This window comes from Streptomyces sp. NPDC030021 (assembly GCF_055574035.1).
In genome coordinates this window covers 111,727-159,851 of sequence record NZ_JBVIAH010000016.1, presented here as the reverse complement: position 1 = coordinate 159,851, position 48,125 = coordinate 111,727, and the positions used below count along the sequence as shown (strand labels likewise).

The following is a 48,125-nucleotide window of genomic DNA, read 5'->3' as shown; positions in this document are numbered from 1 at the left end:
CCCACAGGATGGCTTTTCCCGTTCCTTCGGGTCCCGCGCCGGGAACGGGACAGGGAAAAAAAGGCAAAAAAAAAAGGGGTTCCCCCCGGGTTGGGGGGGTGGGGTGCCCACCCCTGTGTCGTATACGAAAATCAGATGACCTGGTCAGCGCATCTTTCCGCCGCGCGGCATCTTCATGCCCTTCGGCATGGGGCCCTTCGGCAGCGGCATGTTGCTCATGAGATCACCCATGGCGCGCAGCTTGTCGTTGACCTCGGTGATCTGCGGGCCGGCCAGCACGCGCGGCAGCTTGAGCAGGGTGGTGCGCACCTTCTTGAGCGGCACCTCGCCCTCGCCCGTACCCACGATGAAGTCGTGCACCGGCACGTCCGGCATGATCCGGGCCAGCTTCTTCTTCTCGTTCGCGAGCAGCGGCTTCACCCGGTTCGGGTTGCCCTCGGCGATCAGCACGACGCCGGCCTTGCCGACGGCACGGTGGACGATGTCCTGCTGCCGGGTCATCGCGATGGCAGGGGTGGTCGTCCAGCCCCGTCCCACGTTGTCCAGCACGGCCGCGGCCGCTCCCGGCTGCCCTTCCATCTGCCCGAAGGCAGCCCGCTCGGCTCGCCGTCCGAAGACGATCGCCATCGCGAGGAACGCCACCAGGAATCCCAGGATGCCCAGGTAGAGCTCATGCCCGACCAGGAAGCCGATCGCGAGAAAGACACCGAAGGTGACGATGCCCACGCCTGCGACGATCAGACCGACCTTCGGGTCCGCCTTGCGCGTCATCTTGTACGTCAGGGCGATCTGCTTCAGTCGCCCGGGGTTCGCAGCAGTCTCTGCGTTTGACTTCCTCGCCATAAAGCGAAGTTTACGTGGCCTGCGGGGTTCGGGTAGCCGCGGCCTCAAGTACATGTTCGGTTTCGACCCGGTCCTTGGCCCGCTTGCGGTCCTCCAGGACCGCCGTCCAGGCGTTGCGACGGGCCCCGCTCATCAGCAGGGACTCAATGCCCCGGAAGGCGTCGGAGAGGGTCGGGATGGCAATGGCGCGTACGGGCGCGGCCTGCATGATGTCGATCCCTTTCACGATGCTCGCCTCTGCGTGATGCGAGCGGTGTGTGCGGTGCGTGGACCAAGCGTCACTGACTGGTGTTACCAGGGCGTGACCGGTCGGTCAAATGTGATGGACACGTTGCAAACACTGACGCGACCCGCCGGACTCTTCCTCAGGAAAGAGCCTAGGGGCCGCGTCGATGCGGTGTTACCCACCAGTAACGCTTTGTGCGCGACTTCACACGCTCGCGGCACGGACGACTCAGACGGTCGCGCGCTTCTCCATCGCCTGCTGGTAGAGGCGGCCCGCACGGTAGGAGGACCGGACCAGCGGGCCGGACATCACGCCGGAGTAGCCGATCTCCTCGGCCTCCTTCGCCAGCTCCACGAACTCGGCCGGCTTCACCCAGCGCTCGACGGGGTGGTGCCGCGGCGAGGGCCGCAGGTACTGGGTGATGGTGATGAGCTCGCAGCCGGCCTCGTGCAGGTCCTTCAGGGCCTGCGAGACCTCCTCGCGCTCCTCGCCCATGCCGAGGATCAGGTTCGACTTGGTCACCAGGCCGTAGGCACGGGCCTTGGTGATCACGTCGAGCGAGCGCTCGTAGCGGAAGCCGGGCCGGATCCGCTTGAAGATGCGCGGCACCGTCTCGACGTTGTGCGCGAAGACCTCGGGGCGGGAGGCGAAGACCTCCTCCAGCAGCTCCGGGACCGCGTTGAAGTCGGGGGCCAGCAGCTCGACCTTGGTGTGGCCGGACTCGCGGCCCGCGGTCTGCTGGTGGATCTGGCGCACGGTCTCCGCGTACAGCCAGGCGCCGCCGTCGGCCAGGTCGTCGCGCGCGACGCCCGTGATGGTGGCGTAGTTCAGGTCCATCGTGACCACGGACTCGCCGACGCGCCGCGGCTCGTCACGGTCCAGCGCCTCGGGCTTGCCCGTGTCGATCTGGCAGAAGTCACAGCGCCGGGTGCACTGGTCACCACCGATGAGGAAGGTGGCCTCGCGGTCCTCCCAGCATTCGTAGATGTTCGGACAACCCGCTTCCTGGCACACCGTGTGCAGTCCTTCGCCCTTCACCAGGGCCTGCATCTTGGTGTACTCGGGACCCATCTTCGCCCGGGTCTTGATCCACTCGGGCTTGCGCTCGATGGGGGTCTGGGCGTTACGGACCTCCAGGCGCAGCATCTTGCGTCCGTCGGGTGCGACTGCGGACACGACCGGCTCCCTGTGACTTCGATTGTTCGGCGCCCACCAGGGTACGCCCGTAATTTCATACGCTCTTACGTCGGCCAACCTGCGGGCGGCCGGTCTCATTCCCGAAGGCTAGGGGGTGTCTTGCCGGTCAGGCCGGGCTCGCGGGGTCTGGCACCGCGCCCTGATCCGGCCTGACCGGCAAGACACCCCCTAGGAGCCCACGGCCGGCTCTATCTCGCGGGGCTTCAGCTCCGCGTGCTCCAGTACGTCCTTCAGGTGCCGTTCGGCCACCGGAAGCACCTCGGCGATGGTGATCTCCCGGCCCAGTTCGTACGAGAGCGAGGTCACACCGGCGTCCCGGATCCCGCAGGGGATGATCCGGTCGAACCAGGTGCTGTCCGGGTTCACGTTGATCGCGAAGCCGTGCATCGTGACGCCCTTGGCGACCCGGATGCCGATGGCGGCGAGCTTGCGGTCCTCGCGGCGCTGGCCGGCGTTGGAGGGGGCGTACTCGGGGCCGTTCAGCCGCGGGTCGAACTCCTCGTCGGCCAGCCGGGGGTCGAGCTCCAGCGAGAGGCCGCCGATCATGGGGCGCTCCTCGACGGGGTCGCCCAGGACCCAGACGCCGGAGCGGCCCTCGACCCGGGTCGTCTCCAGGCCGAACTCGGCGGCGGTGCGGATCAGGGCCTCTTCGAGGCGGCGGACGTGGGCGACGACGTCCACGGGGCGGGGCAGCTTCATGATCGGGTAGCCGACCAGCTGGCCCGGGCCGTGCCAGGTGATCTTGCCGCCGCGGTCCACGTCGACGACGGGGGTGCCGTCGAGCGGGCGCTCACTGGGGTCGGTGCGCCGGCCCGCCGTGTAGACCGGCAGGTGCTCCAGCAGCAGGCAGGTGTCCTCGATCTCGTCCGCGAAGCGGGCCGCGTGCACCCTGCGCTGTTCTTCCCAGGCCTGGGTGTACTCGACGGATTCCGGTCCGAAGCCCAGATGGACAAACCCAAGCTCAGCCACCGCAGCGCCTCCTCATTGAACCTGCTGTGTGCACGTACCTCACTGAGCAAGAGTACGGCGACCCGTGCGAGCCCCTTCAGGGCCCCGGCACGGGCTCGGCGGTGGGCTCCGGCACGGGCTCGGGGGTGGGCTCGGGACTGGGCTCCGGCGGGGGCCCCGGCAGCTGCTTCGGCCGACGCCGCCCTTTGAGCGGCCTGTCCGGGTCCTCGTCCGCGCGCGGCAGCCGCCGGTGGCCCTCCGAGTGGTCGTTGACCCAGCCGCACACCCCGCACGCGTACCGGCCGTCGAGCCCCGCGATGTAGGTGCCGCAGCGCCGGCACTCCGCCTCGGTCAGTTCGGGCGGGGACAGCGGGACTGTGGATTCGGTTCGCTCCTCGGGGAGGTGCGCCCTGTGGGGCCGAGGGGTCATGGGCCGCAGCGTACGCGGGCGGAGGGGTCCGGTCCGTAAAGGGCCCTACGCATTCTGCACACGATCGGATGAATGTGGGGCAGAGAGGGCGGCATCGGCGAAGTTCGCCGCTACATTCACGCCGTTCACAGGGCCGGGACTCCGGTCCGTCACGTCAGGAAACCGTGGAGCCGATGACGGAACGACCTGCCCAGCGCGTCCCCAACCGGCAGCTCGCGGCGCTGATCGCGGAAGCCGGGTTCTCCAACGCCGGTCTCGCCCGCCGCGTCGACCAGCTCGGCCTGGAGCACGGTCTCGACCTGCGGTACGACAAGACCTCCGTGACCCGGTGGCTGCGCGGGCAGCAGCCCCGCGGGACCACCCCCGCGCTGATCGCCGAGGTCTTCACCCGCCGCCTCGGACGCCGGCTCTCCGCCCAGGACCTGGGTCTGGACGCCTGCGCGCCCGTGTACGCGGGGCTGGAGTTCGCGGCCACCCCGGAGGAGGCCGTGGACATCGCGAGCGGGCTGTGGCGCAAGGACTCCGGTTCGCACGCCGAGCTCCGGAAGATCGCCTTCACCCCGGCCGGGCTGGTCGTGCCCAGCCGGGACTGGCTGATCGGGCGGGCCGACGAGCGGGTCGGCCGGGACGCGGAACCCGCTGCGGCCCGCGTCCCCCTGCAGGGGCGGGCCTCGGTCCCCCGGCAGCGGCAGATCGACCGCGGCCCCGGGCAGCGCGTCACCAGCGGGGACATCGCGGCGCTGAGATCGGTGAGCGAGCTGTTCCGGACCCTGGACCAGGCCTACGGCGGCGGGCACGCCCGCCAGGCCCTGGTGCGCTACCTGGAGCACGAGGCCGAACCGATGCTCCGCGGGACCTACGGGGAGACCACCGGGCGGCGGCTGTTCTCGGCCGCCGCCGATCTGACCCGGCTCGCGGGCTGGACCTCCTACGACATCGCCGCGCACGGGCTCGCCCAGCGGTACTTCGTACAGGCGCTACGGCTCGCGCAGGCGGCCGGGGACCGTCCCTACGGCTCGTACGTACTGGTCACCATGAGCCGGCAGGCGGTCTACCTCGGCCACGGCCGCGAGGCCGTGCAGCTGGCCCGGGTGGCCCAGCAGGGCGTCGGGTCCGGCCCGCCGCCCGTGGTGCAGGCGCTGCTCCACTCGGCGGAGGCGCGCGGACACGCGGTGCTCGGCGAGGTCCGGGCGTCGACCGCCTCCCTGGTGCGGGCCGAGCGCGCGCTGGGCGCGGCCCGGCCGGGGGACGACGTTCCGCACTGGGCCCGGTTCTACGACGAGGCGCAGCTGGCGGACGAGTTCGGGCACTGCCACCGGGACCTCCAGCAGTACCGGGCCTCGGCGCAGCACGCGGAGCGGTCCCTGCAGTTGCGGGGACCTGCGTACGCGCGCTCCCGGCTCTTCTGTCGGGTGGTGCTGGCCACGGCCCGGCTGGGGCTGGGCGAGCTGGACCAGGCGTGCGCCCTGGGCGCGGAGGCGGCGCAGCAGGCGATGGAGATGCGGTCGGTGCGGGCGGTGGAGTACGTACGGGACTTCGAGCGGCGGCTGGAGCCGTACCGGGACGCCTCGGCCGTGCGGACCTACCGGGACCGGGTGGCCGCCCTGTCCTGAAGCGCCCCGGGACATGCGGCAGGGGCCCGGTCCTGTGACGGGACCGGGCCCCTGTGTCGGTGATGGTTCTCAGGCCGCCACCGGAAGTGCGGGCTCCGGGGCGACCGGGAGCGGGATTCCGAAGTCGCGCAGGACGGCGCCGGCGGCGCGGCGGGCCGAGTGCAGGGCCCCCTGGACGGTGTTGGTGTCGCGGTGGTCGCCGCACACGTACAGCCCGGCCAGTACCCGTACGGGACGCCGCATGTCGTGCGGCGGGGGCATCGCCGGGACCGCCTCCGGGGTGTGGTGGACGGCCAGCAGTTCCCACTCGCGGGTGGAGGTGTCGTAGAGCCGGGCCAGCCGTGAGGCGACCGTGCGCGCGGGTGGCGGCGGGCCGAGCACGGTGGTGGTGACCAGGCTCCGGCCGGCCGGGGCCCGGGTCGGGTCGACCGCGCTCATCACGGCCGTGTGGGAGACGGGCCACTTGGGGTCCCCGTCCAGGAGCAGCGAGCCGTCCCGGGACAGGGGTGCGGTGGTGGCGTGGTGCAGGACGGTGACCTCGTGGAAGGCGGGCACGCGCAGGCCGGGCAGGAGCTCGGCGGCGGCGCGGGCCCCGGTGGCCAGGAGGACGGAACGGCAGCGGAAGTCGCCGTGCTCCTCGGTGGTGACCAGGTTGGTCGCCACCGACCGGACCCGGACCCCGGTCCGCACGGTGCCGGGCGGCAGGGCGGCGGCGAGCAGGTCGGGCAGGGCCGCCGCGCCGCCCTCGGGCACGGCGAGGCGGCCGCGGGCGAAGGCGCGCAGGGCGAGGTCGGCGACCCGGCTGGAGGTGGTGAGCTCCGGGTCGCGCAGCAGGGTGGCGAGCAGGGGGCGGAGCGCTCCGTTCAGGGTGCGCGCGGGCAGCCCGCGGGAGCGCAGGGCGGCGTGCGCGGTGCGTTCGGGACGGGCGAGCAGCTTCTCCTCGGGCAGGGTGGCGAGCCGGCCGAGGGCGGCGCTGATCCGGGCCTGGTCGAGGGAGCCGCTGGCCAGGGCCCGGGCCGGGGTGAGGACCCCGACCCGCAGCGGTTTCCCGTCGGTGTGGACGAGGACGCCCGGTGTAATGGGGCGCAGGGTCAGGGCCCGCAGGCCGGGGGTGCGTTCGAGCTCCGTGTACGAGGTGTTGAGCAACTGGCCGATCCGGTCCAGCCGGAACCCGTCGGCGGACTCGGTGGCCATCCGCCCGCCGGGGTCGTCCGCGGCTTCCAGGACGGTGACCGTGACTCCGGCCGCGATCAGGTGCTGCGCTGCCGCGAGTCCTGAGACTCCGGCTCCTACGATGACGACGTCCGCATGGTGTGCGGCATGGTGTGCGCTGCTGAGCACGTGCCCCTCCCCGAGGTCGGCGCGGCTGTGTGGGGATCCTCCTTCCCCCAACCGGTTAAAGGGGAACCTGAGTTCGGCGGGGTATTGCGGTCAACTCCGGTCGCACAGCGGTCGCATGTGGGTCACGAACGGTCGCACGGTGGTCGCACGCGGATCTCAGAGCGCGGCGCGGATCGCCTGCTCGATGCCGGGGTCGCGGAAGACGAAGCCGGACTCCAGCAGCCGCGCGGGCCGGGCCCGCTGACTGCCCAGCACGTCCTCGGAGAACTCCCCCAGCACGACGCGCAGGGCCACGGCCGGTACGGGCAGCAGCGCGGGCCGGCGCAGCACCCGGGCCATGGCCTCGGTGACCTGGCGGTTGGTCAGCGGCTCCGGGGCGGTCAGGTTGACCGGGCCGGACAGGCCCGGGGTGTCGATGATGTGCCGCAGGGCCGCGATCTCGTCCCGGAGGGAGATGTACGACCAGTACTGGCGGCCGTTGCCGAGCCAGCCGCCGATCCCGGCGCGGAAGATCGGGAACATCCGCCCCCAGGCCCCGCCCTCGCGGGCGACGACCAGTCCGGTACGGGCGAACGCGGTCCGGATCCCGGCCTCCTGGGCGGGGGCGGCGGCCGCCTCCCACTGCACGCAGACCGAGGGCAGGAACCCCTGCCCGGCCGGGCAGGTCTCGTCGACGGCCCGGTCGCCGGTGTCCCCGTAGTAGCCGACGGCCGAACCGCTGACCAGGACGGCGGGCGGCTCGTCGAGGGCGGCGAGCGCGTGCGCGAGCGCGGCGGTGCCGAGCACCCGGCTGTCGCGGATCTCCCTCTTGTACGCGGCGGTCCACCGGTGGTCCCCGACCCCGGCCCCGGCCAGGTGCACGACGGCCCCGCAGCCGGCCAGCCCGGCAGGGTCCACGTACCCGCGCGCCGGATCCCATCGCGCCTCGTCCGCCCCAACGGGCTCCCGCCGCACGAACCGCACCACCTCGTGCCCGTCCGCCCGCAGGGACCGCACGAGTGCACTTCCGATGAGCCCGGTCGCCCCGGTGACAGCAATCCGCATGCCCCCATCCTGCCGGGTCGCTGCGCGGGCTCGGCGGAATTCGGGGGTGCGTCGTTGTCCTTCGCCGGACGCGCGTGCCCTGGCGGGCGTCACCACACGGCGCTCCGCGCCCGCGCCTCAAACGCCGGCGGGGCTGGAATTCCAGCCCCGCCGGCGATTGAGGCGATCCTTCAGCCCCGCCGGCGTTTGAGGCGCGGGTCCGGGGCGGAGCCCGGTTCAGGCGGTCGTGGTGCCGAGCCAGGTGCCGACCGCGTAGGTCACGGCCATGGCCAGGGCGCCGCCGGCCACATTGCGGGCGATCGCCCTCGGCAGCGGCGCCCCGCCCAGCCGCGCACTGATCACCCCGCACAGCGTCAGCGCCGCCAGCACCGCCACCACCGTCACCGGCACCCGCTGCGACGGCCCCGGCAGGATGATCGCCAGCAGCGGCAGCAGCGCCCCCACCGTGAAGGCGACGAGGCTGGCGAAGGCCGCGTGCCACGGGTTGGCGAGCTCGTCGGGGTTGATCCCGAGCTCCACCCGGGCATGGGCCCGCAGCGCGTCCCGCTCCGTCAGCTGTTCGGCGGCCTCCCGCGCCACGTCCCGGCTGAGCCCCCGCTCGGCGAGCAGGTCGGTGAGTTCGTCGAGCTCCGCCTCCGGCTCCTCGGCCAGTTCCCGGCGTTCCAGGTCGAGCGCCGCCCGTTCGGAGTCCCGCTGGGAGCTGACGGAGACGTACTCCCCCGCCGCCATCGACAGCGAGCCCGCCAGCAGCCCTGCGACGCCCGCCGCCAGGATCGCCGCGCGCGAGGTCGTGGCCCCCGCCATACCGACCACCAGGCCCGCGGTGGAGATGATCCCGTCGTTGGCGCCGAGCACACCCGCGCGCAGCCAGTTGAGCCGCGTGCTGATCTCCGCGCTCTGCGAGCCGTCACCCTCGCCGTGCGCCTCGATGTGCGCCTTGCCGGGCCGTTTCTCCGCGCCTTCGCCTGCCGTCACGCCCCCACTGTCGCGGCCCGGGGCGTACGAGGCCACCCGGCGGGCCGGTCCGGGGTGCGCGGGCCCGGCCCCCGTACCAGGGTGGAGAGGTGAGACGCCGACGTCAGGAGCCGGGATGGCTGCGCGGCGAGCCGCCGCCGCGCTGGGCCCGGATCGCGCCCGCGGTGGCCCTGGTCGTGCTGGTCCTGGCCCAGGCTGTCACCCCGGGCGCGGAGCTCGGGTTCTTCCTGGCCGGTCTGCCCCCGGTTGCCGCCTTCGCGTACGGGGCGGCCGGGACCGCGGTCTTCGCCGGCATCGTCCTCCTGCTGCTGGGGGTCCACTCGCTCGGTGTCGCCAACGCCCGGGGCACGGACCTGGCCACGGTGGCCGCCGTCGGGGTGCTCAGCGTGGTGATCGCCTGGGTCCGCCAGCGCCGGGACGCGCAGCTGGTCAGCGTACGGACGGTGGCGGAGGCGGCCCAGCTCGCGGTCCTCCCGCCGGTGCCGGAACGGGTGGGTCCGGTGCGCTGTTCGGGCCTGTACCGGGCGGCACAGCGCGGCACGCTGGTCGGCGGCGACCTGTACGACGTGCGGGCCGGGCCGTACGGGGTACGGGCGCTGGTCGGGGACGTCCAGGGGCACGGGCTGGCGGCGGTCGCCACGGTGGGGGCGCTGCTCGGGGCCTTCCGCGAGGCCGTGATCGACGACGCCGGGCTCGGGGCGGTCGTGGCCCGGCTGGACCGGCGGCTGGTGGCGGACGCGGCGGCCGCGTCGGTCGAGCATCCGGAGCTGTTCGCCACGGCCGTACTCCTGGAATTCCCGCCCGGGCTGGACGTCGTCCGGATCGTGTCGTGCGGGCATCCGTCGGCCCTGCGGGTCCGCGGATCGGCGGTGGAGGAGGTGATCGTCGAGCCGGGGCCGCCCCTGGGCCTGGGGCTCGCCGGTCCGGCCCCGCCGCCGGTGACGGAGCTGGCGGTGCGCCCCGGGGACCAGCTGCTGCTGCACACCGACGGCGTGACGGAGGCCCGCGACACGACGGGGGCCTTCTACCCGCTCGCCGCCCGGGTACCCGTACTGGCACGGGACCCGGAGGGCCTGCTCGGGGCGGTGTGGCGGGACCTCGCGGCCTTCACGAAAGGCGGCCCGAACGACGACGTGGCGCTGCTGCTGCTGTCCCTGGACGGACGGGAACCGGCGGCTTAGGGGGTGTCTTGCAGGGCGGTCCCGGCCGACCGCGCTCGGCCGGCCGGAACCCCCTGTCGTGCGGTGAGTGACAGCCGTAACGACCACGACCGGCAGCTGACCACCGAAAACCGACGCCTGAGGCATGGGGCCTGAGGCCTGAGGCGCCTACGACTCCATGATGAACGCGCGCACCAGCTTGCAGGTGACATTCGACGGCCGGTGGATCCCCGTCCGAACGGCCATCGTCCGGATCTTCCGGTTGGTGGCACGGCGGGCGTCGTACGTCCCCGAGTCGAGCAGGGATATCGCCAGCCGCATCGCCTTCAGACGGCGGTTGTGGCTCTCGTACCACTCGCGGGGCAGCCCCGCCGGCAGCGGCTTCTTCTTGACGTGCTGGACGGTGGTGGCAGTGGCCATCTACAGCCTCCCAAACGGTAGTTGGCTTCCTGTCGTTCTTCCTCGATTTTACCGGGGACCACTGACAAAAGCCCCTGGCCAGACCGACCCTGGGTAGGGTTGCGGCCATGGAGATCTGGATCAATCCCGCCTGTTCCAAGTGCCGCAGCGCCCTGACCCTGCTGGACGCGGAGGGCGCCGATTACACGGTGCGTCGCTACCTGGAGGACGTGCCCTCCGAGGACGAGATCCGCGAGGTGCTCGGCCGGCTCGGGCTGGAGCCGTGGGACATCACGCGCACCTCCGACCCGCTCGCCAGGGAGACCGGCGTACGGGACCTGCCGCGCGAGGAGACCGACACGGCGCGCGGGCTCTGGATCGCCCACCTGGCCGCTCACCCGAAGCTCATCCAGCGCCCGATCATCACCGCCGAGGACGGCACGGCCGTGGTCGGCCGCTCCGAGGAAGCCGTCCGCGAGGCCCTGTCCCGCAAGGGTTAGAAAAGGCGCCGGGCGATCTCCGCGGCGGCCGTCAGGGGCAGCGCGTGGTGCGGGACCCCGGGCAGTACGCCGACACGCGCGCCGGGCAGCACCTCGCGCGCTGCCCGGGCCGCACGGCCGGAGTCGTGGCAGCGGGCGAGCCCGGCGAAGAGGATGTCGACCTGCGGGCCCGCAGCCGAGGGCTGCGCGAGCCCGGACAGGTCCGGGCGCGGGCCGGTGACCGGCCGGACGGCGGGGAAGCCGGCGCTCTCCTCCTGCAGCCGCAGCCAGGCCGGATCGAGCGCGGCCCCGCGGGTCTCCCAGGCGAGGAAGGAGCGGATCCGCTCGGGGGTGGGCCGCACCAGCATGGGCAGCGCGCGCAGCACGTAGCCCGGGCGCAGTCCCGCGAAGACCTGGGTCGGGTCGAGCAGCACCAGGCGGCCGAGGCGGGCCGGGTGCCGGACGGCGTAGTGGGCGGCGATCCAGGCCCCGTACGAGTACCCGGCGAGGGTCACCGGCCCGTGCGGGCCCAGCCCGTCGAGGACCGCGTCGAGGACCGCGTCGAGCCAGCCGACCAGGTCCGCGGCGGTCCGGATCGCCCGGTCGGGCGCCGGAACGCTGAGCCCCGGGTCCCCCACCAGGTCCACGGCGTGCACCCGGTGGGCACGGGCCGCCCCGGCGGCGACGCAGGCGCCCCACACGGCGGAAGTGGACCCGCCGCCGGGCAGCAGCACCAGCGGCGGCGCGTCGGCCGGGCCGCAGCGGTTGACGCGGGTGACCCCGTACGGGGTGGTCAGGTCGACGGCCTCGACGGGTCCGGGCCACCGGCCGAGCACCGCGTCGTAGGCGGCGCGGAAGGAAGACGTCCGGTGCATGCGCCGCTCCGATCCCTCATCCCATGCCTCATCCCATGCCTCATCCCATGCATCCAATGCATCCAATGCATCCAATGCATCCAATGCATCCAATGCGCATCCAACATCTCGCCAGGCGATAATCTCGCTCAGCGAGAGATTCCGCCAGGGGGCGATATGGACGACGACAGAAACCCGGACCACCGGAAACCGGAAACCGAGGAACCCGACAACCTCCGACTGGTGCACCTGCTCCGCGCGGTGACCGTCGAGTTCGGCCTGCGCCAGGCCGACTTCGCCGCCCGCAACGGCATGCACCCCACCGACGTACGCGCCCTGATCTGCCTGCTCGACGCGGCCCGGGCGGACGAACCGGCCACCGCGGGCCTGCTCGGCGCCCGGCTCGGCCTCAACTCCGCCGGCACCACCGCCGTGATCGACCGGCTCGAACGGCTCGGCCACGTGGCACGCATCCGCGACGACCACGACCGGCGCCGGATCCTGCTGCACGTGGAGCCGGCGGCGATCCGTCTGGGCCGGGAGTTCTTCGGGCCACTGATCGACGGGGTGCTCCAGGTGCTCGACTCCTTCGACCCCGCCGAACGGGAGACCGTACGCCGCTTCCTGACGGCCACCCACGCCGTCTTCGCATCGGAGCCGCGCCCATGACCACCCCCGACCAGGGACCCGGCGGCACCGACCTGCACCTGGAACTCCCCGCCGAGGGCGCCCGGCGGACCGCCCTCGCCCAGGCGCTGCGCAGCGCCGTGCGCAGCGGCCGACTCGCCGGCGGGACCCGGCTGCCGCCGTACCGGACGCTGGCCGCCGACCTCGGACTGGCCCGCAACGCCGTCGCCGACGCGTACGCCGAGCTGGTAGCCGAGGGCTGGTTCACGGCCCGGCAGGGTTCCGGCACCCAGGTCGCCGAGGGGGTGGCAACCACCGGCGCACCGGCCGTCCCGGCCGGGCCCGCGCCCGACCGGCCCCGCCACGACCTGCTCCAGGGCAAGCCCGATCCCGCCTCCTTCCCGCGCGCCGCCTGGGCCGCCAGCGCCCGCCGCTCCCTGACCGAGGCACCCACCGAGGCCTTCGGGCCGGGCGATCCGCAGGGCCGGCCCGAACTGCGGCGGGCCCTGGCCGGCTACCTGTCCCGGGCGCGGGGCGTGCGCTGCAGCCCCGAGAACATCGTGATCTGCTCCGGCTTCGCCAACGGACTGCGGCTCCTGTCGTCCGTCCGGCCCCGCGACTGGGCCGTCGAGGCGTACGGGCTCCCCTTCCACCACGGCATCCTCCAGGCCGCCGGGGTCCGCCCGCACCCCGTCCCGGTCGACGAGGACGGCGCCCGGCTGGGGGCACCTCCCGGCCGGAGGCCGGGGGAGGAACTCCCCTCCCGGGCGCGTACGTTGCTGCTCACACCGGCGCACCAGTTCCCGACGGGCGGCCGCCTGCTGCCCGCACGGCGGGCCGCCGCCGTGGAATGGGCCCGCGGCACCGATGGCGTGATCGTGGAGGACGACTACGACGGGGAGTTCCGCTACGACCGCAAACCGGTCGGCGCGCTGCAGGGACTGGCCCCCGAACACGTGGTGTACGCGGGCTCGCTGAGCAAGAGCCTCTCCCCCGCGCTGCGCCTGGGGTGGCTGGTCCTCCCCGACGAGCTGCGCGACCAGGTGCTGGCCGAGAAGGGGCTGCGGGAGTCCTGGGCGAGCACGCTGGACCAGCTGGCACTGGCCGATTTCATCGAGTGCGGGGCGTACGACCGCCACGTGCGCCGGATGCGCCTGCGCTACCGGGACCGCCGCGACCAGCTGGTCGCCGTACTGGCGGCACGCGCCCCGGAGGTCCGGCTGACGGGCATCTCGGCCGGCCTGCACGCCGTACTGGAACTCCCCCCGGGCCAGGAATCCCCCGCCCTCGCGGCGGCCCACGCCGCAGGCCTGGCCCTGGACGGCCTGTCGTCCTACCAACACCCGGCCGACCCGACGCCACCCCGAGAGGGCCTGGTGGTCGGCTACGCGACACCCCCGGACTCGGCGTTCACCCGGGCACTCACAACCTTGGTGGGGGTGGTGAGCGGGTCGGGCTGAGGAGAGGCGGGGCGGGGGCTTCGGGGGGGGGCGGGAGCCGCCGGGGCGGAATCAGGGATGCGTATGGGGGTTTCCCGTCAGTCTCATCGTCTCTCCGGTTCGGGCCGGTCCCTCTTTACCCCGCCCCTCTTCACCCCGCCCCCACCTCCCGCCCCCTAGGGTGACGAGAGCACTAAAGAGGACGTACCGGATCAAAGGACCCGTTGTGAACGAGGCGCAGCAGCCACACGGCCAGCCGGCCCAGCCGGCCCTCCCCGGCGGGGCGGGCTCACGCCCCGGGCGGCGGGGGGCCGACTGGATGTTCGGCGGGGTGTACGGGACCGTTCTGGCCAGTGCGCTGTTGGCCGCGCTGCACCAGAAAGGGGAGGAGTTCACCCCGTACTACGACGCCAGCTGGGTGCTCGTGACGGCCGCGACCGCCGGGCTCGCACACGGGTACTCGCACCACATGGCCTCCCACCGGCAGGACTCCGCCGGGCACCGGTGGCGGATGCTGGGCCTGGCGCTGTGGAACGAGTGGCCGCTGATCGTGGCCGCCCTGCCCACCGTCCTGCTGCTGGTCGCCGCCGGGGTCTTCGACTGGGACGCCTACGCGGTGACCGCCGTCGGGCTGGGGGTGAACACCGCCCTGCTGTTCGGCTGGGGTGCGCTCGTCGCGCTCCGCGTGGGCTACCGGCTCGGCTCCGCCCTGGCGATCGGCATGGCGGACGCCACCATCGGCCTGGCCATCATCGTGGCGAACGCGGTGATCAAGTAGGGAGCTGCGCCTCCGCCTCGGCCAGGATCTCCGTCAGCCGGGCCCCGAACTCCGCCCCGCGCGGGTCCGGCACCCCCGTCCGGGCCGCGGTGAGCAGTGCGTCCAGGGCGCGTCCGTAGGCGCCCGGTACGTCGCTCCAGCCGGGCAGTTCGTGCACGCCCTCGGTGCCGCGCAGTTCGAGGCCCACCCCGGCGGCCGCGCGCGGCGCGCCCAGGCTGAGCACGGCGGTGCTGGCCGCGCCGGAGGTGTGCCGCAGTGCCAGTTGGACCACGTCGGAGGGGCCTCGGGTGGCGCTGATCGCGGTGACCTCGCCGAGGACCGGGATCAGGACGGACAGGGCGTGCGGGCCGACGTCCCACAGCCCGCCCTTGGCCTTGCGCCAGGGCGAGTCGGCGTAGGCGCTGGGCGTTCCGTCGGGCGGGAAGACGGCGCCGAGCCAGTGGGCCGCGGCCGTGAACCATCCGGAGCGTGCGGCCTGTTCCTCGACCCAGCCCGCGGTGGGTTCGGCGAAGCGCAGGGTGAGGAAGACGACGGAGGCGACCTGGTGGCGCGTGACCGCTTCGGCGACGGCACGTGCGTCTTCCACGGTGGTGGCGACGGGCTTGTCGAGGAGCAGGTGACATCCGGCGGCGGCGGCGCGGACGGCCATGGCGGCCTGTACGTCGGGCGGCAGGGCGAAGGCGACGGCGTCACACTCGGCGAACAGCTCGTCGGGGTCTTCGTACACCTTCACGCCGTACTCGTGCGCCAGCTCGGCCGCGGCCTCGGGCCGGCGGCCCCACACGCCGGCGAAGTCGGAGCCGGCGTGCGCGGCGAGGGCGGGGGCGTGGGTGCGGTGCGCCCAGGGGCCGGTGCCCAGCAGCCCGACCCGGGGGCGGCGGCCTGCGGGGGCCTGATCGGCGGCACCTTCGGCGACAGGTTCGGCGGCGCTCTCGACGGAGCCCTCGACGGGGTCCTCGGCGGAGTTCAAATCAGACGAAATGCTCACGTGGCCAGTCTGCCCCACCCGGACGGGCGCGCCGCCATCAACCCGCACAACCCACCCGACCTGCGATGTAAACCTCGGTAACACGGGGTTCACACACGGGCAACGGAAGAGAAATCGCGGGCGTGCACGCTGCGGTCATCACCGCAGCGATGAAGCAGCGACCAGCAGCACCCGCAGAGTCTGAGGATGGGGCCCGTGAGCTACAAGGCTGAGTACATCTGGATCGACGGCACCGAGCCGACGGCGAAGCTTCGCTCCAAGACGAAGATCATCGGGGACGGCGACGCGCTGCCGATCTGGGGCTTCGACGGTTCGAGCACGAACCAGGCGGAGGGCCACGCGTCCGACCGCGTGCTCAACCCGGTCTTCTCCTGCCCGGACCCGATCCGCGGCGGCGGCAACATCCTCGTCCTGTGCGAGGTCCTGAACATCGACATGACCCCGCACGAGTCGAACACCCGCGCGCTGCTGCGTCCGGTCGCCGAGAAGTTCGCCGGCCAGGAGCCGATCTTCGGCATCGAGCAGGAGTACACCTTCTTCGACGGCATCCGTCCGCTCGGCTTCCCGGTGGGCGGCTTCCCGGCCGCGCAGGGCGGCTACTACTGCGGTGTCGGCTCGGACGAGATCTTCGGCCGCGAGATCGTCGAGAAGCACCTGGACCACTGCCTCGCGGCGGGCCTGAGCATCTCCGGCATCAACGCCGAGGTCATGCCCGGTCAGTGGGAGTTCCAGGTCGGTCCCGTCGGTCCGCTGGAGGTCTCGGACCAGCTGTGGATCGCGCGCTGGCTGCTCTACCGCACCGCCGAGGACTTCAACGTCTCCGCGACGCTGAACCCGAAGCCGGTCAAGGGCGACTGGAACGGCGCGGGCGCGCACACCAACTTCTCCACGAAGGCGATGCGCGAGGACTACCGCGCGATCATCTCCGCGTGCGAGGCGCTGGGCGAGGGCAGCAAGCCGCTCGACCACGTGAAGAACTACGGCGCCGGCATCGACGAGCGTCTGACGGGTCTGCACGAGACCGCCCCCTGGAACGAGTTCAGCTATGGCGTCTCGGACCGCGGCGCCTCGGTCCGCATCCCGTGGCAGGTGGAGAAGGACGGCAAGGGCTACATCGAGGACCGCCGTCCGAACGCGAACGTGGACCCGTACGTGGTGACCCGTCTCATCACGGACACCTGCTGCGCGGGCCTGGAGAAGGACGGCCTGGTCTGACGACCGGCAGGACCAGCACGACCCCCGGCACCGCCGGGACCGCACCCGGCCGATGACCACTGACAGCGCCCGCCGCGCCCCCATGGGGCCGGCGGGCGTTGTCAGTGGCGTGTGGGACGGTACGGCCATGTTGGCGATCAAGATCGAGACAGAGCGCGGCGAGTCCTACGAACGCCCGTCGCTCGGCGTGTTGTCCGAACTCGTGGAGCGCATCGGCGCGGACGGGGACCACTTCGTCATCGTCGAGCGGATCGTTGAGGACCCGGACGTCTACATACAGGTCTGGCACGACGAGGGCGGGGACTACCAGTTGGAGCACCGGGACGGGTCCGCGGAGCGGCACTTCCAGGCGCATCTGCCCGCGGCGGCCGAGGTGGTGGAGGTGATGGCGCGCTGGGCCCGTCAGGAGAAGGGCTGGGACGTCGGCCCGGGGTGGCAGCGGCTGCGTCTCACCTGAGGAGTTTCCTTTTGTCCGGGATTGACAGGGGGGTGAGCTCGATATGTGAGATTTCCATCCACGGGGTGAGACGAGACCTGCCTCGGAGACATGACATCTGCTTGAATGGGGCCATGGCCAGCCATTCGCACACCTCGTCAGGTCGCAGCGACCTCGAGCCTTTCTGGCCGTCCCGTCAGGATCACGATTACGACCGGGAGTGTTGCCGCGCGAAGAACGCGCCGGCCCTCTAAAGCCTCCGGGATCACCCACCTGACCTTCCCCGAGGCCTTCGGTCTGCGCGGTATCGACATCGACGACGTACGCACGTCTCCTGCCGACCACTCCGCGTGAAAGAGCTGACCACTCATGGCGAACACCCGCTCCCTCTCCTCCGCCGCCACCGCTGCGACCTCTCCCCCGACCTATCCGCCCAGTCCGCGCCACCGGCTCCGTTCCGTTGACCGAGACGAAGTGGCCCGGGTCGTGGACCTCCTGCCGCCGGGGGCCACCTGGCTGCCCGCGCCCCAGCACGCCCTGCCGGCGCTGCCGGGTCAGCCGCCGATGATCGGCTACCTGGTGCTCGTACCGGCCGACCAGCAGCCTCCGATCGCCTTCGCCCCGCAGGCGGTGGCCGCCGCCGTACAGCCGGCTCCCGCCGCCCCCGCTCCGGCCGGACCGGGTGACGGCCTGGTCCGCATCGACTCGGCGCAGCGCACCGCCGAGGTCGACGGCCGGGTGCTCGACCTGACGTACCTGGAGTTCGAGCTGCTGGCCCACCTGGTGCAGCACCCGCACCGGGTGCACAGCCGCGACCAGCTGGTCACCACGGTCTGGGGTTACGGGCACGTCGGCGACGGCCGGACCGTGGACGTCCACATCGCCCGTCTGCGCCGCAAGCTGGGCGCCTCCCACCGCGCCGCGATCCAGACGGTGCGCCGGGTCGGTTACAAGTACGCCCCCTGAGCTGCCGGTTGACCTGACGACGGTGGGCCCGTACTCCCCTGGGGAGTACGGGCCCACCTCGTTCGTGACGGCCGTGCGCGATGCGGCCGTGCGGCGATGCCGGCTACGCGGCCTTGGCCCGGCGGCCCGCGACGAAGCCCAGCAGGACGTCGACCGCGAGGAAGACGACCAGGCTGATCCCGAGCAGCGGGACGAACCAGCCGATCACGGCGGTCACCGCGGCCAGCGGCAGCAGCAAGGTCACCGGGAGCTTGCGCCAGGCACCGCGCGGCTGGGCACGGCCGACGGACAGCTTGCGGTCCTTCGTCGGCCGGCGCAGCCACCACATGCGGTAGCCCCAGAAGACGAGGAACATCACGGCGACGGCGAGCGCGGCCAGCGCGATCTGGTTGGCGAGTCCGAAGGTCGTACCCATGTGCAGGTCGATGCCGAAGCGGGTCATCTGGGCGAGGACCGGGTAGTCGGCGAAGCGCAGTTCGTCCATGACGCGGGCGTCCGCGGGGTCGACGGCGACCGAGTCCAGGTGCACCGGCACCAGCTTGTCCTGCTCCTTGATGACGTAGCCCTTGCCCTTGGCGGGCAGGGTCACGCGGAGGGCCTCGGTGACGCCCGCGGCCCGGGCGGCGTCCACGGCCTTGTCGATGCCGACGTCGGTGGTGGGCGCGGGCGGCGGGGCCATCTGCGTGCCGTCGGGCATGGTGTGTCCGGCGTGCTCGTCGGAGCCGGCGTCCGCCCCGGTGCTGAGCTGCGCGGAGACGGCGGGGGTGGCCCCGCCGAGGCTGTCCTGGAGCTGCCCGATGTTCTCGCCGGCGTACTTCGACCAGGTCAGACCGGTGGCGGAGAGCACGACGAGTCCGGCGACGGCCCACAGGCCGACGGCTCCGTGCCAGGACAGGGTGCGGCGGCGGCCGGTGGCCTTGCGGTCCGGGAGGACCAGCTGCGACCTGCGCTTGCGGCGGCGGCCGAGCCACAGGGCGAGTCCGCCGAGCGCGACCACCCACATCCAGCTCGCGGCGAGCTCGCTGTAGTTCCGGCCGAACTCGCCGAGCTGGAGGCTGGAGTGGAACTCGCTCAGCCACGCCCGCAGCGGCAGCGCGTCGCCGACGGTGGCGAGCTGCCCGCGCACCTCGGCCGTATACGGGTCGACGAAGACGGTGAGGGTCTCGCCCTCGGGGAGGCCCGGGCTCTCCATGATCACCCGGGTGGTGGCCTCGGTGTCGGGGGCGGGCCACACGGACACGACCTCGCCCTCGGGGGCGGCGCCCTTGGCCGCGTCGATCTGGGCGCTGAGCGGCAGGGCGCTCTCGCCGACGCGGGCGACGGTCAGCTCATCGGAGTAGATGATCTTCTCGGCCTGCCAGGAGGCGGCGTAGAGCAGCCCGGTGGCGGCGGCGAGGAAGATCAGCGGGGCGACGAGCAGCCCCGCGTAGAAGTGCATGCGCAGGAGCAGCGGCCGTACGGCGGCCCAGCTGCCGCCGTGGTTCTTGGCCGTGCCGGCCGGTTCGGCGTCCGGGGTGCGGACGTCTTGAGCCTCGTCAAGAGACATGGGGATCCTAGGTGTTGGCGAAGACATGGGGAGCAGGCCCCAGGTCTCGCCGCTGCGCCAGGTCAGGCGTGGGCAGGCCGGCCGGGGGCCGTGGAACGCGGGAGCGGAGCGCGTCCGGGCGGCCCGCGGCGCACCACGGCGTGGGCGTGCACGGCTCCGCGCAGCCGGCGCGGCCGTTCGTACGGGGCGGGGAAGACGGGCGGCGCCGGTACGGCGGCCACCCGTGCCCGGACGAGGGCGAGCGCGCGGGCGAGCGGCCGGGCCGCGTGCAGCGCGGCGGTGGCCAGGACGCGGGCCAGCCGGAAGACGGCGGCCTCGCCGCGCGCGAGCCAGGCGGCGCAGAGCAGCCCGGCGAGCACGTGGGCGGCGATCATCGCGGCGCCACCGTGACCGGCCATGTCGGCCATGTCGGCCATGCCCGTGGTGCCTGCCATCCCCGCGGTGCCCGCCATGTGGGCCATGTCGGCCACGTCGGCCATGCCGGGGGCTTCGGCGGCCATCGAGCCCGCGTCCGCGGCCGGCATGGGGTGGTGGCCGTGCATCGGGGCGGGAGCGGCGAACGGCTTCGCGGCCGCGCTCCCCGAGAAGACCAGGTGGAGCACGCCCTGCACGGAGAGCACCGCGGCGGTGATGCCCACGGGGCCCCGCCGCCGCCCGGCGGCGAGCCATGCGAACCCGCAGGTCACACCGAAAGCACCCAGAAGGCCGAAAAAGGGGATATTCGTTCCGGACATGAACGAATGCCCTGTCGCGCCCAGGACGACACACATCGCCGCGAATATTGCGGCTCGCGTGGCGCGCATCGGCGCGAATGATTCGAACATGGCCGGGACATGTTCGCACGGGGCGCCTCGGTGCCCGCCAGAGGCTTATCCGATCATGAGCAGATGAATCCAATTCCGTGGGGAGCGGTGTACGCCGGCGGGGTGCAGTTCGGGGCCTACGTCCTGGAGCGCACCGGGGCGGCCGAGCGGGAGCGGCTGCTCCGGGACTGCTCGACGAATGTCGACAATCTCGCCGCCGGACGCTGGGAGACGCTGCTGAGCAGCGCTCTCGTCGTCGAGGAGCCCATGCCCCTGCCGTACGCGCTGCTGCTGGTCGCGGTCCTCGGGTACGCCGAGTACGCGTACGGCGCCTGGTGGACGGCCGCGGCGTTCCTGTTCGGGCACGCCGCGGCGACCCTCCTCGTCTACGGCGCCCTGCGCGGGAGGGCCGATCCCCGGACCCGGCGCGCGGTGGACGTGGGGACGAGCTACGGGTTCAACGCCGTGCTCGGCTCGCTGACCTCGACCCTGCCGCGCGGGGCGGTCCGTACGGCCGCGCGGGTGGGCCTGCTGGCGCTCGCGGCGGCGCCGGTGGTCCGGCGCGGGCGGACCTTCACGGACGCCGGGCACCTGGCCGCGCTCGGGGTGGGCATCGGGATCTCGCTGGCCATCGATTGCCTTTCCGGGGCGAAACATCAGAAAATTACATGAACCACACCCAGCAGGAGCTGCCACGATGACCGCCACCCCGTCCACCACCGTCGCCAACCTCCGCGACCTCGGCGGCACCCCGCTCCCCGGCGGCCGCACCGTCCGCCCCGGCCTGGTCCTGCGCTCCGGACAGCTCGACCGGCTCGACCTCGACGCCGACCCGGTGGTGGCCGGGCTGGGCCTGCGTACCGTCATCGACTTCCGCACCGCCGCCGAGCGCGCCGACCACCCCGACCGGATACCCGCCGGGGCCCGGTTCCTGGTCGGTGACGTCCTCGCCGACAAGCTGAGCTCCGCCCAGGTGCCCGCCACGCAGCTGAAGGACCTGCTGTCCGACCCGGCCGTGGCCGAGAAGCACCTGGGCGGCGGGCGGGTGCAGGCACTGTTCGCCGACACCTACCGGTCCTTCGTGAACTCCGGCTCCGCGCAGGCCGCGTACCGGATGCTGCTCACCGAGGCCGCCGACGCCGACTCGGGCCCGCTGCTGTTCCACTGCACGGCCGGCAAGGACCGGACCGGCTGGGGCGCGACGGTCATCCTGGCGCTGCTGGGCGCGGACGACGAGACGCTGATGGCCGAATACCTGTCGGTCAATCCGGCGGTCAAGCAGGCCTTCGCCCCGATGATCGAGGGCTTCACGGCGGCCGGCGGCGACCCGGACATCGCGCTCGCGCTGATCGGCGTCTTCCCCTCCTACCTGCGGGCGGCGCTGGACGAGGTCGAGACGCGGTACGGCTCCATGGAGAAGTACGTGCGCGAGGGGCTCGGTGTCGCCGACGAGACGGTGGGGGCGCTGCGCGCCCGTCTGGTGGTCTGACCCCGCACTCCGCACCCCGCACCCTGACCCCGCGCCTGCCCTCCGGCCCCGGGCCGGAGGCCGGGACCGGTGACCATCCGACGATTCGCTCGTTCTGCTGAACGTGACTGCGCCGGATACCGCCACCCGCCCCGTGCCTCCCGTGTCTCCCGTGCCGCCGGACGTCGAGCAGGCCGAGGCCGCCATCGTCGAGCACTACCCCCGGCTGGTGCGGCTCGCCTATCTGGTGCTGCCGCCCGCCCTCGGCCGCAACCGGCGGGTGCTCACCGCCCACTCGCTGGTCCAGCGGGCACTGCCGCGCGGGCGGCGGGACTCGGCGGCGGCCGCGGCCGCCGTGCGGGGCGGGGTGCCGGGCCAGCGGGGCGGGGCGGAGGACTCCGGGTACGCGTACGTCCGGCTGCGCGTGCTGCGCGCCGCCCTGGAGGCGGGGATCCCGCTGACCTTCCGGGCGCTGCCGCGGCGCGCGCAGCTCCCGCCGGTGCTCCCCCAGGTGTGGGGGCTGCGGCTGTTCCCCCGCTCGGGCGGGGCCGAGGAGCTCGCCCTCGACCAGTGGCTGGCCACCCTCGACGGGCCGGGCCGGGCCGCCTGCGTGCTGCGGGCCCTGGAACGGCTGTCCGAGCCGGAGGTGCTCCGGGTGCTCGACGAGGCCGGGGTCCCGGATCCGGCCGCCGCGGTCCGGGAGTCCGGGGATCCGGCGAACGACGCCCTGTTCGCCTCCCCCGAGTTCGACCCGTGCGTGCTCCAGGCCCGGCCCACCGACCTGCTGCGGCGGCGCCGTCTCGGGCGGGCCGCGCTGGCCGCCGGGGCCGCCCTCGCCGTGTGCGGGGCGCTGCTCGCGCTGCCCGGCGGGGGCTGGGGCTCGGACGGGGCCGCCGCCCCGCTGTACGCGCGCAACGCCGCGGCCGAGCAGGCCCTGGATCCCGCGAAGCTGGTCCGGGCCGCGCCCGCCCTCTGGCACACGTCGTCGCGTACGGACTTCTCCACCTGGCCCGCCCGCGGCGACCGGGCCGGCGATACGGAGCTGCTGCGCCGGGCGCTGGCCGTGTGGGCCCGGCCGGGCCGCTCGGTGGTCACCTCGGCCACCCCGGGCACACCGGCCGGGCCGCCGATGGGGCCGGCGCAGCTGCTGTTCGCGGGCGCCGTGGACCAGGCCGTCGTGGTCCTGATGTACGACGGCCTGCGCGTGGTCCGCTACGCGGAGCCGCGGGCCGGGACCGCGGGCGCCGCCCTCGACTTCGCCCGGACCGACGGCGCATCGGCGGAGACCGCCACCGCGCTGGTCCTCAGCCGGGTCGACGGCAACGTCCGCTATCTCACGGCGCCGTGGGTCACCGGTACGGCCCTGCGGGACCTGCTCAAGCCCGCCGCGCCCGTGGTGGCGCTGAAGCCGTCCCCGGACGGGGTGACCCCGCCGGTGGCGGGCCCGGCCCCGGCGGGCAGCTGTACGAGCTGGAACGCGCTGGCGCTGACGGGCGACGGCGCCACCCGGCTGATCACCGACCTCGGTGAACTGACCCCGGCCCGGCTGACGTCGGGTGCGCCGGGTGCCGAGCGCGATGTGACGGAGGCCGCAGAACTCGGGGACTGGTCGAGGATCGCCTGTCTGCTGCCGGCGGTCCGCTCGCACGGGGTCCGTACGGTCAACGCGTGGACGTACGCGAAGCAGCCGCTGCCGGAGGGCGACGGGACGGCGGCCTGGCTCTGCACGCGGGCCGAGACCTGGCAGGGGGCGGCCGACCGGGTGCAGGCGCAGTTCCTGGCCCCGGGCGCCCCGATGGCGGCGCAGGCGGCCCGCTCGGAGGGGTCGGCGGCCTGCGGGCCGCGGGAGCCGCGGGTGCTGGCGGGCGTGCTGTGGAAGTCGCGGGCCGGCCAGTGGTACGTGCTGGCGGCGGGCAGTGCGCAGTTCGCCTCGCTGTCGGTGTCGGGCGGCGGGGTGAGCGGGTCTGCGAACGGCAACCGGATGGCGGTGAAGGCGCCGGCGGGTGCGCAGGTGGATCTGTCGGGCAAGTTGACGGACGGGACGAAGGCGGGCGTGCTGCGGTAGGGCTTCGCGGGTGGGTGAAGCTTCAACCGTCAGGAACTGTGGGGTAGTTGGCGGGATCCGGACATGACGGTCGCCATGGGTACATGGCATGATCGGATTCCGGTTACCACGCGGTAACCCTCAACACCCCTCCCCCACCTGAAGGTCACCCCACGTGCGCACGCTCACCCGACGCCTCCTCATACCCGGCCTGACCGCCCTCGCCCTCACCGCCACCGGCTGCGGCTCGACCCCTCACACCAGCGCCGCCGGACCGGCCGCCCCCGCCTCCGTCACCCCCTCGTCCGACGGCACGTCGCAGCAGCTCGACGTGGCCGCGGCACCGCAGGGGACGCCCACGCCGGCGGCCGTGGCCCGGGCCGACGGGAAGGGCAAGACCGAGAAGTCCACACTGAAGGTCGCCTCCTACGACCAGGCCAGCGGCCGGGCCGTTATCGCCAAGTCCGCACCGGAAGCCGGCCGTTCGCCCTCGCCCGGCAAGTCGTCCGGGACGGGCAAGGCCCCTGAGAGCGGCAAGTCCCCCGAGGCGGGCAAGTCTCCCGAGGCCGACAAGCCCGTGGCGGTGGGCGATGTCATCGCCAGCGCACCGGCCCCCGGCGCCCCCGCGGGCCTGCTCGCCAAGGTCACCGAGGTCGTCGGCAAGACCGACAAGGGCACCGAGGTCAAGACCGCCTCCACCACGCTGGCCGCCGTCCTGGGTGACGACAAGGCCGACGGCAAGGTCCCCGTCGACCCGGCGGCGGTCACCGTCGAGCCCCTGACGAAGGGCGTCACCTTCTCCTGGGCCAAGGGCCCGGGCCTGACCTTCGGCCCCGAGGGCGCGAAGCTGCCGCTCGGCAACCTGCGGCTCGACGTCAACGCCTCCGTCGACACCGCCCCGGACGCCCCCGCCTCGGCCGGCGCCTCGGTCTCCGGCTTCGTCCAGCTCGCACCGCAGGTCGAGTTCGCGTACGACGGCAGCACCGGCGGCGGCCCCGGTCCGCGCGGCGCCTTCCTCGGCATGAGCGGTGACTGGTCCTCGCAGTGGAAGCTCCAGGGCCGCGCCGCCGCGAGCACCGGAGCGCCCAAGCGGATCCCGTTCGCCAAGCTGCACAGCTCGCCCGTCATCCAGGTCGGCCCGGTGCCGGTCGTCGTCAACCTCGACCTGACCTGCTACATCCAGGTGGAGGCCGACGGCCGCGTGACCCTCGACGTCCAGCAGGACGTCAAGGGCGACTTCAAGGTCGGCGGCAGCTACGCCGCGGGCAAGGGCTGGACCCCGGTGAGCGCCTCGAACGTGAAGAGCACGCCGGTGCGGGCGAGCGTCACCGCCGCCGGGCGGGTCAAGGGCGCGATCGGCGCCGAGGCCTCGGTCGGTCTCTACGGCGCCGTCGGCGTCACCGCGGACTTCGCCCCGTACCTGCGTGGTGAGGGAGACATCAAGGCGGCCGCGTCCAGCGACGGCAAGACCTCCCTCGACGGCGCCTGGGCGCTGTACGGCGGCTTCGACCTGAGCGGAAACCTCCAGCTCCAGCTGTCGCTGTTCGGCACGCCCGTCTTCGAGCGCCGCATCCCGCTGGGCACCCTGAACCGTGAGTGGGCGCTCTCGACCGGCCACGTCGGGCGATAGCCCGCGCGACCCGCACGCACACCGACACACGCTGCCCGGGCGCGTCCGCGCCCGGGCAGCGGCATGTCGGAGAAGTCCGCGCAGGGGGCTTCTCCTCCCACCTACCCGTCAGTACATTGACGCCATGTCTAATACGCCGCTCGCGCCCGCCCCCGTGGCGTCGGAACACGTGGACCTGAGGCCCCGGAACGTGTCCTTCGGCTGGGAGGACACCCCGCTCCACTGGCTGCCCGGCGACCCCTTCGCCGGGCACATGATCAATGTGCTGCACCTGCTGCTCCCCGCCGGAGAGCGCTGGTTCGTACACGTCTACAAGCAGGTGCTCCCGTACATCGAGGACGAGCAACTGCGGGCGGACGTCGTCGGCTTCATCGGCCAGGAGGCCATGCACGCCACCGCCCACGACGACGTGCTCCCCCACCTGAAGCGGCTCGGGCTGGACCCGACCCCCTACACCGCGCAGGTGGACTGGCTGTTCGAGAAGCTCCTCGGCGACCGGACCCTGCCGCCGGGCCGGGCCCGCCACTGGTGGCTGATGGAACGGGTCGCGATGATCGCGGCGATCGAGCACTACACGGCGTTCCTGGGCGACTGGGTGCTGAACGCCGACGCGCTGGACCGGCGGGGCGCCGACCCCACCATGCTGGACCTGCTGCGCTGGCACGGGGCGGAGGAGGTCGAGCACCGCTCGGTGGCCTTCGACCTCTTCATGCACGTCGACGGCAACTACCGCCGCCGGGCGCGGACCTGGGCGACCGCCTTCTCGGCCCTGGTGTTCCTTTGGCAGCGCGGGGTGCGCTTCTTCATGGAGAACGACCCGCACCTGGTGGACGGCAAGGCCTCCTTCGGGAAGTTCTTCGTGGCCGGGCAGCAGGGGGTGCTCCCGTCGACCGGAGCGATGCTGAAGTCCATCCCGAAGTACCTCTCCCGTGCCTACCACCCCTCGCAGGAGGGCTCGACGGCCCAGGCGGTGGCCTATCTCGCCGCCTCCCCCGGCGCGAACGGCGGGGTGCGGGCATGAGGCGCGCCTTCACGGTCACGGCCGTCCTGGGCGCGGCCTGGGTGACCCGGCGCGCCCTGAGGCGCCGCATCGGCGGCTCCCCGCTCTGGCCGCTGCCGGCCCTGGAGACGCCGGTCTCGGGCCACTCCCCGCGCCGCGCGCTGCGGGCGCTGATCGTCTCCCGTACGGAGCCCGCGCAGGGCGTGCTGCGGCTGACCGTGGAGTCACCGGACCTGCCGGCGTGGACCCCGGGCGCGCACGTGGACGTCACCCTGCCCTCGGGCCTGGTCCGCCAGTACTCGCTGTGCGGCGACCCGGCGGACGCCGGCCGGTACACGATCGCGATCCGGCTGATCGAGGACGGCCGGGGCGGCTCCCGCGAGGCGCACGCGCAGCTGGCCGAGGGCGCCGAGCTGGAACTGCGCCCGCCGCGCAACCGCTTCGCGCTGGTCCCGGCGGCCTCCTACGTCTTCGTCGCGGGCGGCATCGGCATCACCCCGATCCTGCCGATGCTGCGGGCCGCCACGGCGGCGGGCGCCGACTGGACCCTCCTCTACGGGGGCCGCACCCTCGACTCGATGCCCTTCCTGGACGACCTCGCGCCCTACGGCGACCAGGTGTCGGTCCTCCCCGAGGACGAGACGGGCCTGCCCGACCTGACCCCGGTGTCCGCGGCGGGGCCGGGCACCCTGGTCTACTGCTGCGGTCCGGAGCCGCTGATGCGGGCCGTCACGGCGGCGGCCGCGGATCCGGCAGCGGTGCACCTGGAGCGGTTCTCCCCCTCGGAGGGCCCCGGTCCGGGGCGGGCCTTCACGGTCGAACTGCGCCGCTCGGGGCGGGTCGTCGAGGTGGCGGCGGACGAGAGCACGCTGGCCGCGGTGCGCCGGGAGCTGCCGGCCACCCCGTACTCCTGCGAGCAGGGTTTCTGCGGGACCTGCCAACACCGGGTTCTGGCGGGTGGGGTGGACCACCGCGACGAGCTCCTCACGGACCAGGAGCGCGAGGACTCGATGCTGCTGTGCGTCTCCCGCGCGAAGGGGGACCGACTGGTCCTGGACCTCTGAACGCTCCCCAGTAGGGTGTCCGCATGACAACCGGAGTGCGACGCAGGATGGGTGTCGAGGAGCGGCGGCAGCAGCTGATCGGGGTTGCCCTGGAGCTGTTCAGCCACCGCTCGCCCGACGATGTGTCGATCGACGAGATCGCGGCGGCCGCGGGGATATCCCGGCCGCTCGTCTACCACTACTTTCCGGGCAAGCTGAGCCTGTACGAGGCCGCGCTGCGGCGGGCGGCCGACGAGCTGGCGCTGCGGTTCGTGGAGCCCCGGGAGGGGCCGCTCGGGGCGCGCCTGCTGCGGGTGATGGGGCGGTTCTTCGATTTCGTCGACGACCACGGGCCGGGTTTCTCGGCGCTGATGCGCGGCGGTCCGGCCGTCGGCAGCAGCCGGACGAACGCGATGATCGACGAGGTCCGGCAGGCGGCGTACGAGCAGATCCTCACGCACCTGGGCATCGGGCTGGAGCGCACGCCCGCGCGCCTGGAGCTCGTGGTGCGGTCCTGGGTGTCGCTCGCCGAGTCCACCGCGCTGATCTGGCTGGACGGGCGCCGGATCCCGCGGGGCGAACTGGAGCTGCAGCTGGTGCACGACTTCGCCGCGCTGGCCGCCGTGAGCGCCGCGTACGACGCGGAGATGGCGGGGATCCTCGTGGGCATCCTGGCCGGCGAGCCCGCCGACGGGCCCTTCGGGGAGCTGGTCGGGCGGCTCGGTGCGCTCGTGCCGGGCGGGGCGTCGGAGACCGTCCCGGGCTGAGGGCCGGACCGGGTACCGGGCCTGGTGTGGAAGGCGGGCTGGATCCGCGTCGGATCCGGGGTGTGGCGGCCGCCCATGATCATCGATAATGCCCGCGTGATCATTGACGACGAGATGCTGTTCCGGCCTGCCGAGGAGAAGGACGCCGGCACGCTGGTGCAGCTGTACGACCAGGCCGCCCGGTGGATGCGCAAGCACGGGATCGATCAGTGGAAGCCCGGCGACAAGGACGCCGCGCACTTCCGGTCGAGGATGCGCGAGGGCGAGGTCTGGATCGCCGGCGATGCCGACGGGCGCGTGTGCGGGGCCTACGAGTTGTGGTGGTCCGACGAGGGCGCCTGGGGGGTCCAGCCGCCCGTGGCCGGCTACGTCCACCGGCTGATGGTGGCGCGCGAGGTGGCCCCCGCGGGGGCCGGGCGGCGGCTGCTCGAACACGCCGAGCGCCGGACCGCCCGGACCGGTCGGGAACGGGCGCGGCTGGACTGCGTCTCCACCAACCCCCGGCTGCTCGCGTACTACCGGGGTGCGGGCTACCGGGTGGTCGGGGAGCTCCCCAACAAGGAGGGGAAGGACGGCAGGACCTACGGGGTGATCCTGCTGGAGAAGCGGCTGGACCGGCTCAGCGCCGTGTGAAGACCGAGACGGTGCGGGCGGGGACGGTGAACTCTCCTGTCTTCGCGTCGTACGTGGACTGCTTGACGGTGGCGTCGGAGCCCGCGGCCTGGACCGGGTGCAGCCGGTAGGCGGTGCCGGCGAGGGCGGGGACGCGCTGGGCCCGGCCGGTGGGGGCCGCGTTGAAGACGACCACCAGGTCGCCCAGGGTCATGGTGATCACACCCGGGGTCTCGTCCTTGCCCGAGAGGGGGAAGGACAGCCGGGACTGGACCGCCTCGGTGGTGGTGAGGGCGAAGTCCGGCTCGGTGGTGCGGATCCTCAGCAGGTCTCGGTAGGCGGCCGCGGTGGCGCCGATGTCGGTGCAGGTGGGGGCCGGTCCCGCGAGCAGCGGCTTCGCGTACGGCCACTTCGGGGCGTTGTCGGCGGCCGGGGGCAGACCGCGGCCGAAGCCGTTGCCGTCCTGGCAGTCCCAGTGGATGGCGTTGAACCAGTCGCCGCTGTCGAAGGAGTTGCGGTCCAGGGACTTGGAGCGGAGCAGGTCGGTGCCCGCCTGGGAGAGGGCCGGGCCCTGCGAGAGGGTGGCCGTGGCCATGGCCAGGACCTGCATGCGGGCCTTGTCCGCGTTGCTCGTGGCCGGCGGGAGCTTGTAGGTCAGGGCGTCGGCGAGGGATTCGTTGTCGTGGGCGTCGGCGTAGGCGAGGGCGTCACCGGGGGCGGCCGCGTAGCCGGCCGGGGCGCCGTTGTAGTCCAGCTCGGAGCCCTTGATGCGGCGGCCGGTGGTGTCGGTGAAGGCGTACGAGGCGAGGTTGCCGGAGAGCCCGACCTTGATCAGGTCCTGGGCGTGCAGGAGGCGGGCCTTCTGCTGCTCGGCGGTGCCGTTCGCGGGCGAGGCGTTCGGGGCGGTGAACAGCCCGGACGCGAAGCCCTGGACGCGCGGGTCCTCGTCGAAGGGGCCGCCGCCGCGCACGGCGTCACGGGCCCGGTCGGAGAAGGTGGCGATGCCGGTTCCGGCCATGTTCTTCTGCGTGGCCTGCACGAAGCGGGCGTCGTCGGCGATCTCGCCGAAGTTCCAGCCCTCCCCGTAGAGGACGATCTTCTTGCCGTCGACCCCGTCCTTGGCGACGGTCAGGGCGTCGAGGGCCGTGCGGACGGCCAGGATGTTGGCCTTCGGGTGGTGGCCCATCAGGTCGAAGCGGAAGCCGTCGACCTTGTACTCCTTCGCCCAGGTGACGATCGAGTCGACGACCAGGCGCCCCATCATGGCGTTCTCGGGCGCGGTGTTGGCACAGCAGGTGGAGGTGGCGACGGAGCCGTCCGCCAGCAGGCGCTGGTAGTAGCCGGGGACGATGCGGTCGAGGACGGACTTGTCCGACTGGCCCGCGGCGACGGTGTGGTTGTAGACGACGTCCATCACCGTGCGCAGCCCGGACCCGTTGAGGGACTGGACCATCCTGCGGAACTCGACGGTGCGGGCCGTGCCGTTCGGGTCGCTCGCGTAGCTGCCCTCGGGGACGGTGTAGTGGAGCGGGTCGTAGCCCCAGTTGTACGCGTCCTTCGCGGCCGCGGCGGCCACGCAGGCCTGCTGTTCCTGCGAGTCCGGGGCGTACACCTTGAGGTCGCAGGCGGGCTCGGTGCGGTCGGCGGCCTTCTCCGGAATGGTGCCGATGTCGAAGGCCGGCAGGAGGTGGACGTACGAGGCCCCGGCGGCGGCCAGGTCGCGCAGGTGCCGCATGCCCGCCGAGGCGGTGTCGGTGAAGGCCAGGTACTGGCCGGGGTGGGTGGTGGTGCGGTCCGCGACGGAGAAGTCGCGGATGTGCAGCTCCTGGATCTGCGCGGAGGTGAAGGGGACGGGCGCGGGCTTGCGCAGGGTCTTCCAGCCGGGCGGGGCGAGCTTCGGGTCGGCCAGGTCCACGGCCAGGCTGTGGACGGAGTCCGCGGTGAGGGCGGTGGAGTAGGGGTCGGTGACGAGGTTGCGGACCACCTGGAGGGTGCTCGGGGCCCAGACCGTCACGTCGTAGCGGTAGGGCTTGCCGGTCCAGGAGCGTTCGCCGCGCACCGACCAGACGCCGGTGGCGTCGTCGCGGCGCATGGCGACCGTGCGGCCGTCGAGTTCGAGGGAGACCTGCTGGGCGGTGGGGGCCCAGACGGAGAGGGTGGGGCGGCCGTCCTTGAAGACGGGGCCGAGGGAGGCGGTGGTGGCGTACAGGTCGTCGAGGACGCCGGCGAGCTGTACGCCGGTGGCGGCGAGGACCGCGCCGGTGGCGGCGCGGGCGCTCGCGACGAGCTGGCCGCGCAGGGCCTCGCGGACCCGGTCGCGGTCGCGCGGGTCGACGGTGTAGGCGCCGTACGAGGCGAGGTGCGGGAACTTCTGCTTCTGGGCGGCGGTGAGCTCGGCCTTGTCGAGCCGCAGCCACTGGGCGCGGCCGGTCAGGGTGCCGTTCTCGGCCTTGACGGCGCCTTCGCGCGAGGCGAGGAGCTGCACGGAGGCGGCTGCGGCGGGGGCGTTCCAGGCGAGGGTGTCGCGGTCGATCCAGACGGCCTGGGACTTGGTGAGGTCCAGGGCGGCGGCGGAGCCGGCGGGCTGCGGGAGGAGGTACTGCTCCTGGCCGCCCAGCATCCACACCTCGTGGCCGGTGGCCTTCAGGTCCAGGGACCGGTCGGTGGGGAGGTCCTTCTCGTCGCCCTTGTGGAGGATGTAGCTGAGGCTGGTGGCGCCGGGCGTGAGCGGGACCTCGTAGACCGCGCCGTAGGAGTCGGTGCGGGTGGGGAGGAGGGGCTTGGACCAGTCGGTGGGGTTCGCGGCTCCGGTCCAGACGTGCAGGCCCCAGCCGTCGTAGGCGCCGTCCGGGCGCTGGTAGTGCAGGACGGCCTTGCTCTGGTCCTGCGGCGGGTAGGCGGGGCGGTCGGTGCGGGCCGCCTCCTTGCCCTGCTCCAGCCAGATCTCGCCGGTCTTCGTCACGTCGATGGTGCGGTCGGCGGCGACGTCCTTGTTGCCGTCCTTGTCGATGACGAGGTAGCCGACGGAGGAGGCGCCGGGCTTGAGTTTCACGTACGCGAAGGCGCCGTAGGCGTCGCGGCCGGTGAAGTCGTGGCCGGCCGGCTGTGCCTTTGACGGAGCGGCTTCGCCGTCGGCGAGGTCGCCCCAGGCGTACAGCCGCCAGTTGGTGTAGTCGCCGTCGGGGCGGTTGTAGTGGACGACGGCGTAGTCGCGCTGTGTGGCGGTGGGGATCTCGGTGGGCGGGGCCTGGCCGGCGGCGGAGGCGGAGAGGGCGCTCGCGGTGCGGCCGGCGGAGTCGACGACGACGGCCTTGTAGCGCAGGGCTGTGCCGGCCGGGGTCTTGGCGTCGAGGTGCTGGGTGACCTTGTAGGGGGCGTGGTCGGCGGTGCCGAGGACCTGCCACTTCTCGTTGCCGGTCTGGGCGGCGAAGACGACGCGGCTGAGGCCGCCGCCGCTGATGTCGGCAGAGAGCTCTACGGTGCCGGTGGCGCCGGGGGCCGGGGCCTTCAGGGTCAGGGCGGGCTTGACGGCCGGCTTGGCGGCGGGGGTCACGGCCTGGAGGACCACGGAGCCGAGGGCGGGGACCGGGACGGTGAGCTTGCCGGCCGCCGAGGCGCGGATCAGCGCGGTGCCGCCGTACAGGGTGCGGTACTGGGAGCCGGCCGGGGCGTCGATCTCGACGGTGCGGGATGCGGCGCCGTTGTTGGCGGCGACCAGGTACTCGGTGCGGGTCTTGGTGTCGGTGCGGGCGAAGGCATAGACGGAGCCGTCGGCGAAACGTTCACTCTGGACGCCGTCGCGGAGGGCCGGGTGCGCCTTCGTCAGCTTCGAGAGAGCACTGATCTGCTGATAGAGCGGGTGTCCCGGATCGTAAGCATCGCTCGCGTGTGTGCGCACCGTTCCGAGCTGGTCGTCGTCCAGGTAGTCGGCGACCTGCGTGGCGAACAGCGGCTGCCGGGCGTCCTTGTCGCCGCCCGCGCCCGTGAAGCCCTGCTCGTCACCGGAGTAGATCACCGGGTTGCCCCGGGAGAAGAACATCAGCTCGTTGGCCAGCCGGTAGCGGTCCAGCAGTTCCTGCTCCCCGGCGCCCGGCCGGTCCTGCTTCAGGAAGGTGGCGAACCGGCCCATGTCGTGGTTGCCGAGGAAGGTCACCTGCTCGTAGGCGTTGGCCTTGCCGGAGGTGTACCGGTAGTCGTCACCGAGGACGGAGGCCAGCCTGCCGGCCGCCGCGCCCTGGGAGGCGTACGCGCGGATCGCGTCCTGGAGCGGGAAGTCGAGGGTGGCGTCGAGCTTCCCGCGGGTCACGTACGGGGAGGTGACGGCGGTGTCGGCGGAGTAGACCTCGCCGAACATGAAGAAGTCGTCACGTCCGCGCTTCGCGGCGTAGGTGTCGAGGGCGGTCGCCCACTGCGTCCAGAACTCGGTGTTGACGTGCTTGACCGTGTCGATCCGGAAGCCGTCGATGTCGAAGTCCCGCACCCACTTCTCGTAGATCTTCTCCATCCCGCTGACGACCTCGGGACGCTCGGTCCACAGGTCGTCGAGTCCGAAGAAGTCGCCCTGGTCGGAGGACTCGCCCGCGAAGGTGGAGTCCCCGCGGTTGTGGTACATCGTCGGGTCGTTGAGCCAGCCCGGCACCTTGAGGTTCTTCTTCGCGTCCGGCACGAAGGGCGTCCTCGGGAAGGACGTGCCGTCCACCTTCGGGAACTTCGCCTTCCCGTCTGCGTAGTCCTTGTCCTCGAAGGGCACCCCGTCCTTCGTCAGGTAGGGGAACGCCCCCTTCGACAGGTACGAGTACGACGCCTCCCGGTAGTCCACGACATCGGCGGTGTGGTTGGTGATGACGTCGAAGAAGACCTTCATCCCCTTCCCGTGCGCCTTGTCGATCAGCCGCTCCAGGTCGGCGTTGGTCCCGAAGTGCGGGTCGACCTGCGTGAAGTCGGTGATCCAGTAGCCGTGGTAGCCGGCGGAGACATCGGCCCCCTTGCCCTGCACCGGCTGGTTCTTGAAGATCGGCGCCAGCCAGATGGCCGTGGTGCCGAGCCCCTTGATGTAGTCGAGCCGGTCGGTGAGCCCCTTGAGGTCACCGCCCTGGTAGAAGCCCTTGTCGGTGGGGTCCAGGCCGGTCTCCAGGCGCGAGCCGGTCAGACCGCCCCGGTCGTTGCCCGGGTCGCCGTTCGCGAACCGGTCCGGGAGTACGAAGTAGAACTGCTCCCGGGTCAGGTCGTGGCGGGCCGGTTCGGCGGCCAGTTTCGCGTCCGAGGGCGGGGCGGGCGGCGGCCCGGCCGTCGCGGCCGCGGCGGGGAGGGCGGGCAGGAACGTCACGGCCAGGGCGGCGGCGAGCACTCCTGCGGCAGGGCGTATCAAGGCAGGTCTCCTTGTGTACGTGTCGCATGGATGAGGACCGCCCGGCCTGGCAGGGAGGATGGTGCCGGGCGGCCCTGGTCTGTGGAGCGGCGGCTCAGCTGCGCCAGGTGTCGGCCGGCGTGACCTTGCCGCTCGCGGGGACGGTGGCGGTGCGGTTGGCTCCGCTCTCCCAGGTGACGTTCCCGGCGGCGTCCTTGCGGAGGTACTTGTACGAGAACGCGGTCCCGGCCGGGAGCGTCACGTCGAGCTTCCAGACCGGGTACGCGGCCGGGTCGAGCTTCAGCGCGCCGCCGGTGTTCCAGTTGCCGAGCTCGGCGCGGTCACCGGTGACGTAGATGTTCTGCCCGGGAACGGTGGTGGCGTTGACGCCGAAGGAGGCCCCGGCGGAGCCCGCCGGGGTACCGGAGCAGGTACGGGCCCCGGCGTGCAGGGCGAGAGCCGTCCCGGCGGCGACGGTGGCGGTGAACTGCCCGCCCGAGCCGACGGTGACGGTCCGCCCGCTCTGCACGTCGCAGTAGTCGCCGCCCGGCAGCGCGGTCTGGAAGGTCCGGGTCAGGGCGGAACCCTCGTGGTTGATCACCACGTACGCCTTGGTGCCGCGCCCGAAGGCGATCTGGTCACCGCCGTTGTCCCACCAGTTGCCGACGGACTGGCCGCGGGCGGCGTTGCGGAAGCCGACCATGGAGGAGATCTCCCGCCAGGCGTGCTGGCACTTCCAGCCGTCGGCGTAACAGGCGCTCACGGCACCCCCGTTGGGCGGACCGGCGTCCTTGTCGGTCCACTCGTAGCCGGAGTGCACGTCGGGCGAGCCGTACGGCCAGGCCAGCGCGAAGACACTGGCGAGCGTGTAGGCGGACCCGTCCTTGTAGTTGAGGGTGTCGCCGCCCCGCTCGGTGTCGTGGTTGTCGACGAAGACGCCGGCCTGCCCGCTGGGCATGTACCCCCAGGCCTCGCCGAAGTTCTTCAGGTAGGCGAGGTTCTCGTTCTGGAAGACCCGCTTGAGGTCCCGGGCGTACCGGAACTCCTGTACGTCCCCGTTCCCCAGGTACTCGCTCGGCGAGACGGCCTCCCCGGCCCCGTAGATCGCCTCCTGCTTCCAGTACACGTGGGGGTTGGTGAGCCGGGACTTGATGTTGGCGAGGTCGGCGGCGGGCATGTGCTTGGCGGCGTCGATCCGGAGGCCGTCCACGCCCAGCGACAGCAGGTCGTTCAGGTACCCGGCGATGCGCCCGCGTACGTAGTCCTCCCCGGTGTCCAGGTCGGCGAGCTGCACGAGCTCGCAGTTCTGGACGTTGCCCCGGTCCTGGTAGTTTGAGATCGAGGCCCGGCAGTCGTCCATGTCGGCGCCGGAGAAGAGGCCCGGGTAGTTGTACTTCGTGTACGAAGTACCGCCGGTGCCCGTGAAGGTGGCGCCGGCGTCGGCCGGTCCGGCCATGTGGTTGACGACGGAGTCGGCGACGACCTTGACGCCCGCGGCATGACAGGTGTCGACCATGGCCTTGAAGGCTGCCCGGTCCCCGAGGCGCCCGGCGATCTTGTAACTGACGGGCTGGTACGAGGTCCACCACTGCCCGCCCTGCACGTGCTCCTGCGGCGGCGACACCTGCACGTACCCGTACCCGGCGGGCCCGAGGGAATCGGTGCAGGCCTTGGCGACGGAGTCGAAGCGCCACTCGAACAGGACGGCGGTGACGTCCTTCTCACCGGGCGGCGCGGCGGCGGCCTGCGGTCCGAGGCCTGTGAGGGTGGCCGCGGCAAGTGCGGTGGTGGCGCAAAAGGTTGCAGCTCTGACGGCTCTGGCAGGCATGCGGGGGGCCTCCTGGCGGAAGAGGTGGGGATTGGAGCGACCGTAGGGGCCAGGTAGGAGCCCTGCAAGAGTTTGCGCAAGAGATTGCAGAATTGTTTCCGAGGCGTGTCCTGCTGGACAGCGCCCCTGGACTCCAGCCCCGGCAGAGCGAGTTCACCCCCCGGGACACGGCTGCGACACCCTCCCCTCGCCGGGTACGGGCACCCGCCGGACGGGCCGGGCCCTACGGCCGTCCTCACCCCCGGCCCGCATCGCCCGGGGGCGGAGTGCGTACGGGATGAAAGCCTCCGGTCGCACCGGGCGGGATGTTTTCGGACCGGCGACTATAACTCGATCTCAATTCCTGCCCGATTACTGCCGAATGGGCGCTTCTCCATGCGGACCGGCGCGCGGCGGCAACGCCCCCGAACCAGCGCGATATGCCTTCAAGGACACACGGCGCCGACGGAAGGCTGAAGACATGGTCGGGCGAAGGAATTTCCTCATGGCCGGGGCCGCCGGGGGTGCGGCCATGCTCTCGGGGAGCGGTCAGGGAGCACAGGCGCACGCGGATCCCGGTCCCGGCCATCATCACGGTCACGAACCGGCGCCATCGGACGCCCCGATTCCGCAGACCCCTCCGCTGGAGAAGTTCGTCGACCCGCTGCCCACGCCGGAGACGGCCGTCCCGGACACCTCCGCCTATCCGGGCGCCGACTACTACGAGATCACGATGCGGCCGGGCAGCTGGCACTTCCACCGGGACCTCGGGCCGGCCGACGTGTGGGGCTACTGGGCCAAGAACCCGCACGACCGTCACTAGCCGATCGGCATGGGCTATCTCGGGCCGACCATCAGCGTGATCAAGGACCAGCCGACGGTCGTCAAATACGATGACCCAGCAGGAGGGCGAGGACACCCCGGTCGTCAACGGCAAGGCGTACCCCTTCCTGGCCGTCGAGCCGCGGCGCTACTGGCTGCGGATCCTCAACGCCTCGAACGAGCGTTTCTGGCGGCTGCGGTTCGACCCTCCCCGGGACGTGGTGCTTCAGCCCAATCTTCCGTTCTGGCTGATCGGCACCGACGGCGGATTCCGCACCCCGCTGCAAATGCTGAATTTCCTGATCGGGCCGGCCGAACGGTACGACCTGATCGTCGACTTCAGCGGAATGCCCATGGGCTCGAAGATCACACTGACGAACTACCACGCCCCGGTGCACTACCCGGGTGTGCCCGGCCAGGGACCGGAAATCTCGGAAGTCATGCAGTTCCAGGTCACCAAGCCGCTGTCCGGTGCGGACAGGACGACGCCGCCCAGGAAACTGAACCTGCCGGCGGTCGTACCCATCGAGCCGGAGCCGGATATCCACCGGCGGGAATGGGTCCTGTACCAGCACAAGCTCTTCAGCACCATGACGTTCAACGCGGTGCCCTTCATGGAGCCGTCCCAGGACTTCATCAAGGCGGGCGCGAAGGAAATCTGGGAGCACGTGAATCCCAACCACGACGCACACCCGATGCACGTCCACCTCGTCAACTTCCAAGTCCTGAACAGGCAACCGATCGACGCGGCCGCCTACCAGGCGGATTACGAGAAGTGGATCGACGGTGGCCGAAAAGCGGCGGACAAGCCGGTGCTGGCGAACTACTTCACCGGCCCGCCGATCCCGCCGGACCCGGACGAAGCGCTCTCCTACAAGGACACCTTCAAGTCCTATCCGGAGACGGTGACCAGAATCGTCACCGATCCGTGGAGCCCGCCGATGGAACCGATCGCGGGGATTCCGAACAGCGGAACCGAGCTCCCGGCGACGTACCTCCACCACTGCCACCTCCTCGAACACGAAGACGACGACCTGATGCGCCCGTTCACGATCGTCGACCCCGACGCCCCCGAGGCACCCGACGGCGAACCGGGCGCCGACGGAGGTCACGGCGGCGGGCACGGCCACTGACGGCACCGCTCCTGCCCTCCCCTGCCCGACCGTCCCCCGCGGCCGCCATACTGGGGGGAGCCGGCAGGAAAAGGGATGAGGGCGGATGAGCGAGCGCGACGAGGCCGTGCCCTGTGCCGACCCGGGCGGCGAAGGACGTCCGGTGGACGCGGAGGCCGAAAGGCTGGGGCAGCGGGTGGAGTTCCTGTTCGTCCACGTGCAGCCCCTCGGTCGGCGCTTCACCCTGCAGGAGGTGGTCGACGGGGTGCGCGACGGGGCGCGTCCCGGCGATCCGAAGATCTCGGTCGGCAGGCTGTGGACCCTGCTCAAGGGCAGGGTCGGCAACCCCACGGTCGGCACCCTGCGTGCGCTGGGCGAGTTCTTCGGGGTGCCGATGGCCTACTTCGTCGACGACGAGGTGGCCGACCGGGTCTCCGCGCAGCTCGCCCTGATCGCGGCCATGCGGGCCAACGACGTCCGGTCGGTGGCGCTGCGGGCCGCGGCGGTGGCCACGATGTCGTCCCACGGCGTGGACACCGTACGGTCCCTGGTCGAGCGCAGCGCTCTGCTCGAAGCCGGGCCGGAGACCGGCCAGGCGGTCGACCCGCGCGCCTGAGCCCCGCCCGAACACCTGTCTCCTAGTATCGCGTCGGGGAAACAGGGGATGTGGCTGGGGGGCTGGGTACCAAAGTGGAACAACGCAAGTGGCGCGCGTTCAAGGCGCACTGTGCCGATCTCATCGGGCCGTTGCAGGTGCCGCGCCCGTTCACGATCACGAATCTGTCCGCGCTGGTGGCCAAGCGGCGCGGGCGGCCGTTACGGCTGCTCCCGCTGCCCGGCGGTGACAGCGGGGAATCGGGCGTCTGCGGGATGTGGATCGCCTTCGCCGATACCGACCACGTGTACTACTCCGAGGTCACCAGCCCGGTTCACCAGACGCACATCATCCTGCACGAACTGGCCCACATGCTGCTGGACCACCAGCAGACCGGTGCGCCGCAGCAGGCGAGCCTGGAGCGTCTCTTCCCCGACCTGGATCCGGCGATGGCGGCCCGGCTCCTCGCCCGGGGCCGCAGCGGGGCCAGCGGTGAGCAGGAGCAGGAGGCGGAGCTCATGGCCTCGCTGATGTGGCAGCACTTCGACGTGGTCCCGGCTGCGCTGCCGTGCGCCTCACCCACTTCGTCGAATGCCCTGCACCGGGTCATGAGCACGTTCACCGACGCGTACGGATGGGGCGGGTCGCGTGCGTCCCTTTGATCTGGTGGTGCTGCCGCTGGTCTGGGTGCTCACCGCATGGAGCCTGTTGGGGTTACGGCGGGCGGCCGGCCGCGACCGGGGGATGTGCGCCCTGTGGGCGATGTGGGCGCTGTGGGCCGTCGCCTTCACCGTGGGGGTCCCGGCGATCCGGCGGGTGATCGACGCGGTGCTCGGCGTCGCGAGTGTCACCAACCTTCTGGTGCATCTGCTGGCGCTGGCTGCGACGTCGGCGATGGTGGAGTTCGTCCGTGAGCTGACCGGGCGCTCCCAAGGGCGCCCGTCACGGGTGAACCTCATCGGGCTGGCGGTCGCGATGGCCCTTCTGGCCTCGGTGTTCGCCGTGATGCCCCGTCCGCATGGTGATGTCGACCTGCTGACCTACAGCCAGAACTCACCGGCGGGGTTCCTCTACTGGATCATCGTGACCGGGGTCGCCGCCATCGGCCTGGCGGCTTGCGCCGTGCTCTGCTGGATCCACGGAAGCCACGCCCATCCGGGTCCGGTGCGTACGTCGTTGTGGCTGATGCGGCTCTCGATGCTCCTCGGAACGGTCTACCTGGCGCATCGGCTCGCCTATCTGACAGCCCGGTACCTGCGGCTGCAGTGGTTCGATTCCGCGGTGGTCAGGGCGATCACCCAAGCCCTTCTGGTGCTCACGCTGCTTCTCCTGGCCCTGTCCGTGCTGTGGCCCGCCCTGGCCGGCCACCGTCAGCGCCGGATCGCCGCGCGGCAGGGCCGGCGGATCGCTCCTCTGTGGCGGCTGCTCCAGACCGCGACACCGGAGGTGGTGCTTCCGCTGCCCGACGAGTTGCATCGCGGTAACCCCCGGCTGCGGCTCTACCGGTACGTGATCGAGGTCCGGGACAGCATTCTCGCCCTGGAAGGGCATGTGGGTGCGGCGCATGCGGCGGCCGCCGAGGCGCAGCTGCGAGCGGCCGGGTTCGGCGGCGACCGCTTGGCACCCGCCGTGGAAGCGGCGGTCCTGCGGTACGCCATCGCCGCCGAACTCGGCCTTCGCGAGAAGGCGTTCGACCGACGTGCGGTGTCCGGTGACGGGCGCGACCTGGATTCCGAGATCCGGTGGATCACTCAGGTCGCAGCCGTCATCGACGTCCCGGCGGTGGTCCTAACGGCCGAGCGGTTGTGCGTCCTGCCCGGCGTGCCGTTGCCGGACCCGCCGGGCCAGGGCTGAGTGCGGTCGGCCTACCCGGGCTGTCGCCTACCTGGGCTGTCCCCAGTCGATGTAGGTCGCCGAGCCGTCGTCGTTGCGCAGGTGGAAGGTGGCCTGCGAGGGCCGCCAGATGCCGATGTTCGCTGCGGGACCGCCGTTGCCGCCGTCCCAGTTGCCCGCGACGGGGATGTCGTTGCCGCCGCCCCAGTCCAGGACGACCAGGCTGCCGTCGTCCATACGCAGGTGGAACTGACCCGTCGACGGACGGAAGATCCCGACGTTGTCCGGGCCGACACCGTCCCAGTTCCCCGAGACCGCGCGGTCGCCCGCCTGACCCCAGTCCACATACGTCGCCGAACCGTCGTCGTTACGCAGGTGGAACGTGCCATTGCGCCAGATACCGACGTTCGCCGCCGCGCCGCCGTCCCAGTTACCCGCGACCGGCTGGTCCGTGCCCCCACCCCAGTCGATCAGCGTCAGACTGCCGTCATCCATCCGCAGGTGGAACTGACCCGTCGACGGACGGAAGATCCCCACATTGTCCGGACCCGCACCGTCCCAGTTCGCGGACACCGGCAGGTCACTGCCACCACCCCAGTCCACATACGTGGCCGAACCGTCGTCATTACGCAGGTGGAAGATACCGTTGCGCCAGACACCCACATTCGACGCCGGACCACCATCCCAATTCCCCGCAACCGGCAGATCGCCGTTCCAGAGGGCGTTGACGAGGCGCTGGCCGTCGGCGGCCTGGTTCCCGTACCGGTCGGGGTGGGCGGATATCTGGACCGCCTGGCAGACCTCGCCGATCGGCCTGCTCTGCCAGTTGCTCACCTTGAGCATCGCGTTGAGGAAGGCGTTGGTCGCCCAGGTCGGGTCCATGCGCTGGTTGAAGGTGCCCCAGTTGGCCCGCTGCTGGAAGAGGCCGACGCTGTCGTGGTCCTCCATGTTGGGGTTGTTGTGCAGGGTGGTCTCGACGATGGCGGTGGTCACGGCGAGGACGGCGGCCCGCTCGGGAAGGCCGCGGGCACGGACGGCTTCGGTGATCGCTCGGGCGCAGGAGACCCGGTAGGAGGTCAGGTAGCCGCGCAGGGTGCCGGTGAGCTGGTAGTTCAGCTCGGCGGCGAGGGCGCGGTCGGAGTCGGTCTGCGTGCCGCAGGAGTAGTTCGGGATGGCCGACACGGTCCTCGGGTCGGAGAGGTCGGCGCCGACCGCGTGAGCGGTCGAGGCCGAGGCGAGCAGGCCGGCGGTCAGCGCGGCGGACGTGGTGAGGGCTGCTAAGGGCCGGCGTGCGATTCGGTTCATGGTGAGGTGTCCTGGTCCCGTTCGGTCATGAGCGGCTGATGGCTGGGCGTGCCGGTGGGCCCCGGGGGCGCGTTGGGCCGCACCCCCGGGGAGGGGCTCAGGGCTTATCGGGGCTGTCCCCAGTCGATGTAGGTCGCCGAGCCGTCGTCGTTGCGCAGGTGGAAGGTGGCCTGCGAGGGCCGCCAGATGCCGATGTTCGCCGCGGGACCGCCGTTGCCGCCGTCCCAGTTACCCGCGACGGGGATGTCGTTGCCGCCGCCCCAGTCCAGGACGACCAGGCTGCCGTCGTCCATACGCAGGTGGAACTGACCCGTCGACGGACGGAAGATCCCGACGTTGTCCGGGCCGACACCGTCCCAGTTCCCCGAGACCGCGCGGTCGCCCGCCTGACCCCAGTCCACATACGTCGCCGAACCGTCGTCGTTACGCAGGTGGAACGTGCCATTGCGCCAGATACCGACGTTCGCCGCCGCGCCGCCGTCCCAGTTACCCGCGACCGGCTGGTCCGTGCCCCCACCCCAGTCGATCAGCGTCAGACTGCCGTCATCCATCCGCAGGTGGAACTGACCCGTCGACGGACGGAAGATCCCCACATTGTCCGGACCCGCACCGTCCCAGTTCGCGGACACCGGCAGGTCACTGCCACCACCCCAGTCCACATACGTGGCCGAACCGTCGTCATTACGCAGGTGGAAGATACCGTTGCGCCAGACACCCACATTCGACGCCGGACCACCATCCCAATTCCCCGCAACCGGCAGATCACCAGGGTTGTCGTCGACGATGCTGTTGTTGCGGACCGGCCGGAAGGTGCCGTGGCCGGAGTAGTAGGGGTAGGGGATCTCGCGGTAGTGCATCCCGCTGCCCGTGAACTCGTAGCCCATGTACGAGGTGCGCGCGGAGTTGGCCCAGCCGCCGAACACGACGATGTGGCCGTTGGCCCCGGCCGCGTCGTTGAGCATCGCGTCGCCGGGCTTCAGGTCGCCCTTGCCGATCCAGGAAGCGACACCGGAGGGGACGAAACTGGTGGTGTCCAGACCGGGCTTGGAGAGCTTCCAGGCCATCGAGGCGAAGCCGGAGCAGTCCGTCCGATAGCCCTCGTAGGTGTTGTCCCAGCTGTACTGGAGCCCGATCCCGACCCAGGACGCGGCCCGATTGATCACCTGGCTGCGGGTGATCGAGGGCCCGGCGGCCGCCTGGGACGGTGCGACGGACGCGCCCTGGCCGGCGCCGCCCTTGTCGATGGCCGCGAGGTCGGCGGCGGACCGTGTCGGGACCGGTTCGGCCGCGTGTACCGGTGCGGCGGCCAGAAGGCTGACGATCAACCCTGCGGCGGCCACTCCGGCCGCGGCCCCGCGACCCAAGGCGTGCGTGTTCGACATGAAGGATCCCCCCTGCTGACGAGTGCATGACACATAACTCCATCCGACCCGGCGCGAGAGGCCGTCACGCACGAACGTGTGCGCCTACGGTGGCGATGGCGATGACGTCAACAGGCCCCCCTGCTTGCCGCCTTGACACCGGGTCAGACGGGAAGAGCATCACGGCCCGACCCACCCAGCGTCAACATTTATTGAAAATGACTCGGATCCAGAGCGTCGAGTCTGGCTCAATACAGCGGGATATTTTGCGCCCCTATAGACGCTTAAATGCCCATGTTATGGGCAGTCGATGTCACGGCCGAGCGGCCGAACATGACGTGAATCCCACCCAGGATTTTCTGTTCAGAGAAAGAAAAAAGCGGGGGTGGGCTGTAGCCCACCCCCGCCCGGCGGAGCTGCTAAGGCACCTCGGCCGTCGAGCCGCGCACCACCAGTTCCGGCTGGAAGACGTACTCCGTGCGCTGGACCGGGGTGCCCGACACCGCCTCCAGGAGGGCGCCCACCGCCGCCGTCGCCATCGCGCGTACCGGCTGGCGGACCGTCGTCAGCGGCGGGTCGGTGAACGCGATCAGCGGTGAGTCGTCGAAGCCGACCACCGACACGTCCTGCGGCACCCGCAGCCCGTGCTCGCGCGCCGCCCGGATGACGCCGAGCGCCATCGGGTCGCTGCCGCACACGATGCCCGTGCAGCCGCGGTCCAGCAGGGCCATGCCCGCCGCGTGTCCGCCCTCCACCGTGAAGAGCGTGCGCTGGATCAGCCCGTCCGCCGCCGCCGTCGGCAGCGCCGCGAGGAATCCCTGCTCCTTGCGGGCCGACGGCACGTAGCGCGTCGGCCCGATCGCGAGCCCGATCCTGCGGTGCCCCAGGTCCTGCAGGTGCCGTACGGCCATGTCCGCCGCCGCCCGGTCGTCCGGGGAGATGAACGGGGCGTTCACCTGCTCGTTGAAGCCGTTGATCAGGACGAACGGCAGCCCGCGCGCCGCCAGTCTCTGGTAGCGCGCCGGGTCTGCGTGGGCGTCGGCGTGCAGGCCCGACAGGAAGACGATCCCGGTGACCCCGCGCTCCTCCAGCTGTTCCACCAGTTCGTCCTCGGTGGCCCCGCCCGGGGTCTGCGTGCACAGCACCGGCGTGTACCCGTGCCCGGCCAGCGCCTGCTCTATGACCTGCGCGAACGCCGGGAAGATCGGGTTGGTGAGCTCCGGGATGAGCAGCCCGACCAGCCCGTTGCTGCGCCGTTTGAGCCGTACGGGACGCTCGTAGCCCAGCAGGTCGAGCGCGGCCAGCACCTTGTGCCGGGTGCCGGCCGCCACGCCCGGTTTGCCGTTGAGCACGCGGCTGACGGTCGCCTCGCTGACCGCGGCCTGCGCTGCGATGTCCGTCAGCCGGAGGGGGGAGGTCACCCCGACGTCACCTGCCACCACACCGTGGTGTCGGCCGGCAGCACGCCGTCCTCGACCGTCGCGCCGCTGGACAGCAGGGCCTCCCCTTCGACGGGGAACCGTACCGCCGTGCCGGTGGTGTTCGCGGTGCAGAGGAAGTCCCCCCGGCGGAAGACCAGGACGCCCTCGGGAGCCTCCTGCCAGTCCACCGACTCGCCCGCGCCCAGGTCCGGGCGCTCGCGGCGCAGCCGCAGGGCGGACCGGTACAGCTCCAGGGTGGAGGACGGGTCGCCGGTCTGCGCCTCCACGCTCAGGTCCGCCCAGGAGTCCGGCTGCGGGAGCCAGCTGCCGCCGGTGCCGAAGCCGTACGGGGCCTCGGTCCCCGACCACGGGATGGGGACCCGGCAGCCGTCGCGGAAGCCGTCCTGGCCCGCCGCGCGGGAGAACGACGGGTCCTGGCGGACCTCGTCCGGCAGGTCGGTGACGTCGGGCAGGCCGAGCTCCTCGCCCTGGTAGACGTAGGCCGAACCGGGCAGTGCCAGCATCAGCAGGATCGCCGCGCGAGCCCGGCGCAGACCCAGCTCGCGGTCGCCGGGCTCGCGCAGCTGGGTGCCGAGGCCGGCGGGGTTGGCGAAGCGGGTGGCGTGCCGGGTGACGTCGTGGTTGGACAGCACCCAGGTGGTGGGGGCGCCGACGGTGCGCATGGCGGCCAGCGAGCCGTCGATGACCTCGCGGAGCGCCGTCGCCTCCCAGTCGCTGGTCAAGTACTGGAAGTTGAACGCCTGGTGCATCTCGTCGGGGCGGACGTAGAGGGCCGTGCGCTCGACGGTCGGGGTCCATGCCTCGGCGACCAGGACGCGGTCGCCCTCGTACTCGTCGAGGATCCGGCGCCAGGAGCGGTATATCTCGTGGACGCCGTCCTGGTCGAAGAAGGGCATGACGTCGTTGCCGAGCAGCTTGAGCTGGTCCTTGGCACCGAGGTCGGGCAGGCCGGGCGCCTTGACCAGGCCGTGGGCGACGTCGACGCGGAAGCCGTCGGCTCCGAGGTCGAGCCAGAAGCGCAGGATGGAGCGGAACTCGTCCTGGACGGCGGGGTGTTCCCAGTTGAAGTCGGGCTGCTCGGGGGCGAAGAGGTGCAGGTACCACTCGCCGTCCGCGACCCGGGTCCAGGCGGGGCCGCCGAAGATCGACTCCCAGTCGTTCGGGGGCTCCGCGCCGTCCGCGCCGCGGCCCGGGCGGAAGTGGAAGCGCTCGCGCAGCGGGGTGCCGGGGCCTTGGCGCAGCGCCTGCTTGAACCATTCGTGCTGGTCGGAGCAGTGGTTGGGGACGAGGTCCACGATGATGCGCAGGCCCAGTTCGTGGGCTTCGCGGATCACGGCGTCGGCGTCGTGCAGGGTGCCGAACATGGGGTCGATGGCCCGGTAGTCGGCGACGTCGTAGCCGGCGTCGGCCTGCGGGGAGGCGTAGAAGGGGCTGAGCCAGACGGCGTCGACGCCCAGCTCCTTCAGGTAGGGCAGGCGGCTGCGGATGCCTTCGAGGTCCCCCATGCCGTCCCCGTTGGAGTCGGCGAAGCTGCGCGGATAGACCTGGTAGATCACCGCTTCTCTCCACCAGCCGGGCTGCGTGCCGGTGGAGGTGGGGAGTGCGTCGGCGAGGTGCTGGGTCATGGTGTCCTTGGAGAGATCGGGCCGGGGGTGAGAGGGGGCAGGCTCGGGTGGTCAGCCCTTGGTGGCGCCTGCCGTCATCCCGGCGACGAGGTGACGCTGGGCGAAGACGAAGAAGATCGCCGCGGGGATGGCGATGAGGACCGAGGCGGCGCTCATGGCTCCCCAGTTGGAGGTGTACTGCGTGACGAAGGTCTGCAGTCCGCCGGCCAGGGTGAGGTTTTCCTCCCCGACCATGAAGGCGGAGGCGTACGCGACCTCGCCCCAGGCGGTGATGAAGGCGTAGAAGCCGGTGACGGCGAGGCCGGGCTTGGCGAGCGGCAGGATCAGGCGCCAGAAGGTGCCGAAGGGGTTGAGTCCGTCGACGCGGCCCGATTCGTCGATCTCCACCGGGATGGTGTCGAAGAAGCCCTTCATCATCCAGGCGCAGAACGGCACGGCGATGGTGAGGTAGGTGATGATCAGGCCGAGCGGCTGGTTGAGCAGGCCGAGGTCGCCCATGAGGTTGTAGAGCGGGACGATGAGGATCGCCATCGGGAACATCTGCGTGATGAGCAGGGTCCACATGAGCGGCTTCATGCCGGGGAACTTGAAGCGGCTGACCGCGTATCCGGTGGTGGCGGCGATGAAGACACCGAGGACGGTGGTGACGCCGGCGACCAGGACGGAGTTGGCGAACCAGCTGAGGAAGTGGCTCTCCTGCAGCAGGTTCGTGTAGTTGCCGAGGGTCGGTTCCTTGACGAAGTCGGTGGTGACCGCGTGCTTGGCCGGCTTGAGCGAGGTCAGCACGATCCACAGCACCGGGAAGACGGCGATCACGGACGCCACGACGAGGGTGGCGTGCAGGCCGACGGATGCGAGCGGGGAACGGCTGCCCCGGGCACGGGCGGTCGCCTTGCCGGCGGTCGCCTTGCCGGTGGTCGTCGCCTTGCTGTCGGTGGCCGTACGAGCGGTGGTCGCAGTGGACATGGTCACCACACCTCTCCCTGCTTGCGCAGCGAGCGCCGGTAGACCAGCGCGAAGATCATGAGCAGGGCGAGGATCAGGACGCCCCACGTGGCCGAGCCGGCGAAGTCGCGCGGGCTCGACACGAACGCCTCGCGGAAGGCCTGGGTCACCAGGATCTCGGTGGAGTCGCCGGGACCGCCCCGGGTGAGGAGGAAGATCACCGGGAACATGTTGAAGGTCCAGATGGTGGAGAGCAGGATCACCGTCATGCTCACCGCGCGCAGTCCGGGCAGGGTGATGTGCCGGAAGCGCTGCCAGGCGCTGGCGCCGTCCATCTCGGCGGCCTCGTAGAGCTCGCCGGGGATCGACTGCAGGCCGCCGAGCAGGGCGACCATCATGAAGGGGACGCCGAGCCAGACGTTGACGGCGACGACCGAGAACTTGGCCCAGGTCGGGTCGTCGAGCCACGGGATCGCGGCGATGCCGCCACCGTCGAGGATCTTGTTGAGGATGCCGTTGTCGCGGTTGAAGAGGAACCGCCAGGCGAAGACGGAGACGAAGCCGGGGACGGCCCAGGGGAGGATGAGTGCCATCCGGTAGGCGGCGCGGCCCCGGAAGTCCCGGTTGAGCATGTTGGCCAGGATCAGACCGAGCGTGAAGGTGATGGACACGCACGCGACGGTCCACGTCACCGTCCACACCAGCCGCTGCAGGAACACCGGGTCGCTGAGCACGGCCACGTAGTTGTCGAGTCCGACGAACTCGTACGTCGCCTCGATGTGCCGGGCGCCGATGGTGCGCGAGACGTTGCGCTCGGTGGCGTCGGTCAGCGACAGGTAGACGCCCCGGACCAGCGGCCAGCCGATGATCACGCCGAGGACGAGCACCACCGGGGCGACCATGGCCCAGGCGTACCAGTGCGTGCCGACGGCGCGCCGGAGGCCGGACGCGCCTTTTCCACCGCGGGCACCGCCGCGGTTACCGCTGTCGCTGTCAGTCCTGCGGCTCCGGCCGCGGGCGGCGACGTCGTTCTCGACGTCGTCGCCCGCGGCCTTCGCCA

At 72.0% G+C, this 48,125-nt stretch carries 43 protein-coding genes (1 of these 43 running past the window's edge); 22 read left to right on the top strand and 21 right to left on the bottom strand.

All coding sequences use genetic code 11. The features are described 5' to 3' along the window. Positions 1-144 precede the first annotated feature (144 nt). The 5 genes from ACZ4YL_RS28700 to ACZ4YL_RS28680 form a co-directional block, all read right to left on the bottom strand. Positions 145-843 carry a DUF4191 domain-containing protein gene (locus ACZ4YL_RS28700; protein ID WP_314253123.1) on the bottom strand — a complete coding sequence of 233 codons (699 nt, stop codon included), beginning with the start codon at positions 841-843 and terminating at the stop codon, positions 145-147. Positions 844-853: 10 nt separating this feature from the next. Then, entirely contained in the window at positions 854-1,051 is a 198-nt protein-coding gene (locus ACZ4YL_RS28695) for an SCO2195 family GlnR-regulated protein (RefSeq protein ID WP_030010916.1), read from the bottom strand. A 246-nt stretch (positions 1,052-1,297) separates the two neighbouring features. Continuing rightward, a complete protein-coding gene (lipA, locus tag ACZ4YL_RS28690) occupies positions 1,298-2,245 on the bottom strand; it encodes a lipoyl synthase (RefSeq protein ID WP_327735116.1) in 948 nt (315 codons plus the stop codon). A gap of 189 nt (positions 2,246-2,434) precedes the next feature. Then, a complete protein-coding gene (gene lipB, locus ACZ4YL_RS28685; RefSeq protein WP_468120533.1) occupies positions 2,435-3,235 on the bottom strand; it encodes a lipoyl(octanoyl) transferase LipB in 801 nt (266 codons plus the stop codon). A gap of 76 nt (positions 3,236-3,311) precedes the next feature. Next, positions 3,312-3,644 carry a hypothetical protein gene (locus ACZ4YL_RS28680; RefSeq protein WP_468120531.1) on the bottom strand — a complete coding sequence of 111 codons (333 nt, stop codon included), beginning with the start codon at positions 3,642-3,644 and terminating at the stop codon, positions 3,312-3,314. Between the two features lie 173 nt (positions 3,645-3,817). Here ACZ4YL_RS28680 and ACZ4YL_RS28675 point away from each other — a divergent pair, with 173 nt between their 5' ends. Beyond that, on the top strand, positions 3,818-5,257 hold the full coding sequence (locus ACZ4YL_RS28675) for a regulator (protein WP_468120530.1): 1,440 nt from the start codon (positions 3,818-3,820) through the stop codon (positions 5,255-5,257). A 69-nt stretch (positions 5,258-5,326) separates the two neighbouring features. On the opposite strand, the gene ACZ4YL_RS28670 is transcribed toward ACZ4YL_RS28675, so the two are convergent. The 3 genes from ACZ4YL_RS28670 to ACZ4YL_RS28660 form a co-directional block, all read right to left on the bottom strand. Beyond that, complete coding sequence (locus ACZ4YL_RS28670; RefSeq protein ID WP_468120528.1) at positions 5,327-6,598, bottom strand: NAD(P)/FAD-dependent oxidoreductase; 1,272 nt, start codon at positions 6,596-6,598, stop codon at positions 5,327-5,329. Positions 6,599-6,754: 156 nt separating this feature from the next. Further along, on the bottom strand, positions 6,755-7,642 hold the full coding sequence (locus ACZ4YL_RS28665) for a TIGR01777 family oxidoreductase (RefSeq protein ID WP_468120526.1): 888 nt from the start codon (positions 7,640-7,642) through the stop codon (positions 6,755-6,757). A gap of 216 nt (positions 7,643-7,858) precedes the next feature. Next, on the bottom strand, positions 7,859-8,572 hold the full coding sequence (locus tag ACZ4YL_RS28660; RefSeq protein ID WP_468120608.1) for a VIT1/CCC1 transporter family protein: 714 nt from the start codon (positions 8,570-8,572) through the stop codon (positions 7,859-7,861). Between the two features lie 134 nt (positions 8,573-8,706). Between ACZ4YL_RS28660 and ACZ4YL_RS28655 the strand changes: the two genes are divergently transcribed. Further along, positions 8,707-9,798 carry a PP2C family protein-serine/threonine phosphatase gene (locus ACZ4YL_RS28655; protein ID WP_468120524.1) on the top strand — a complete coding sequence of 364 codons (1,092 nt, stop codon included), beginning with the start codon at positions 8,707-8,709 and terminating at the stop codon, positions 9,796-9,798. 147 nt (positions 9,799-9,945) lie between these two features. Here the strand turns inward: ACZ4YL_RS28655 and ACZ4YL_RS28650 are convergent, their stop codons facing one another. Next, on the bottom strand, positions 9,946-10,197 hold the full coding sequence (locus ACZ4YL_RS28650; protein ID WP_468120523.1) for a hypothetical protein: 252 nt from the start codon (positions 10,195-10,197) through the stop codon (positions 9,946-9,948). A gap of 107 nt (positions 10,198-10,304) precedes the next feature. Between ACZ4YL_RS28650 and ACZ4YL_RS28645 the strand changes: the two genes are divergently transcribed. Further along, entirely contained in the window at positions 10,305-10,676 is a 372-nt protein-coding gene (locus ACZ4YL_RS28645; RefSeq protein ID WP_468120521.1) for an ArsC/Spx/MgsR family protein, read from the top strand. Here the strand turns inward: ACZ4YL_RS28645 and ACZ4YL_RS28640 are convergent. Next, entirely contained in the window at positions 10,673-11,530 is an 858-nt protein-coding gene (locus tag ACZ4YL_RS28640; RefSeq protein WP_468120519.1) for an alpha/beta fold hydrolase, read from the bottom strand. The two genes, ACZ4YL_RS28645 and ACZ4YL_RS28640, sit on opposite strands and share 4 nt — an antisense overlap. 156 nt (positions 11,531-11,686) lie before the next feature. On the opposite strand from ACZ4YL_RS28640, the gene ACZ4YL_RS28635 reads away from it, so the two are divergent. The 3 genes from ACZ4YL_RS28635 to ACZ4YL_RS28625 all read left to right on the top strand — a co-directional run bounded on the left by ACZ4YL_RS28635 (position 11,687) and on the right by ACZ4YL_RS28625 (position 14,353). Next, complete coding sequence (locus tag ACZ4YL_RS28635) at positions 11,687-12,178, top strand: MarR family winged helix-turn-helix transcriptional regulator (RefSeq protein WP_468120518.1); 492 nt, start codon at positions 11,687-11,689, stop codon at positions 12,176-12,178. Then, positions 12,175-13,596, top strand: a complete 1,422-nt coding sequence (gene pdxR / locus ACZ4YL_RS28630; RefSeq protein ID WP_468120516.1) for a MocR-like pyridoxine biosynthesis transcription factor PdxR — start codon at positions 12,175-12,177, stop codon at positions 13,594-13,596. The genes ACZ4YL_RS28635 and pdxR overlap by 4 nt, the downstream gene beginning before the upstream one ends. A 205-nt stretch (positions 13,597-13,801) precedes the next feature. Continuing rightward, positions 13,802-14,353, top strand: coding sequence for a hypothetical protein (locus tag ACZ4YL_RS28625; protein WP_468120515.1), 552 nt, complete (start codon positions 13,802-13,804; stop codon positions 14,351-14,353). Here the strand turns inward: ACZ4YL_RS28625 and ACZ4YL_RS28620 are convergent. Then, entirely contained in the window at positions 14,346-15,215 is an 870-nt protein-coding gene (locus ACZ4YL_RS28620; protein WP_389113914.1) for a Gfo/Idh/MocA family protein, read from the bottom strand. The genes ACZ4YL_RS28625 and ACZ4YL_RS28620 overlap by 8 nt on opposite strands. A gap of 321 nt (positions 15,216-15,536) precedes the next feature. Between ACZ4YL_RS28620 and glnII the strand changes: the two genes are divergently transcribed. From glnII to ACZ4YL_RS28605, 3 genes are all read left to right on the top strand, one after another. Then, on the top strand, positions 15,537-16,556 hold the full coding sequence (gene glnII / locus ACZ4YL_RS28615) for a glutamine synthetase (protein WP_468120514.1): 1,020 nt from the start codon (positions 15,537-15,539) through the stop codon (positions 16,554-16,556). Positions 16,557-16,683: 127 nt separating this feature from the next. Further along, positions 16,684-17,013, top strand: a complete 330-nt coding sequence (locus ACZ4YL_RS28610) for a hypothetical protein (protein ID WP_468120512.1) — start codon at positions 16,684-16,686, stop codon at positions 17,011-17,013. Positions 17,014-17,361: 348 nt separating this feature from the next. Then, entirely contained in the window at positions 17,362-17,958 is a 597-nt protein-coding gene (locus ACZ4YL_RS28605; protein WP_468120510.1) for a winged helix-turn-helix domain-containing protein, read from the top strand. A gap of 103 nt (positions 17,959-18,061) precedes the next feature. On the opposite strand, the gene ACZ4YL_RS28600 is transcribed toward ACZ4YL_RS28605, so the two are convergent. Beyond that, the gene (locus ACZ4YL_RS28600; protein ID WP_468120508.1) at positions 18,062-19,504 is read right to left on the bottom strand and encodes a PepSY-associated TM helix domain-containing protein; all 1,443 of its coding nucleotides are present in this window, start codon (positions 19,502-19,504) and stop codon (positions 18,062-18,064) included. A gap of 62 nt (positions 19,505-19,566) precedes the next feature. Further along, positions 19,567-20,190: a hypothetical protein gene (locus ACZ4YL_RS28595; protein ID WP_468120506.1), complete on the bottom strand. Its 624-nt coding sequence runs from the start codon at positions 20,188-20,190 to the stop codon at positions 19,567-19,569. A 201-nt stretch (positions 20,191-20,391) separates the two neighbouring features. Here ACZ4YL_RS28595 and ACZ4YL_RS28590 point away from each other — a divergent pair, with 201 nt between their 5' ends. The 8 genes from ACZ4YL_RS28590 to ACZ4YL_RS28555 all read left to right on the top strand — a co-directional run bounded on the left by ACZ4YL_RS28590 (position 20,392) and on the right by ACZ4YL_RS28555 (position 28,892). After that, on the top strand, positions 20,392-20,979 hold the full coding sequence (locus ACZ4YL_RS28590) for a rhomboid-like protein (protein ID WP_468120504.1): 588 nt from the start codon (positions 20,392-20,394) through the stop codon (positions 20,977-20,979). 25 nt (positions 20,980-21,004) lie between these two features. Next, complete coding sequence (locus ACZ4YL_RS28585) at positions 21,005-21,796, top strand: tyrosine-protein phosphatase (protein ID WP_468120502.1); 792 nt, start codon at positions 21,005-21,007, stop codon at positions 21,794-21,796. A 103-nt stretch (positions 21,797-21,899) separates the two neighbouring features. After that, positions 21,900-23,840, top strand: coding sequence for a hypothetical protein (locus ACZ4YL_RS28580; RefSeq protein WP_468120500.1), 1,941 nt, complete (start codon positions 21,900-21,902; stop codon positions 23,838-23,840). Between the two features lie 154 nt (positions 23,841-23,994). Then, on the top strand, positions 23,995-25,449 hold the full coding sequence (locus ACZ4YL_RS28575) for a hypothetical protein (RefSeq protein WP_468120498.1): 1,455 nt from the start codon (positions 23,995-23,997) through the stop codon (positions 25,447-25,449). Positions 25,450-25,573: 124 nt separating this feature from the next. Further along, positions 25,574-26,470 (top strand): metal-dependent hydrolase, encoded by an 897-nt coding sequence (locus tag ACZ4YL_RS28570; RefSeq protein WP_468120497.1) that lies wholly within the window; start codon positions 25,574-25,576, stop codon positions 26,468-26,470. After that, positions 26,467-27,513 (top strand): PDR/VanB family oxidoreductase, encoded by a 1,047-nt coding sequence (locus ACZ4YL_RS28565; protein ID WP_468120495.1) that lies wholly within the window; start codon positions 26,467-26,469, stop codon positions 27,511-27,513. Before ACZ4YL_RS28570 ends, ACZ4YL_RS28565 begins: the two co-directional genes overlap by 4 nt. Before the next feature lie 23 nt (positions 27,514-27,536). Next, positions 27,537-28,259 (top strand): TetR/AcrR family transcriptional regulator, encoded by a 723-nt coding sequence (locus tag ACZ4YL_RS28560; RefSeq protein WP_030009450.1) that lies wholly within the window; start codon positions 27,537-27,539, stop codon positions 28,257-28,259. Positions 28,260-28,355: 96 nt separating this feature from the next. Then, positions 28,356-28,892 (top strand): GNAT family N-acetyltransferase, encoded by a 537-nt coding sequence (locus ACZ4YL_RS28555; protein WP_468120493.1) that lies wholly within the window; start codon positions 28,356-28,358, stop codon positions 28,890-28,892. Here the strand turns inward: ACZ4YL_RS28555 and pulA are convergent. After that, on the bottom strand, positions 28,879-34,239 hold the full coding sequence (gene pulA / locus ACZ4YL_RS28550) for a pullulanase-type alpha-1,6-glucosidase (protein WP_468120491.1): 5,361 nt from the start codon (positions 34,237-34,239) through the stop codon (positions 28,879-28,881). The genes ACZ4YL_RS28555 and pulA overlap by 14 nt on opposite strands. 94 nt (positions 34,240-34,333) lie before the next feature. Continuing rightward, positions 34,334-36,046, bottom strand: a complete 1,713-nt coding sequence (locus ACZ4YL_RS28545; RefSeq protein WP_468120490.1) for a carbohydrate-binding module family 20 domain-containing protein — start codon at positions 36,044-36,046, stop codon at positions 34,334-34,336. A 484-nt stretch (positions 36,047-36,530) separates the two neighbouring features. On the opposite strand from ACZ4YL_RS28545, the gene ACZ4YL_RS28540 reads away from it, so the two are divergent. The 5 genes from ACZ4YL_RS28540 to ACZ4YL_RS28520 all read left to right on the top strand — a co-directional run bounded on the left by ACZ4YL_RS28540 (position 36,531) and on the right by ACZ4YL_RS28520 (position 40,408). Further along, positions 36,531-36,848, top strand: a complete 318-nt coding sequence (locus ACZ4YL_RS28540) for a hypothetical protein (RefSeq protein ID WP_468120488.1) — start codon at positions 36,531-36,533, stop codon at positions 36,846-36,848. Positions 36,849-36,918: 70 nt separating this feature from the next. Beyond that, positions 36,919-37,980, top strand: a complete 1,062-nt coding sequence (locus ACZ4YL_RS28535) for a multicopper oxidase family protein (RefSeq protein WP_468120487.1) — start codon at positions 36,919-36,921, stop codon at positions 37,978-37,980. A gap of 85 nt (positions 37,981-38,065) precedes the next feature. Next, positions 38,066-38,575: a hypothetical protein gene (locus ACZ4YL_RS28530; RefSeq protein WP_468120485.1), complete on the top strand. Its 510-nt coding sequence runs from the start codon at positions 38,066-38,068 to the stop codon at positions 38,573-38,575. 74 nt (positions 38,576-38,649) lie between these two features. Continuing rightward, positions 38,650-39,216, top strand: coding sequence for a hypothetical protein (locus ACZ4YL_RS28525; protein WP_314251263.1), 567 nt, complete (start codon positions 38,650-38,652; stop codon positions 39,214-39,216). A 4-nt stretch (positions 39,217-39,220) separates the two neighbouring features. Continuing rightward, the gene (locus ACZ4YL_RS28520) at positions 39,221-40,408 is read left to right on the top strand and encodes an MAB_1171c family putative transporter (RefSeq protein ID WP_468120483.1); all 1,188 of its coding nucleotides are present in this window, start codon (positions 39,221-39,223) and stop codon (positions 40,406-40,408) included. A 27-nt stretch (positions 40,409-40,435) separates the two neighbouring features. Here ACZ4YL_RS28520 and ACZ4YL_RS28515 read toward each other — a convergent pair whose 3' ends face one another. The 6 genes from ACZ4YL_RS28515 to ACZ4YL_RS28490 form a co-directional block, all read right to left on the bottom strand. Further along, a complete protein-coding gene (locus ACZ4YL_RS28515) occupies positions 40,436-41,692 on the bottom strand; it encodes a hypothetical protein (protein WP_468120481.1) in 1,257 nt (418 codons plus the stop codon). 104 nt (positions 41,693-41,796) lie between these two features. Next, positions 41,797-43,074, bottom strand: a complete 1,278-nt coding sequence (locus ACZ4YL_RS28510) for an NlpC/P60 family protein (protein ID WP_468120479.1) — start codon at positions 43,072-43,074, stop codon at positions 41,797-41,799. A gap of 398 nt (positions 43,075-43,472) precedes the next feature. Beyond that, positions 43,473-44,474 (bottom strand): LacI family DNA-binding transcriptional regulator, encoded by a 1,002-nt coding sequence (locus ACZ4YL_RS28505; protein ID WP_468120477.1) that lies wholly within the window; start codon positions 44,472-44,474, stop codon positions 43,473-43,475. Further along, on the bottom strand, positions 44,471-46,120 hold the full coding sequence (locus tag ACZ4YL_RS28500; protein WP_468120475.1) for a glycoside hydrolase family 13 protein: 1,650 nt from the start codon (positions 46,118-46,120) through the stop codon (positions 44,471-44,473). The genes ACZ4YL_RS28505 and ACZ4YL_RS28500 overlap by 4 nt, the downstream gene beginning before the upstream one ends. A gap of 51 nt (positions 46,121-46,171) precedes the next feature. Beyond that, complete coding sequence (locus tag ACZ4YL_RS28495; RefSeq protein ID WP_468120474.1) at positions 46,172-47,086, bottom strand: sugar ABC transporter permease; 915 nt, start codon at positions 47,084-47,086, stop codon at positions 46,172-46,174. 2 nt (positions 47,087-47,088) lie between these two features. Beyond that, positions 47,089-48,125 carry the 3' portion of a carbohydrate ABC transporter permease gene (locus ACZ4YL_RS28490; protein WP_468120472.1) on the bottom strand. It continues 25 nt past the right edge of the window, so only the last 1,037 of its 1,062 coding nucleotides appear in the window; its start codon lies off the right edge, out of view; it ends in the stop codon at positions 47,089-47,091.

Bases quoted from the DNA above. Each gene is read 5' to 3' on its own strand.
- ACZ4YL_RS28700 (WP_314253123.1), bottom strand. From the start codon at position 843: ATGGCGAGGAAGTCAAACGCAGAGACTGCTGCGAACCCCGGGCGACTG.
- ACZ4YL_RS28695 (WP_030010916.1), bottom strand. From the start codon at position 1,051: ATGCAGGCCGCGCCCGTACGCGCCATTGCCATCCCGACCCTCTCCGAC.
- ACZ4YL_RS28680 (WP_468120531.1), bottom strand. From the start codon at position 3,644: ATGACCCCTCGGCCCCACAGGGCGCACCTCCCCGAGGAGCGAACCGAA.
- ACZ4YL_RS28675 (WP_468120530.1), top strand. From the start codon at position 3,818: ATGACGGAACGACCTGCCCAGCGCGTCCCCAACCGGCAGCTCGCGGCG.
- ACZ4YL_RS28665 (WP_468120526.1), bottom strand. From the start codon at position 7,642: ATGCGGATTGCTGTCACCGGGGCGACCGGGCTCATCGGAAGTGCACTC.
- ACZ4YL_RS28650 (WP_468120523.1), bottom strand. From the start codon at position 10,197: ATGGCCACTGCCACCACCGTCCAGCACGTCAAGAAGAAGCCGCTGCCG.
- ACZ4YL_RS28645 (WP_468120521.1), top strand. From the start codon at position 10,305: ATGGAGATCTGGATCAATCCCGCCTGTTCCAAGTGCCGCAGCGCCCTG.
- ACZ4YL_RS28640 (WP_468120519.1), bottom strand. From the start codon at position 11,530: ATGCACCGGACGTCTTCCTTCCGCGCCGCCTACGACGCGGTGCTCGGC.
- ACZ4YL_RS28635 (WP_468120518.1), top strand. From the start codon at position 11,687: ATGGACGACGACAGAAACCCGGACCACCGGAAACCGGAAACCGAGGAA.
- pdxR (WP_468120516.1), top strand. From the start codon at position 12,175: ATGACCACCCCCGACCAGGGACCCGGCGGCACCGACCTGCACCTGGAA.
- ACZ4YL_RS28610 (WP_468120512.1), top strand. From the start codon at position 16,684: ATGTTGGCGATCAAGATCGAGACAGAGCGCGGCGAGTCCTACGAACGC.
- ACZ4YL_RS28605 (WP_468120510.1), top strand. From the start codon at position 17,362: ATGGCGAACACCCGCTCCCTCTCCTCCGCCGCCACCGCTGCGACCTCT.
- ACZ4YL_RS28600 (WP_468120508.1), bottom strand. From the start codon at position 19,504: ATGTCTCTTGACGAGGCTCAAGACGTCCGCACCCCGGACGCCGAACCG.
- ACZ4YL_RS28590 (WP_468120504.1), top strand. From the start codon at position 20,392: ATGAATCCAATTCCGTGGGGAGCGGTGTACGCCGGCGGGGTGCAGTTC.
- ACZ4YL_RS28585 (WP_468120502.1), top strand. From the start codon at position 21,005: ATGACCGCCACCCCGTCCACCACCGTCGCCAACCTCCGCGACCTCGGC.
- ACZ4YL_RS28570 (WP_468120497.1), top strand. From the start codon at position 25,574: ATGTCTAATACGCCGCTCGCGCCCGCCCCCGTGGCGTCGGAACACGTG.
- ACZ4YL_RS28565 (WP_468120495.1), top strand. From the start codon at position 26,467: ATGAGGCGCGCCTTCACGGTCACGGCCGTCCTGGGCGCGGCCTGGGTG.
- ACZ4YL_RS28560 (WP_030009450.1), top strand. From the start codon at position 27,537: ATGACAACCGGAGTGCGACGCAGGATGGGTGTCGAGGAGCGGCGGCAG.
- ACZ4YL_RS28545 (WP_468120490.1), bottom strand. From the start codon at position 36,046: ATGCCTGCCAGAGCCGTCAGAGCTGCAACCTTTTGCGCCACCACCGCA.
- ACZ4YL_RS28540 (WP_468120488.1), top strand. From the start codon at position 36,531: ATGGCCGGGGCCGCCGGGGGTGCGGCCATGCTCTCGGGGAGCGGTCAG.
- ACZ4YL_RS28535 (WP_468120487.1), top strand. From the start codon at position 36,919: ATGACCCAGCAGGAGGGCGAGGACACCCCGGTCGTCAACGGCAAGGCG.
- ACZ4YL_RS28530 (WP_468120485.1), top strand. From the start codon at position 38,066: ATGAGCGAGCGCGACGAGGCCGTGCCCTGTGCCGACCCGGGCGGCGAA.
- ACZ4YL_RS28515 (WP_468120481.1), bottom strand. From the start codon at position 41,692: ATGAACCGAATCGCACGCCGGCCCTTAGCAGCCCTCACCACGTCCGCC.
- ACZ4YL_RS28510 (WP_468120479.1), bottom strand. From the start codon at position 43,074: ATGTCGAACACGCACGCCTTGGGTCGCGGGGCCGCGGCCGGAGTGGCC.
- ACZ4YL_RS28500 (WP_468120475.1), bottom strand. From the start codon at position 46,120: ATGACCCAGCACCTCGCCGACGCACTCCCCACCTCCACCGGCACGCAG.
- ACZ4YL_RS28495 (WP_468120474.1), bottom strand. From the start codon at position 47,086: ATGTCCACTGCGACCACCGCTCGTACGGCCACCGACAGCAAGGCGACG.